The organism is Providencia sp. PROV080 (assembly GCF_033688105.1).
GTDB classification, from domain to species: domain Bacteria; phylum Pseudomonadota; class Gammaproteobacteria; order Enterobacterales; family Enterobacteriaceae; genus Providencia; species Providencia zhejiangensis.
In genome coordinates, this window is record NZ_CP096347.1 from 1 (window position 1) to 55,660 (window position 55,660).

A 55,660-nucleotide genomic window follows, 5' to 3' on the forward strand; every position below is an offset into this window, starting at 1 on the left:
TATCATTTTATGATCGCTACAATCTTTCACATGTGAAAGTTTGGGGGTGGTCTTGATCACCTGCGAGAAACCAAAATAGAGGTGGGTATGGCAAAAGTAATCAGCTTCGCCAACCAGAAAGGCGGAGTGGGTAAGAGTACCCTCTGTATCCAGCAGGCCTTTTATCTGGCGTTACAGAAGAAAAAGAAAGTGCTGGTCTTGGATATGGATGGTCAGGGGAACACGTCCTCTCGACTGGCCCCCAGACGAGAGCTTGAGGATGGTGACTACGAGCCCATCCTCACAGGAACCAAAACCGCAGAGCTGTTCGCTTACGAGCTGGACGGCATTGAGGTCATGCACTGCCCTTGCGGTGCAGACCTCATTCATACGCCGAAAAACGACCCGGATCTGTTTGAGATGGAGGCTGTGCCTCTTGACCAGGCCATGAATCCGGCTCGCCATTTGGCTGAGCTGTTTGAGAACTACGACTACGTGCTGATTGATTGTCCGCCTAGCCTCGGCAGAAAGCTGGTGGCAGCGTTGGTGATGTCTACCCATGTGGCATGTCCAGTAAAGCTCTCTGGCTTCGCTGTGGACGGCGTAGAAGGTCTCCTGAACACGATTATTGGTGTGCGCGAGGCGTACAACCAAGATTTGGAGATCCTGGGCATCGTGATCAACGACATGGACCGCTCTGTCAATCACGACAAAGCCCTCAAGTCGCTGGAGAACACAGTTCCGGATCTGTTGTTTGAGAACAAAATTATGCACCGGCCTCCGCTCGATACGGCGACGACTGATGGCATCCCTGTCTGGGAGCTTCGCTATGGACATGTCGCGGCCAAAGAAGTTGAGGCGGTGTTGGAAGAACTATTAGAGAAGGTGGGCTAAGCGATGGCATTGAACAATTTAAAAGGCCTGTCCGAACTTGCTAAAGCCGCCAAAGGCAAGAAAGGCAAAGAGGTTCTTACCGTACCTGTTGACGACGTTGTATCCAAGGTCCAGGTTCGTAAGCGCTTCCGTAACATTGAAGAGCTGGCGGCAACCTTGCTGACCGAAGGGCAGCAGTCTCCGATCATCGTGTTCCCGAAGAACGAAGAAGGCAAGTTCGTCATCCAAAAAGGGGAGCGGCGTTGGAGAGCGTGTAAACACGCTGGTATCGAGACCATTGACTTGGTGGTGAATGATAAGGTCCAGAACAACTTGGACGAGACTGCTGGTGAGCTGATCGAAAACATCCAGCGGGATGACTTGACTCCGGTAGAGATTGCCGAGGCGTTAAACCTGTTTATTGAAGAAGGTTGGAAGCAAAAGGATATTGCTGATCGGCTCGGTAAGAATATCACTTTCGTATCTACGCATCTGTCGTTGCTCAAGCTACCTGACTGTGTGCGTGAGTTATACGATAATGAAGTATGTTCTGATACAGAGACCTTGAATAACCTTCGTCTCTTGTTCGATCTGAATGAAGAAAGATGTCGCGCCGTCTGCGCGGTGGCTATGTCTGACGGGATTACTCGTAAACAAAGCCGTGAGCTGCTGAATGATGCCAAACGTATCAAAGACGAAATGGAAAAAGGCCCACTGACTGGCTCCCACCAGAATGATGAGCTTGGCGCTGGCAACACCGACGAGCAATCCCTCAACTCGGGTGGGGATGGTACGTCGGAACAAACCGGGAATGACGACCTGAACCTTGCCCAGGAGGAACTGGAAGGGGGTAAAAATTCCAATGGTCAGGACGATGATGACGAAGACCCTTTGCGTGATGAAGAGGGTGAGCACAAAGATCCTGTCAAGCAGCCAGATAACAGCGGCAAGGACAAAGATGAAGAAGGCGGTGATGCTCTTCCTCCTCTGCCGAAGGACAAGGAATGGAAGAACGTCCGGGCTGACAGTTTGATTTTTGCTGTCAACGTTAACCTGGATGGCGAGACCAAACGTGGAGTCATCATGACCGACCGTGTTGCTCTGGTTCCGTCTACTGTCTGGGTTAAAACGCTCGATGGCGAAGGCAAGGAAAAGCATGTTCATGTGCCTGTGTCAGACATTGAACTCCTGAGTGTCGAAGGCTAATAAAGGAGGCCCAGCCAGAGAGGTTGGGCCTGTCAAGAACAGGTGAATATGAAGATCTCACAGGACATGAAAAGAAAATTTGCTTTGGTGAATGCCCTGTCTAAAACGGAGAAGCCAAGTCTCCAAGACCTTCACAAGGCAACAAATATTCCTGAATCAACGATCAAGAGACAGTTGTCTGCCCTGCGTGATGAGTTCGGAATGAATATCTTGTTCGTCAGGGAGTCTACCGGCGAACGAGGTGCCACCGGCTACTACATGCTGACAGACTGGGGGATCTTAGACAGGTCTTCGTTCTTGAACCGGTACGGAAAACTGTAAGGTGCCATAGAGCAGCGCATTGAATGCAAAACCCGCCAATCGGCGGGTTTTTTTATGCTGCCACGGTAGCGGCGGTTGCTGGAGGTTTTTCGGCGTAGTAGGCGATGTTCTTGGTTCGTCTGCTAAGGGTGTCTATGCCGACGATACTCAGCGTTTTGGGAGTGGTATTGCGGGACTCGAAATAATGGAATAGCTGGATCATGCAGCACTTCACCATCAACGGATCGATGTCTTCCAGGTAGATTGAGGCTTCTCTCAATGCTTCGGGACCGTGGTTCTCGATCAGGTTTTCCATCCAGTGAATGGCGTTGATGCCAGAACCACAGCAGGGCTCATAAAAGTCTGCCGAAGACTGTGAGCCAACAATGAGTGACATCAAGCGGCCAATCTCTGGAGGAGTGGGGAAGTAATTGGTGCCCTTCTTGTGGAAGCCAGACATGCTTAGGACGTAACCCAAAACATCGCTGGTGGGGTCGCGCTTAATGGCGGCAGACAGGACGTGAGAGAGCTCGAAGGCGACCGGCTGAAGTTCTTCCGGGATCTCCTCCTTGGCTGGGTATAGGCCAGTCTGCAAGTATGCCCACTGGTCAATAAAGGCCTCAACAAACCGAGATGTGCCCATTCTGTATCGGGACTGCTCGATGAGAGATAAAGCCTTGGATGTAAGTTGCTGTGTTTCTGGTGACATAAGCGCTCCAGTTTGTTCTGACGAAACATTCAAGAGGTAGAAACGAAGAACCCCGCCGAAGCGAGGTTCTTTGCTTTCCTGCCTGATCGCCTTAATGCCGAAGCAAAGACGTCTTGATAAAGTCGGGGCAACCGGACATTTCCCGGTCGATGAAGTCCTGACGTTTCGCCAGCGGCCATTTCATGAACGCCGCGAGCGGGATGCGCTTATTCGTGTTAGTATTGCCTTGCAGCATAACAAAGCTCCTTAATTGCTTGATTGTGTTGTAAGGGCTGCAACGAAGGTCGAAGAGCGATGCGGCCCTTATTTATGATTATTACAGCATCATAAAATAATATCAAGGGACAATAAAACGATACCAAGAAACAAAACTTTCACATGTGAAAGTCTCCCCGCTGTCCACCTCGCACACTCCAAACGCCCAAATAACTTGTCTATCTGCCCAAAATGGGCGCGTAAGCGTCCGATAGAAAGTAATTGTTAGTGAGATATTGACTACACGGAATATGGCTATATCATAGAATCATAAAATGATACTGTAAAAGTGATATGTATGCCAAAGCAAGCAAATCATCTCCGTTTGAAGAAACCTTGCGCCAACTGTCCATTCCGGAAGGAGGGCGCTATCGAGCTGGTCCCTGGGCGATTAGAAGGCATCATCAACGACATCGTTGAAAACGACATGACGACGTTTCATTGCCACAAGACCGTGCATTCAAAGTCAGGTGGTGAATGGGATGAAGAGGGTAACTATGCACCTTCGGGACAAGAGTCGATGTGTGCCGGTGCTGCGGCTTACTTGATGAAAATAGGCAGGCCGACAGTGGCTATGCGAATTGCCTTTGCGTTTGGTGATGCAAAGGTGTCCGACTGGGACGAAGCTCAAGAGCTGGTTGTCGAGCCTTTGGTACAAGGGGACCGAAATGAGTAAGCGATATGCGGTAGTGCCGCATCCGAAACTGAAACGAGAGTACAAAGGTCGGCTGGTCAGAACTACTCGGGTACTAAAAAACGGCTGGGGGGTGATCCCTCTAGGGGCTGTGGCAACGGTCACGCATCAGTCTCCCAAGGGATCAGAACTGACCTTTGAACCATGCGACTGCTGCGGCCTGAAAGCCATTATCAGTCATGTAAGCATGGACTCCATTGAATTTATCGAACCGATTACTGAGGAAGAAGATGGACGAGAACAAGCTCAACATTGAAACGGTCGATGGGCACAACGAGCTGGTAGTCAGCTTTTTGTCCAGAATGGTAAGCCTGAGTGACGAGGAAAAGCAGACAGTATTGTCCTGCCTTCCGGGCACCGGCAAACAAACAATCACCCAGCTCTATGAGGCGCTGCGTTCTCAAGGGCACCAGGATCTTGCAGAGAAGGTCGAACCATACCTCCAGCAGGGGGTGTTTGGGCCGATCTTCGATAACGCCAAGTCCAAGGTGTTCGTTCGGGACGAAGCGCCTTTTTTCCTCATGGATGAAAATCCTTTGAACTGGGATGACGCTAAAGCATTCAATCGCCTACGTATGAGTACGACCTGTGTTCTTGGCCGTGGCGGCTGGACTATCGGTGAGCGCTTTGATGACCGCTTTGATACCGAGGTGGGCGGAACACAGCTTATCGTCACCCAGTCACTCAACGAAAAAGGTGAGATTGAAGGAGGACTTCCTACCTCGATGTCGCTGAATGACTTTGCTGAGTTCCCTAAACAGCCAAGGCCTCCTCAAATAGTCGATTACCAGGAAGACAAGCGATACACGCTTGAGGAAGCGGAAGCTATCCCTGAGCTCGCACCAGTGGTTCAGCGTCTGAAAGAGCGCATCGAAGAGTATGAGGAGAGAAGAGCCCATGATTGACATGACATGCCGCCTCTGTGCTGGTTCCGGTGTTTATGACTTTTCCCCTTCCAAAGAAACCTGCGGTATGTGCCAAGGGCATGGGAAATTTGCTGACGCCAAAGCAATGCTGGTGGCTGCCATCGAGCTGGCAAAGAAGCAACGCGAGCCGGTCATTGAAGTGGTAATGGGGTTGGTGCTCCAGGGTGTGGATGTTAGAGGGAAGGAGCCTGGAGAGCGGTTCAAGGCTGCTCAGGCCTTTAACGCCCCAGGGCACAACCTATTACGATACGGGTGGGATGCTTGGGAGCTCTATGCCCTCCATGAGGGTGTAAGTCCAGAACTTGCATCGCTTGGCCGAAGTGTGATGCGCGAGTGGCATAGCCATTCATGGGGCCGGTTCAGTGGAGAGGTAGGCTTTAACGCCGCCGAGATCATGATCAAACAGGCCAAAGACAACCCAGAAAAAGCAGAAGAGCGCTGGGCGTTCCTGCTTAGTGAAGAATGGATGGTGGAGTAATTGTCGTGACAGAACAAACCAATAAGAAATTGATGCTGGATGAGTCTCCAGATATGCCCCTGCAATTCAAGTGGAGAAAGTTTGGTGGTGCGATTTTTACTGCCACGCAAACAATGGAGCACGTCAAGGAAGGACGTAAGCTCGGGCCGACTCCAGCAGGGATGCTACCTCAAGAAGTGTGGCTGAACCGCCTGATCGCTATGGAAGAAACCCTGCCACGAGGGAAGTTTTTTGACAGATTCCGCCGCCGCGACAAAAACGAGCAGTATGACTTGGCCGCCGATCATCTCCGTCTTGTCGGACAGAAAAAGCGATAGGGGGATAGATGAAAGCCCAGGCATACCCACCATCAGTCATTCGTAAAGGCGCTGTGTTGTACGCAGCCCTTTATTACATCTCTGATGATGATAAAGCAAAGGTCGAGGTTACAGAGTGGATAGTTCGCTCTATTCAGAAACGACGCAACTCAACCAGCGATCAACGCTATGTCAATCTTGCCCAAAAGTTAGATGGGATTACGTGGGGGAAAAGGTCACGGAAGAATGGGGACTTTGGTTGGTTGCCATCTATACCGAGCTGGTGTTTGAAGCAGTTCCGGGAAGGTGGCGAATTGCCTTTTGGCGTTTATACGACGCGACTGGCCGCTCTCAAGTTTGCGAAAGTCAGCTTGCAGGAAGAGGTCCAATATTGCGAGGCCGAGCTGAAAAAGCCTCAGACAGAAGAGGATACTCAGGAACTCCAAGAGGAGCTGGCGGAGAACCAGAGACTTCTGAAAGCTGCTGGAGCAATGGTGAAGCGCGAGCAAAACAAGAAGAAAAGAGGTTGACCAATGTTACCGATCGTCTCCCCCTCCGTAGTAACCAAACAACTTGCGTTCAATCGAGTAGGCGATAAACGCAAGGTTAGGGTTTCGTCCAACTTTTTGGATGTTATGGGGTTCAAGCCAGGTATGGGCATCGCCGTTGAGCCAGGGGAGGGGATGGGCGGTTTTTCGGTGATCCCAGCGACCGATGAACTACAGACACACCAGGTTTATCAGCGCCGGTATCAACCAAAGAGTCGCTCCAACAACCCGCTGGAAACCGTTATTGAGTTTTCTGGACAAGGGCTCATAGATAAGTGCTTCCCTCGCTATACAGAGCGTTTCCACGTCGAAATGCGAAAAGGCCGAGTAGTCTTCACTCCTGTCGCAAACAGAGCCTTTGCCATTGCGGATCGGTTCAGAAAAACCAGCCCTTTCCGTGCCTTTGTGGCATTGACTGGCGGGGTAGACATTCATGTTATGGAAGCGCTTGGCTGGAAGGCTGAGATTGTTTTGGAGCATCGTCCAGTTGAAGCCAGAGACAGAGCATCCGGGCGGAACCTGAGTGAAGTACATGCGCTCAATACGCTGGTGAACAGCTCCCCGCGTATCCTGCTGAATGAAGACATTCATCACCTGGAGCTGGATCGCCTTGGAGCCTTGCTGGCGGAGTGCCCACCAATTGGTTTGGCCCATTACTCGTTGGGGTGTGATGACCACTCAAACGCCAAAAGTCCAAGGGACAAAGAGCGTTCTCTTGAGGATCTCTCCACCATGCTCGACATGGTTTACCCGGCACTAAAACAGATCGAGGTCGTGAACCCTGCCGTCGTGCTGGTGGAAAACGTCCCGAACTTCAAAGCATCCGGAGCCGGGGCGATGATGGGAACGACACTGCGGCGGATGGGGTACTTCCTCACTGAGATGGTCTTGAACGGTCTGGATTTCGGCGCTTACCAGGGGCGAGAACGCTATTACATGGTGGCGTCGGTCTTCCCTGGGTTCGTTCCACCGAAACCTGAGCAGAGAGCTGGTGGACGATTGTGGCCGGTGATCGAGAAGCACCTCGGGGATTGTGCTGACGTCACAGTGTTGAAGTCAATTCAGGCCAGAGAGTCAACTTCTCGCAGGATGCCTGCGTTCTTGACGAGAGAAAGCACCAGTTGCCCGACCATCCTCAAGTCTCAGGATCGTGGGGTAAAGGATGCAGTGTACATCCAAGACGGTGGCCGCATTTACAAGCCATCGGTCGATCTGGTTCAGGAGTTGATGTCGATACCTGATAGCTTTGATGTTTCGTGGATGGCAAAAGAACAAGCGACAGAAACGCTTGGGCAGAGTGTGGATTACAGATTGCATTCAGCGGTCATGGCCGCAGTTCGGGATCACCTGAATGTGAATTGCGGTCGCCATACCGTGGTGCAGCACGGTATCAGAAGTAAGGAAGGTAGATAATGGCAGTCATTTACTACGGCGAGGGAACCCATGACGCCGGTTTCGTCGGGTTCCGTGTCGCACGAACAGTTGGGGTGGCGGATGATTACCGGCAGGAATACTTCTCCTTGAGAGAGTATTCCTACGCAACAGCTCACCGGCTGGCCTACAGCTTGGACCGAAAGTGGGAAGCTGAGGCAGAAGAGGTGAAGCGTCAGAATAAGACTTGTAAGCGGCGACGCAACTCCGGGCCAAACATCATTGCTGAGGGGCTGAGGGCTTATATCAGCATTGAGAACCGGAGCCGGATGGGGGTGAAGAGAACCTACTTCGCGCCTTGTTTTCTCGTCACAAAGCCAGGCTACGGCAATGGGGATATTGCTTTCAGGATTTCCACTCATGGCTACGCAGAAGCCTACGAAAAGGCGGTGGAAAAATATTGTGAGATCCATGATTTGACGGATGAGCAGTATGTTGAGTTGCTTGACCGTATGCCGAGTACAGAGGTGTTCACTGGATACCTGCTGAATGCTCTTTTAATGCGCGGCCATCGCGCTACAAAAGCTGAAATACTGAGTAAGCTGGGGGCTGAGAAGAATGAAGAGGACATTGCCAATGGCAAAGGGAAAAGCGGCCAGAACAGAGTGCGTTGCCCAGAGTATCGGTGGGCGCAATAACAGCGCCACCAGCTTTTGGGACCGTATTTTAACAGTTGAGGAGACGGCCACACTCATTGGCGTCAGGATCTCTGAGCTCAAAGACGCGGTGCGCTATCAGAAACTCCTGAAAGGGAAGGCAGCTCCAGAAGTACATTCGGTATCAGGAACTGGGAAACTGTTTTTTGATGGGCGATCCATTAAATCGTTCATAGAGGACTAACCGGTGGATCTGGATCAAAAGCAAGAACCGTGGATCAGCGTCAACGACAAGATGCCGGTCGTCGGTGTGCCTGTTCATTGCCAGCTTAAAGGATGTTGGTCGGGCAAAATTGTTGAGTACGACTTGATCCATGTTCAGGAAGATGATTGTTCGTGGCGAACGGCGGACGACAACTCGGAAGTCAGCTATGACTTCGATGTCATCACCTGGAGACCTATTTAGGTTTGGGAGTCTTGCATTATCCGGCGGTTATTGCCGTGAAAATACGGATGTTCAAACCATGTTTTATAGCAACACCTCCTTGGGGGCGGAATTATGTTTTTTGATAACAAAGTAGAATCTCACTCGCTCGTAATGGGAGCCAGCGGGAAGGGTAAATCGGTCTTGTCCGAACAAGTGCGGAAAAATGCGAGGCTGCGCGGTGATCTGCTGGTGGATACTGAAATGTACCGTGAAGGTCGAGGGTTGAAACCATACGAGCATGAGTACGCTCGTCGCTTAGTTCTGGGGCTAAGTGGACCGTTGCCGCGTGAACTGCGTGGGAAGCCGGTGACGGTTATCTCTGATGTGTCCAGGCCAAAAAAGGTAAAGCGTCAGCCAAAGCAATTTGTTAAGACCGTGAATGGCGTAACCCTTGAACGCCAATTGGTGGCCGATGCAAGAGATCAGTTGGAAATGCAAACAGGCGTCTGGCTCAAACAACCACAGCTCATCGAGCTGATGGAAGAGTCGGGCATAGACGAAACTCTGGCCGATTTTGGTGAGGCTGAAACACAGATCCGAGAAATGCTGGCGGATGCGTTGGCGATGAAACTGGTAGGACGCTCATGGCCCAAGTGTGGAGCCCTCTATAACGCGGCAGAAAAGTCCGACGTTAACTTCTCCTCCGAGCTTGATGCTGCGGCCAAAAAAGCTGGATACATGGTTCGCTAAATGGGATTTGGTGTGGACAAGATAGATCGGCAAAGTTGGCTCGTTAAATTCAGGCGAGCGAAGTGTCAGGACACTTTAGACACGATGAGGGATGCGGCCATTCGCAACTATGAAGGGAATATTCGTGTTATCGCGGATATTGTATTGGCCCATGAGGCGAGAGAGACAGAAATTGAAAAAGGGATGTTTTGTCGAATAGTTAGATAGTCTGATGGGCTATCAGGTGGTGATTATGAAAAAGAGAATACTTCATCTGCCCGTAAAAAAGATTTACTTCGATCAGATCAAATCTGGAGAAAAACCAGATGAATATCGCCTCGTTACAGACTACTGGATAAAAAGACTAGAGGGGCGCGAGTATGATGAAGTCCATGTTAAGTGTGGCTACCCAAAGGCTGGAGATATGTCCAGGATAGAGATTCGCCCTTGGCGTGGCTTCTCAAGGAGTGTTATAACGCACCCGCACTTTGGAGATTGTCCGGTTGAAGTATTCGCTATCCATGTGAATTGAATGGTGTATGACAACTGTGCTTGGTAGGAAAATCAGGTATCAAAAGAAATTGGGTTATTAAAAATTAGGGGCCATCGGCCCCTTAATTGTTTTAGTCTGTGAACATTGAACAATCGAGGTGGGATAGTGCTTGTTCGTAGCTGTCTTTGTTGTTCGTCTTACGTAGTTCCACCAGCTCAACAATCACTGGACTTAAAGCCAGAGATTGAGGCTCCCAGACGCGCTTGCATTTGACCGCCATGTTGGCATTTACGTCTGTAACAACGTAGAGAAACTCAGGCGCTTCTTTCAATGTCCCCAGGCCCTTTGCCATATCCACAGCCTCAGAGTTCTTATAGCTTCGAGTAAAGCTCAGCTCGTCTTGGGGAATGTAGCTGGCAGTCGCCGCAGCCAAACCTGACACCATGCCTTTACCTGCGCTTTTTGCAATGGCCGAGCTGGTAGCTAAAGTTGGCATTACGGCCTGCCCCATTTGGCTGGCGGATGCCGCCGCCAAGCCTGAGGCGATGTTCTTCCCTGCATCTTCGGCAGTGGCTGAGCTGGTGGTGAGCATCGCAGTTAAAATGATTGTTCCAAACATACTTAATTCCTCTATCAATCCATAAAGTCCGACTTTTTGAAGGGCATAGTGCCTTTGCAATCGGGATAGGCGGTGCAGCCCCAGAACTTAGAAGCTCGCTTCTTGCCGGGCGCTTTTCCTTTCCTGAGACGCATCGGGCTACCGCAATCTGGGCAGTCTGGACAATCCTCAGCCGCGATACGCTTCTCGGGTTTCCCTCGGTTGTCTGGGAACGTCTTCTTGCAAGCCTCGTTCTGGCAGCCCCAGAAAAATCCGTTCTTCCCTTTGATCCGGTGCATCTCTCCACCGCAGTTGAAGCATTCGTGTGAAGGCGGCTTAGCGCCCTCGAAGGCTTTAGCCATCGCGCCACCTTCTTTGGTCAGAACCGGTGCGGGCACTTTGAGCTGCTCAACCATTTGGCAGATCCAGGTGGAAATCTGCTTCATGAAGACAGACATATTCCCGGAGCCGGAGGCGACTTTCTCAAGCTCCTGCTCCCAAGCCGCAGTCATGCCGGGTGATTTGATGGCTGGTGGAAGCACTGCGATAAGCGCATGAGCCTTATCAGTTGCAAGCAGTACCTTTTTCTGACGTTTGAAGTAGCCTTTATCAACAGCGCCCTGGATGATGCTTGCGCGTGTTGCTGGAGTGCCTAAACCGGCTGTGTCTTTGAGAATTTGCTTGAACTTCTCCTCAGTCACGAACCGGGCAATGTTCTCCATCGCGGCAAGCAATGTGGCTTCGGTGAAGTGCGGTGCTGGCCGCGTCATTTTGTTTGCCAGCTCGGCACCATTAAGCAAAGCGGGTTCGCCCTGGCTAACCCTGGGGAGCTTCTCTTGTTCAACCGGCGCGTCGGTGTCTTCCCCCTCGTCCTTGGGACTGCTTTCACTATCAGAAGCAAACAAAACCTTCCAGCCTTGTTTGGCAGGTGTCTTACCAGAGGCCGCAAAGAGGTGACGCCCACACTGCACCTCGATGGAGGTTTTGGTGAACTCGAACTCGCTGTAGAACTGCGCGATGTAGAAACGACGGATGGCGTCGTAAAGATTGAACTCGATCTCAGACATGGCACTGATGTCTGTTCTGGCCGGTGTTGGAATGATCGCGTGGTGCGCGGTCACTTTGGCGTCATTGAATACCCTGGCCTTGCGATGAGGATCTGCGCCAGCCACCAGCCCAGAGACGTTCTGATCGGACAAAATGAGCGCCTGGAGAATGTCCGGAATGTCTTCCTTTTGGCTCTCGGGTAGATAACGACTATCAGTACGAGGGTAGGTGGTCGCTTTGTGCGTCTCGTACAGAGCTTGAGCTGCATCCAGTACCTGCTGAGCGGTGTATCCCCATCGTTTGCTTGCGTATTGTTGCAGCGACGTTAGATCGAAGGGGAGGGGGGCTGACTCTTTACCTGGTTTGGTTTCTGCTTTGCTGATAACAGCATTGGCACCATTGACCTGGGAGGCTACCTGCTCGGCATAGGCCTTATTGACGCACCGGCCTTGCTCGTCACTGCACTCTTCTGGTGGTATCCATTGGGCGGCAAACTGTCCATTCTGTACGGACACGTTCACACCCAGAGTCCAGTATGGTGAGGGGGTGAAACCGGCGATCTCTCGGTCCCGTTGACAAACAAGAGCGACGGTTGGGGTGATAACCCTGCCAACGTGAAGAGTGTGGTTGAAGCCGACATCTCGGGCCAGCACTGTGTAGAGGCGGCTCACGTTCATGCCTACCAACCAGTCAGCGCGTTGCCGTGCCAATGCGGCGTAGTAGAGTGAGACCGTATCCTTGCCATCCTTTACGTTGTTCAGCGCTTTCTTGATGCTTGACTCATCGAGAGCCGTCAAACAAACCCGGCGAATAGGGCCAGAGTAGCGGAATCGATCCAGAAGCGAACGGGCGATAGCCTCACCTTCTCGGTCGTAGTCCGTTGAGATGTAGATGGTGCTCGCCTTTTTGACCAGTCCCTCAACAATTTTGTACTGTTTGAACGCACTCTTGCGAACGTTGTACCGCCATGACTCTGGTGCAATAGGGAGGGTCTCCAGTGACCATGACTTGTAGCGTTCGTCATAATCGTCTGGCATATACAATTCCAGCAGGTGGCCGAACGCCCACGTAATAACGCGGTTTCCTCCATCATGGAGAAATCCATCACCTCGTTGGGAGGCCTTCATTACGCCAGCCAAATCTTTGGCCTGAGAAGGCTTCTCGCAGATATAAAGGTCCATTAAGCAGCTCCTCTCATCTTTGATTCCAGATTCGCCAGCTCAGCCCAGCTTTGGGCCAGACCTTTGACTTCGGGGTAGTCTCTGGAGAGGTTTTCGAGGACTCCAGAAATGACATAGGCCGCTTCGCGGGAATTACCCCTCGAACCGGCCTCCTGGAGCATGATTGATAAAGCGTCGAAGAGCTCAGCCTTACGGCTTGGCTCTGTCTGGTTTCTTATTTCAGAGCTTTGCATGGGTTCACCACTGAATAGGGACGCACGGACTCGCGCACAATGCGGCGATCTGCGTCAGTTACAGCCTGGCTGGTGCAAAAGTGCGTCCAGGCATTCAGATAATCTTGATAGGTGTGGGTAGGTGGTATGCAGCCGGTTACAACATCCTTGGGGATGTTTGTAGTCCCCTCGGCTTCCACAAAGCGCCAATCGTGCTCGTCCATACCTTTGCCGCCATCGCAATAGCGTTCCCAGCGTGACAACTCGTACAGCGAGTAGCCTTTGCCTTTATTCATGGACTTGAAGGTATTGATGGCTTCGTTCACATCCCCGTGCTGCTTGATCCCTGCTGGAGTTTTATCTGAACCAGCGGAGTCATCTTTGACCTTGTTCATCGTTGCGCTGACATTACCGTCGCCCAGCACATGGATATAACCAGGTTGACGTAATGCAGCACCACCGCGCCCCATGTTGTCCCATGCCATCGACAGTTCCCGGCTAACTCGGGCAGGTTTGTCATTTTCGGCAGGGGCAGTCTGGGGCTGAGGCTTTTGCTCGGGGGCGTTAGAGGCACACCCGGCCAGAATTGCCACTCCCAGAATTGCTATCAGTTGTCTCATCGTGTCGTTCCTCATCAAAAATTGTCGATGAGCCCATTCTAAAAGGGGGGGGATGGAAAGCTGGTTTCTCAAACTGCCCAAATTGGACAGATAGGCGTGTGTGCGATCTAAAGGTGTTTTGAGAGCATGTAGCGACGAGAAATACGATAGGAATATGGTCAACCTACATGCTGAAAGCCCTTAACAAGTTATTTGGTGGGCGAAGTGGAGTGATCGAGACCGCGCCGAGCGCCAGAGTGTTGCCGCTTAAAGACGTGGAAGATGAAGAAATCCCTCGATACCCACCTTTTGCCAAGGGCCTGCCAGTGGCCCCACTAGACAAGATACTGGCAACCCAAGCTGAACTGATTGAGAAAGTGCGGAACTCTCTCGGTTTCACTGTGGACGACTTCAACCGGCTTGTTTTGCCGGTGATCCAGCGGTATGCCGCGTTTGTTCACCTGTTGCCAGCTTCCGAATCACACCACCACCGTGGCGCTGGTGGTCTGTTCCGACATGGGCTTGAAGTGGCCTTCTGGGCAGCTCAGGCATCTGAGTCAGTTATCTTTTCCATCGAGGGGACGCCTCGGGAACGCCGTGACAATGAGCCGCGTTGGAGACTGGCGAGCTGTTTCTCTGGGCTGCTGCATGATGTGGGTAAACCGCTCTCGGATGTGTCCATTACGGACAAAGACGGGTCAATCACATGGAACCCGTATTCGGAGTCACTTCATGACTGGGCACACCGTCACGAAATCGACCGTTACTTTATCCGGTGGCGCGACAAGCGACACAAAAGACATGAGCAATTCTCGCTGCTGGCGGTGGATCGAATTATTCCGGCTGAGACTCGGGAGTTTCTGTCCAAGTCTGGCCCGTCCATCATGGAAGCGATGCTGGAAGCTATCTCAGGAACCAGCGTCAATCAGCCTGTGACCAAGCTGATGCTTCGCGCTGACCAAGAGAGCGTCTCACGGGACCTTCGCCAGAGTCGTCTCGATGTGGACGAGTTCTCCTATGGTGTGCCCGTCGAGCGTTACGTGTTCGATGCCATCCGCCGCCTGGTTAAAACCGGAAAATGGAAGGTCAATGAGCCAGGCGCGAAAGTCTGGCACCTCAACCAAGGTGTATTCATTGCCTGGAAACAGCTTGGGGACCTTTATGACTTGATCAGCCACGACAAGATCCCCGGTATCCCACGAGACCCTGACACACTGGCCGACATTCTCATCGAACGTGGTTTTGCTGTACCAAACACGGTGCAGGAGAAGGGTGAACGTGCGTACTACCGCTACTGGGAAGTTTTGCCTGAGATGCTCCAGGAGGCGGCGGGTTCGGTGAAGATCTTGATGCTCCGACTCGAATCAAACGACCTGGTGTTTACGACTGAGCCTCCTGCGGCTGTTGCTGCGGAAGTTGTTGGTGATGTTGAGGACGCTGAGATTGAGTTCGTTGATCCTGAGGAAGCCGATGACGGTGACGACCAAGAGGAAGGTGAAGCAGCTCTGAACGATGACATGTTGGCCGCAGAGCAGGAAGCAGAGAAAGCTCTAGCTGGCCTTGGCTTTGGTGATGCGATGGAGATGCTGAAAAGCACCTCCGATGCTGTCGAGGAGAAGCCAGAGCAAAAAGATGCGGGACCAACGGAATCATCTAAGCCTGACGCTGGCAAGAAGGGTAAGCCGCAGAGCAAACCGGGCAAAGCAAAACCGAAGAGTGATACGGAGAAACAACCCCATAAACCAGAGGCAAAAGAGGATCTGTCCCCTCAGGACATTGCCAAAAACGCACCACCTTTGGCAAACGACAATCCGTTACAAGCACTCAAGGATGTTGGGGGTGGACTGGGGGACATCGACTTCCCGTTTGACGCATTCAACGCATCGGCAGAGACAACCAGCACTGACGCAACAAACTCAGAAATCCCAGATGTGGCAATGCCCGGAAAGCAAGAGGAGCAGCCAAAACAGGACTTCGTTCCACAAGAACAAAACTCCCTGCAGGGCGATGACTTTCCAATGTTCGGTGGTTCTGATGAACCGCCATCATGGGCGATTGAGCCGCTCCCTATGCTGACTGACGCACCAGAACAACCAACGCACACGCCAGAAATGCCGCATACGGACAACGTTAATCAGCATGAGAAGGACGCAAAGACCTTGCTCGTTGAGATGTTGTCTGGATACGGGGAAGCATCGGCGTTGCTTGAACAAGCGATCATGCCTGTTTTGGAAGGTAAAACGACGCTGGGCGAAGTCCTATGCCTGATGAAGGGGCAAGCCGTCATTTTGTACCCGGATGGCGCTCGGTCGCTGGGTGCGCCGTCAGAGGTTCTCTCGAAGCTGTCCCACGCCAACGCGATTGTTCCGGACCCGATTATGCCAGGTCGCAAAGTTCGTGATTTCAGCGGAGTGAAGGCAATTGTACTGGCGGAGCAGCTTTCAGATGCAGTCGTGGCGGCCATTAAGGATGCCGAGGCGTCAATGGGTGGATACCAGGATGCCTTTGAGCTCGTCTCTCCCCCTGGCTTGGATGCAAGCAAAAATAAGTCTGCACCGAAACAACAAAGCCGAAAAAAGGCGCAGCAGCAGAAGCCTGAGGTTAATGCCGGTAAAGCCTCGCCTGAACAAAAGGCGAAAGGTAAGGACTCCCAGCCACAGCCGAAGGAGAAGAAGGTCGATGTTACTTCTCCGGTTGAAGAGCAACAGCGCAAGCCGGTCCAAGAAAAACAGAACGTGGCTCGCCTTCCTAAGCGGGAGGCTCAACCGGTGGCTCCTGAGCCCAAAGTTGAGCGTGAGAAGGAATTGGGACACGTCGAGGTGCGAGAAAGGGAAGATCCAGAGGTTAGGGAGTTTGAGCCGCCTAAGGCGAAAACAAACCCGAAAGACATCAACGCGGAAGATTTCTTGCCGTCTGGTGTTACGCCTCAGAAAGCACTCCAGATGCTCAAGGACATGATCCAAAAACGCTCGGGCCGATGGCTCGTGACACCTGTCCTGGAAGAGGATGGCTGCTTAGTAACCAGTGACAAAGCCTTCGACATGATTGCCGGTGAAAACATCGGCATCAGCAAACACATCCTCTGCGGGATGCTGAGCCGGGCACAGAGACGCCCTTTGCTCAAGAAACGTCAGGGAAAATTGTATTTAGAGGTAAATGAAACATGACAATGAGTTATGACCCGCTCGCCTACGAGATGCCGTGGCGGCCCAACTATGAAAAAAATGCTGTAGCAGGCTGGCTTGCCGCCTCCGGCGCGGCTTTGGCCGTAGAGCAAGTCAGCACGATGCCGCCGGAGCCATTCTATTGGATGACGGGGATCTGTGGCGTGATGGCGATGGCTCGTTTGCCCAAGGCTATCAAACTTCACCTGCTCCAAAAGCATTTGAAGGGGCGTGATCTGGAGTTTATTTCCATTGCGGAGCTCCAAAAGTACATCAAGGACACGCCGGACGATATGTGGCTTGGTAGTGGGTTCCTGTGGGAAAACCGCCATGCCCAGCGCGTGTTTGAGATCCTGAAACGCGACTGGACTTCCATCGTAGGGAGAGAGTCCACGGTCAAAAAGGTTGTCCGGAAGATACAGGGTAAGAAAAAGGAGCTGCCAATCGGCCAGCCCTGGATTCACGGGGTAGAGCCCAAAGAAGAGAAGCTGATGCAGCCACTCAAGCACACTGAGGGGCATTCGCTGATCGTTGGGACCACCGGCTCGGGCAAGACCCGTATGTTCGACATCCTGATTTCACAGGCCATTCTGCGTGGGGAAGCCGTGATCATCATAGACCCGAAAGGGGATAAGGAGATGCGGGACAATGCCCGACGTGCCTGTGAAGCTATGGGGCAGCCGGAAAGATTCGTCTCATTTCATCCAGCATTCCCGGAAGAGTCGGTGCGTATCGACCCTCTGCGTAACTTCACCCGCGTGACTGAAATCGCAAGTCGTTTGGCAGCGTTGATCCCGTCCGAAGCAGGGGCCGACCCGTTCAAATCATTTGGATGGCAGGCACTGAACAACATCGCTCAGGGCTTGGTCATCACTCATGATCGTCCCAACCTGACAAAGCTCCGCCGATTCCTTGAAGGTGGCGCTGCTGGCTTGGTCATCAAGGCCGTTCAGGCTTACTCAGAGCGAGTTATGCCCGACTGGGAGGCAGAAGCAGCGGCTTACTTGGAAAAAGCCAAAAACGGTTCGCGTGAGAAGATCGCTTTCGCGTTGATGAAGTTCTACTACGACATCATCCAACCTGAGCACCCGAACTCTGACCTGGAAGGCTTGCTGTCGATGTTCCAGCACGACCAAACCCACTTCTCCAAGATGGTGGCGAACCTCCTGCCGATCATGAATATGCTGACGTCCGGGGAGCTAGGCCCTCTGCTGTCTCCAGACTCATCTGATCTGAGCGACGAACGCCAGATCACCGATTCCGCAAAAATCATCAACAACGCTCAAGTTGCTTATCTGGGGCTCGACTCCCTGACCGACAACATGGTTGGTAGTGCTATGGGGTCCATCTTCCTGTCAGACCTGACAGCGGTTGCCGGTGACAGATACAACTACGGCGTCAACAACAGACCCGTAAATATCTTTGTTGATGAGGCTGCCGAGGTGATCAACGACCCGTTCATCCAGCTCCTGAACAAAGGTCGCGGTGCGAAACTTCGTCTTTTCGTTGCAACTCAGACTTTTGCTGACTTCGCAGCTCGACTGGGTAGCAAAGACAAAGCGCTCCAGGTGTTGGGGAACATCAACAACACGTTTGCTCTGCGTATCGTCGATGGTGAAACCCAGGAGTATATCGCGGATAACCTGCCGAAGACCCGGCTCAAGTACGTCATGCGGACTCAAGGCCAGAACTCGGATGGCAAGGAGCCCATTATGCACGGAGGCAACCAAGGGGAGCGTTTGATGGAGGAGGAAGCTGATCTGTTCCCAGCCCAGTTATTGGGAATGCTTCCGAACCTGGAATACATAGCCAAAATTTCAGGCGGAACAATCGTAAAAGGCCGTCTGCCCATATTGACCCAGTAAGAGCAGAGCTATGTGTGACAAGAAGTATAGAGATTACGAGGTAGCCATCATGGTCGATGTGAACCCTTTCGACAGGGTTATGAATGAATTGAAAAGTCGTGGCCGCAAGAACGCTCACATCCTGAGCATCCTCCAATTCGACTGGCCTGCATCGGAGGCCATCATCGAGAAGCTGAGCTGCTACATCACAGACGGGATTAAGGCTAATCAGGAGCCTGTGATTTACCCGATCATTGAAGAAGCTCTGCATCGCTACAGCCAGCTCGTGTTTCATGAGCAGAGAGAGAAATATGAAGACCCGGCCAGAATTGGGGCATTTCTGGAAACCCTGATCACCGAAACCTGCCGGGCGTTGGAAGTGCAAATTGTCGATAGTGGCGGTGATTCATGGTCTGTCGATTCAGGAGAGTCGTTCTCACTGTGGCTTTCTTCCCATCCAGGAGAACTATCCATTAACCCGCAGCCCCATGAGGATGAGACCTCTTTGCGTGGCTTGCTGTATGAGCTCATCACCTGTGAGAGCGTGAAAACTGTTTTAAGGAGAACCGACTATGAAGAAGCCGTGGTTGCTGGTCGCATGGCTGCTGGTTATTGAGTTGCTGGCAATATTGCTGCTGATCCCTGGCGACTGGACAGACAGAGCCATCAAAAGGGAATCCGTGCTGGTGGAACAGAGTCTTGGTGTCGAAGCAAGAGACTGGATACAGAACAAAGCATCTACCTGGTTCAGGTCGAGCGTTATTGATTCAGGCTTCTATGAGGGGATGTACCAAACGCTGATCCCATCAGAAGAGGAGCGCCAGAAGTCCAAGGGGATGCAGGATATGGGCAAGGGCTGGTTTGTGTGGGTCAAAGGCCGCATGGAAGCCTTTGTCAACGTCATTTACCAGTTCTACACACGGTTGGCGCTGTTAGCCGCGTGGGCTCCCTATATGCTGATCCTGTTCGTACCTGCGGTATATGACGGGATGATGACATGGCGAATTAAGCGGACCAACTTCGATTATGCGAGTCCGGTTCTCCATCGTTATAGCGTTCGCGGAACGATGTACCTGATGGCCGGATTGTTCATCGCGTTCTTCATCCCCATAGCGCTCGATCCGGTTGTCATCCCGATGACAATGATGACGTGCTGTGTCCTGGTTGGCCTGACGTTCGGCAACCTCCAGAAACGGGTATAGGGAGGGAGGATGAGCTACTCCGTTATAAATCAAGATGGGGTGCATCTGTGCGACATCCCATTGAACGTCTACCAGGTGATACGTCGCCAATCCTTGTCTGCGTTGTGGCTTTACTGGGCGCAGAGCTTGAATTTGGTGAAGGTGCTCATTGCTTGCGTCGGAAAGATGATCTTTGTGATGCCGGTAATGTGGTTCTGGGTGCTGGTGGTGTGCCGCTTGGTTGAACCAGAACGTATCTCAGACGTGCCAGGACTTATCTCTCCGGACGTGATCGGGTGGGCCGCTGGTGCGGCCATCACCCTCATTATCTATTCCGTTTTTACACGCCCAGCTTTGTACGGATACCACAACTTTTTCAAGCAGCATATTTGCTCAAGAGTAAAGCAAGTAACGCCGGAACTCAGAACAGTCACTGGGCCACTGTTCTTTTACCGAAACGAAATTGGAACGATATAGAGAGGAACCATGAAAGTAACCAATAAACTCAAACTGCTGGCACTGGGGCTGTGTATGGCCGGTACTGCCATCGCGGCTCCTGATGTGCTCAATGACGACGCAAAGCTCAAGAACCTTGAGAAGGTGTGTCCCGACTGTAAGATGGTGGCAAAAGATGTACTCAATCTGCGGGTTGAAAACTGCCAGCTCAAAGACACTTCCAGTGCAATGATGATTGGCACCATGCAAAATGACCCTATGTTTTCGTTTATGCTGGCAGTACACACAGCGGCAGGCTCGGAGGCATACAAAACGGTAGTTGGTGCCGCTGGCAACCATGTTGACTGTGAAAACCCGTTGAACTGGATCAAGCTGACCCAGCAAGCGATTAAAGGAGGCAAAGTCTAATGCGTAAGAGAGATTTCTTTTTTGGAGAGGTGTATGAGGGGGGTGCAGGAGCCACTCTACGACTGAGTGATATGGAACCATTGGCAAGAAAAGTGTCGGCAGAGTTCTTCACTGCACAACTGAACCGTATGCTGAAAGAGCATGACGGTCAGTTGACGCTCAGCGATGGAACGTCGTACCCCAGCTTTTGGAGCTTCATCGACAAGGTTGTTCCAGAGCAGGTTGGTTTCGTGGAGATCTACGCTCGGCAGGATGTTAACGATAATGTTGAAGCGACACTGGCGTGTGACATCGTTTTGGTAAATGGTGTGATCACCGTTAAACCTCACTGGTGTGCTTACAAAGACATCAGGGCTGACGAAGTGATTTCCACCTTACTGGTGCCTTTGCATTTGAAGGCTCTCCAGGGTAAGGCTTACATTCGCTGGGATGATGGTGAAACCGAACCTCTGTTACAAAACGACGACTATCAGGCTGAACTTGAAAATGTGTTTAGTGTTTCCAAGTACCCATCAGCCATGAGCTGGGGCGATACAGCAGACCAGAAGGTTAAGCAGTACAAGATGGACCTTGAGTGCGCCACAGATGTTGGTTGTCGAGGTGTCTCATCAGAGCAAGCATGGGATGCTTATCGAGAACTCCGTTACAATAGAACAGTGTGAAACAAGCGGCCATTGGCCGCTTTGAACTTTCACATGTGAAAGTTTTTCGCCTCCCGCTCTTATCATCTCCTCGAATAAACCTCCATAAAGTGCCCAAAATGGGCCGTAACAGCACTGTTCCTAGATTGATCAATTAAGAGACGATTACTCCGTGATGACGACAAGTTATTTGGAGGGTCTATGTCCGCACAAGCTCACGTCAGAGAAAGCGAAAGCTCATCTGGTTCATTCATCTCCTGGCAGTTCCTTGTCTGGCAGGTGATGTTCGTTATAGGTGTTGTTGCAGGGATGAACCTGGAACACGCATTCAATTTTCTAGGTTAATGGGAGGAAGTGTGAACCTTAATAAACAATTTTTCTGGTTTTTGATGAACGCGGTGCTGATGTGCATCTTCATCGTTCCAGTGGCCGTCGCGTTTTGGCTGTCTGCTTTTGCGGCAGGTTTTGACTGGAGTCAGTGGGTTAAGTTGGCTGCTGATACGGCCAACAGAGCTGCAAGTGACCCGGCCAAGGCTCTGGGCACGGTTCAGACCTACTGGGGCATTCTCAGCTTCTTCCTGCTGGCGGCGTACAGTCTGATGTTCAAGTTTAAAGCCAATGCTAACAAGGAAGTGAAAACTCTGGGGGTGGCCCGACCAGCCAATGAAGTTAGCGTTGCGGCTTCGGAAAAACATTCGGAAGCGGTTCCTCAAAATCAATAACCGATCCAGTAAACGCAAAAAAGGCGGCTTAGGCCGCCTTTTTTTATTTGTCGCTGGAAGTGCCCGAAAAGGGCGCGAAGCCGTGGCAGAAAATCAGTGACCCTGAATGAGAATACAGGCCACTAGGAAAAGAAGAGGGTTGCTATGAAGCCTGTAAAGATACCGCGCCGGGTCGATGAGCCCCCGCATCTGCTGTTGTGGAGCGCAGATGAGTTGGCCCCGATGCTTTTGGGGCTAACGATAGGGGTCATCATCGGTAAGGCCCTGATCTGCTTTCTGGGGGGGTTACTTGTAACCAACCTTTATCGCCGATTCAGGGATAACCATCCGGATGGATACCTGCTCCACATGATCTACTGGGCCGGGTTCATCATGACCAAGGCCAAATCTCTCAAGAATCCGTTTGTCCGGAGGTATTTGCCTTGAACCTGAAAAAGTATCTCAAGACCTGGGAAGGGACCCAAACAGAAAATAAGTGGGGACGAATCTTCCAGGGTGGTCTTATTGCTATCGTTTTCCTGCTGGTGGTCCAAGTATTCAGCAAGGAAACCATCGTCACTATCCAGCCTTTCACGCTCACGGAAGAAGCCTGGGTGACGAAAAATAACGCCTCTCAGTCCTATAAAGAGGCTTGGGGTTTCGCTTTTGCTCAGCTCCTTGGCAATGTGACGCCAGGAACCGTTGACTTTGTGAAAGAACGGATCACCCCGCTTCTCTCCCCGAGCATCTATCAGGACGTGATTGATGCCATCGAAATTCAAGCTCAACAGATCAAGAACGACCGCGTAACCATGCGGTTTGAGCCGCGTTTTGTTGAGTACGAGCCCAAGAGCGACAAGGTGTTTGTCTACGGATATTCCTACGTCAAAGGGGCTTCTTCTAACGAAGAGCGTAGCGAACGCTCCTACGAGTTCGCCATCAAGATTTCAAACTACGCGCCCGTGCTGGACTACATCGACACCTATGTAGGAAAGCCACGCACCAAAACTGTTTTGGAGCAACTCCAGCGCAAAGAAGAAAACCGGAGAAAGCATGAAGAACAACGCTAAACTTTCGCTCCTGGCGCTGTCCTTGGCGCTTGGAACTTCAATGGCCTATGCCTCGGATGACATTCCTGTTGTCCCGGCCAGTGTTATGAAAAAGGATGTTCCTGCCCCTGTGACGTCAGGACAAAGCTCCCATGAGGTTGTGGGCAGCATGAATGAAAACCCCTTACTGACGATGAAGCCGGGGGTTAACCAGATCATCCCGATAGCCGTTGGTCATCCGAACCGAATCGTCACGCCTTTCAGCAATCCTGAGATCGTTTCAACATCTCTGACCGGGGCGACGGATAACGGCCAGTGTGGTGAGGTCTGCATCAAAGAGAATGTGGTCTATGTCGCCACGGATAAGCAGTATCCGGTGACTATGTTCATTACTGAAAAAGGCTCGGAAGCCCAAGCTCTCAGCCTGACGATGGTTCCCCGTCGTATTCCGCCCAGAGAAGTCTTTCTCAAGCTCGATGGTGGTGTAGGTATCACTGGTGCTTTTGCCAATACCAAGGCTGAGACCTGGGAACAGAGCCAGCCTTATGTCGAAACCATCCGGTCAGTATTCCGAAAGATTGCTCTTGGTGAAGTCCCTCAAGGTTACACGTTGAACCGCATCCCTGCTGGTGCTGCGGTGCCGAGCTGCGCTCATCCTGGGGTAAAGGTGGATTTTAGCAAGGGGCAATACATGATGGGCCACCACCTTAACGTGTTCATCGGTGTCGCCCTGAACGTCTCTGATCAGCCTATTGAGTTCAAAGAGGCGTTGTGTGGGAGCTGGGATGTGGCTGCGGTGACTACGTGGCCGCTTAACGTGCTTGAGCCCGGCCAGAAGACGGAGATCTATGTGGCGAAGAAGCAGAAGCGTGGTCTCGCACCAACGTCTAAGCGTCCATCGCTGCTGGGAGGTGCCCAATGATTAAGCGATTTTGGACACAGTTAGACCCCAACAAGAAGCGTTGGGTGTCTATCGCTGGCGGCGTCTTCGTTCTTTTTGCGGTCGTGACAATGTTCTCTGGTGAACCCAAGAAAGAAGAGAAGCGCGGTCGCCAAGAAACCATCAAGCACGTTCTCACAGACAAAAACACCCGTGAGATCGGGATAGATTCGTTGTCTGCCGATGTGAAGATGGTGTCTCGTGAAAACTCCGACCTGAAAAAGGAGCTGGAACGAGTCAAGAAAGAGCTGGAGGAAACCAAAACCACTGCCGGGAAATCCAGTGATGTTGGCCGTGAGATGACCCGCCTTCGTCAAGATTTGGACCGCCTGACCCAGAAGAACATGGAATTGGCTAAGAAAGTCGAAACCGGCGCTGCTGGTGGAAAAACATCCTCTTCATCAGAGGATGCCAGAGCCGATGTTAATGGTGCATCTGGTGGTGATGGTCAGTTCATGGAGAAAAAGCTCGACTACAAAGATCCAGCATCCTTTTTTCGGGACGCACCGCTTCCTGACTCGAAGGGTGGGGCTCCTGCAACTGGCAAGGGAGACGGTCGTGATGCAACTAAACCAGGCATCCAAATAGTGAGCTACTCGCAGAAAGCGCCAGAAGTTGAAGAGAAGGACAACAAGGATGATGAGTCTATCTACCTACCTTCTGGCTCCATCCTGACAGGGGTGCTCATCAACGGTATGGACGCACCAACATCTCAAGGTGCTCGTCGAGATCCGTTCCCTTCGACCCTCAGGATTCAGAAAGAGGCTATTTTGCCTAACCGCTTCCGTGCGGATGTTCGTGAGTGCTTCCTGATTGTTTCAGGCTATGGAGATCTCAGTTCAGAGCGAGCGTACCTGCGTGGCGAGACCTTCTCGTGCGTTCGGGATGATGGGGGGGTCATAGAAGCGAAGCTGGATTCCTATGCAGTGGGTGAAGACGGTAAGGCCGGTGTCCGTGGTCGCGTCGTATCGAAGCAGGGGCAAATCATCGCCAAGAGCTTGATGGCAGGCTTCCTTGGTGGCGTTTCCGAAGCCTTTGACGTCAATCCTGTGCCGGTCGTCAGCACTAACCCTGGCTCAAATACCCAGTACCAGTCTGTGTTCTCCGACCAGATGTTGCAGGGAGCAGCAGTGAAGGGGGCCAGTAAGGCGCTAGATCGCATCGCTCAGTTCTATATCGACATGGCCGAAGGCATCTTCCCCGTTATCGAGGTCGATGCTGGCCGTCAGGTAGACATCATCGTGACCAAAGGAACCAAGCTACAAATTCGTTCCACCGGGGGAACCAAGAAATGAAAAATTTGAACATTTTGACCAGAAAGGGCAGTTCCAGAGGCGAGGCTCAAAAGGAACAGGCAGTAAGATCCGCAAAGATGTTGGGGGTGGGTGCAGCGCTACTTATTTTGTCGGGCTGTTCGACGTTCAACATCGGCAAGGATGAGTATAGCTGTCCGGGAATGCCGAATGGTGTTCAGTGTATGTCAGCGCGAGACGTTTACGCCGCAACCAATGACGGAAATGTCCCGCGCCCAATGAAACCAGAGGAAGTCGAGGCCAAAGCGGAAGCGGATGGCGAAGGTTCCTCAAACGTTTCAGCGAACTCATCTAGCTCCGGAGACCCGGTGATTGACAACTATGTCGCACCGCGTCTTCCGGATCGCCCGATTCCAATTCGTACACCAGCACAGGTTATGCGGATTTGGGTAGCTCCCTGGGAGGACACCAATGGTGATCTCATCGTGACAGGGTATGTCTATACCGAAATCGAACCGCGCAGGTGGGTGATTGGGGATGGCACACCGCAAAGTGAGCCAGTTTTGAGACCGCTGCAAACGGTACAACACGAACCGAAGTCTGAAACAACCAAATAGGAGATGTTCTTGATGAACGCAAATCAGTTGGCGAATGCCTCAAGTAAAAACAACGCACTCTTCCTCTTCCTGGGGTTGATGGTGGTAGCCTTCCTGCTCGTGCCGGATCAGGCCCACGCTGGTACTGGTGGTACAGCGTTTGACGACGTATGGGTAACTCTCAAGGATTGGACCCAAGGTACTTTGGGTCGAATCGTTGCGGGTGCGATGATCCTGGTCGGTGTTGTTGGTGGTATCGCTCGCCAGAGCCTCATGGCTTTCGCTATGGGTATCGGTGGCGGTATGGGCCTGTACAACTCCCCGACCGTAGTGGAATCCATCATGTCTGCTACTCTGGAACATGCAGAGAAGGTCATCCCGGCTGTTGTGCAACTCAGCAATGGCCTGGGGGTGTAAAAGACACCTTGCCGTTAATCAACGGGTGATAGGGGCAGCCTAAAAGCTGCCCTTATTTTTTGGCAAAAAGTCCAGTCATAACAAATTCCAACTATTTCCTTATTTGCTCAAAAAGGGCACTTCCACAGCCCATGTTTATGCACTCCCTCCCGTAACCTCCAGCATTGGGTTCTTGTAACTCAAAACGAATGGAGAATGCGATGATCAATTTCAAGCCTAAAATTCCGGCGATGCTTGGGGCTCTGGCGGTTCTTACCGCTGGTGCTGCTCATGCAGAGCTGCTGGAATACACCTTTAAGGCTCCAGATGGTACGCAACGGTCTCTGACTCCGAATGCCAACTATGCCAACCCAACGGGCAATATCTCGTTTGCCTTGAGTGCCGGTATCGACCGAAAGGTAAAGATTTCGGTGATTCGGTCGGATGGAACAGTGGTTTCGACAGCGACCAGCCACCTTCTTGGGGCTACTGATCGCATCACAGTGGGTGGAAAATCCTACTATGGTGCGGAACTTCAACTACCGGCTCCTTCCGAGGGAGTCTACAAACTAAGGGCCGAAATACTGGCGTCAGACGGAAGTTCCGTTCAGACTGATGAATACCCGCTTCAAGTCGATACGACAGCGCCAAGTTTGGCAAACGTGACAGTAAAAGGGGAATGGAACCGGGCGCTTTCTGATGGAACGCTACTGCGAGGTCCTAACCGATTTTCAGGTATAGATGTGTCTGCATCTGATGCCGGTTCTTCGGTTTCCTCTATACAGGCGTATGCTGTAGATAGCAAAGGCAAGAGGAGTCCTGTTGTCTCGGTTAATTACGCCAACGGCCAAGGCCAGTTTTTGAACTGGAGCACTGTGTTCCCTAATGGGGAGGATCTATATACGCTTCATTTCGAGGCCCTGGATAAAGCAGGGAACAAAGGGTCAATAGCCTATCCTATTGCTTGGGATTCAGTAGGTGCAAAGTCTGGAGAGAATCCTGAGCCAGTAGCAGTGTATGACCCTAAGAACCCGCAGGCCTCAACTTTTAAGGTTAATGGTCAGGCCCTATCAGGTTTTGCGCCTTATCAGAACGGAATGACCATTTATTCCGATACCTACAGGGTGCTCTACCGGATACCCAAAACAAACTCCTATCCTTCTTCACCTTACGGTGCTCAAAGCGGTAACTGGTGTGATTATAAAAACTGTATTGAAGGCAATATCATTGCCGAAGACGGTACATATGATTATCGGCAGACGCAAGCTGATGTATTCCAGCAACATGGGACAAAAACTAAGTCGTTTATTATTTACGACTGGGTTATGAACTCTCTTGGTAATACATCCGTCAGTGTGAAAGCTGATCCATCGGTTAGCTTGGCTCCCATCGGTAAGTATGTTGAATATCTTAGGGATGATGGTCAGTGGGTCCGCGGTGAAACCATTAATATGAGCTCAGTTAACCATTATAAAAAACTGAGATTTCATGTTGAGCCGAGACCTTACGCTCAGGAGTTATGGGGATCTTGGTTGCCTACTACTAAAATTCCGGCAAATGCTTCTTATGCAGAAGTGGATACGGATATATCGTTCAGTGGGCGCTCATGTTCATGGCCTGGATATTGGTCTCGACCGGAAGGGAAGCCTGAACTTCCGTCTGATCGGATTGGGGCAACGTTCTGCTATGACCTTAACCCTCCTGAAATTGCTGGGTTAGAACGAAATGGGCGGATTTTTAAAGCTCATTTCCGTGAGCCTGATTCATTTGACGGTTGGGGTGTTAACCAGTGGGTTATTTCTAACAACTCAAGTGCGTCTGCGATAACCTCGACTGGCGAAGAACGTCCGTTGTCTCGTACTGAAGTTCTTCGTAGTAGCACAAATGATTGGTTTTTCACATTTTCTGCTGAGAATCTGTCAGAGGGCACATATACCGGCATATCTCTCGTAGCTAAAGATGCTTTCGGTAATGAGGTTAAGCAGGTATTCACTGGCTCCCAATATGCTATGAGCATAGATAATTCAGCGCCGACACTAACCGTATCGATCAGTGATGGAGCACCAATCCAGTCTTTGGATGATGTTGTAATCACCTTGACTGATACTGCCGACCCGAGTCCTAAGCTGACCTCTATTGCCCTCGTCGGAGGCCCAGCCGATGACAAGGTGCAGTTGTCTTGGCGTGAGGAGTCGAAAGGTCGATTCCGCCTTGAGTACCCGGTAATGTTCCCGTCTTTGAAGGAAGGGGAATCTTACACGCTGACTGTTTCCGGTGAGGACGCACAAGGCAACGCGGTTCAAAAGGCGGTTGGCTTCGAGTACAAACCGCGTCAGGTGATGCTGGCGGATGGGATGGATGGCAAGGTTATGGTCCCCGCTGTCACTCATGAATTTGTTCATGCAGATGGCAAGCGGATCATCGAGACCAAGCCGCTGACGCTCAGTGATGGTGCTGTCGTGACAGGTTCATACGACGTGTTTGCGACCCTCCGTTCTGATGCGAAAGTGCCGCTGGTGGTGAATGGGGTGCGTATCGAGCCGGGCCAGACAATGGGGATCATGAGCCAACATGATTTCGGTGCGTCAGGTGGTCGTTTGAGCATTCCGGTTAAACCGGCTGTTCCTGATGTGGTCGGCTCTTCCAGTCTTCTTGTCATGACCTCCGCGCCGAACTCACCCATCTTGGTTGTGGACATCAATACCTGGAAAGGGACGGCCAAGCTCTCGGCTGAATCATGGACAATTCGCCAGGTTATTGACCCGGTGAAAATCTATGCCCTGCCAGAGTCGGGTGTGCCTTGCCGGTTCACCACGAAAGAGGATGTGGCTATGGCCGCAGACCCAATTCGTGACCCGGTGTGTTTGCTCCAATGGGACAGAACTCCGGATGAGGCTGAACAAACTACGCAGGACAACAACGGGATGAAAGTTGCCGGGCTGGTGGGGCAGGCTGTGAGCATTGGTGAACAACCTGTCGAATACAGCCTGTACCTGTTCAGTGGTGACGGTTCCAAGGTAAAAGTTGGGTCTGGCTCTCAGAACCTGACGGTAACTACTGCCTATGGCTCTGTTGGTTACACCCCGATTGATGACATTGCTCAGGTGAATCGCGTCATTGAAGACTTTGATGTGAACTTCAAGCAGAGCAAAGGTCCTGATTGTTCAATCACTCTCAGTGCTGACCGTGCGAAAAACGAGGCCGCGAACAAAGCTGTTGGCAGTGCAAGCCGCACCTGTCTGTTCGAGTGGCAGCAGATCCCCGATGGACTGGTCCAAGACCCGTTATCGGAATCTCCTTCGTTGTCAGGTTCCCTGGCCGAGAACGGTGATCACCCTCTGGGGTGGCGGGTAAGTATTTTCACCCGTAACGGCACTCGGGTGACGTTGAACGACGAGACTTTCAATGTCGAAGCGGTTGACCCACCAGCTCCGACCGTTGAACTAGCCTCCGACTACAACTTCAAAGACAACATCTACTTGGTGCCGATGACAGGTAACTACCTGGGTGATGCCATTATCAACTCTGAACGAGCTGATCTGGATATTGCCATATCGCGCAACTCTGATGTTCTTGAGTCTGAGACCTTCACTCCGGGATGGGGTGCCACCAATAAGGTGTATCGCCGCATCAATACCGATGAGCGAGCGTTGTGGGAGGAGACCACCTACAAGGTGAACGCGGCCTACAACAAGGTGCCTGATGTGAAGACTGAGGTTGTCTACCGGGCTATCTCTGCACCTTCTGACAGTATCCGTCCTATCGTTGAAGTTAAAGGTGATACCGCGATTGACACCCAGGCATTGCCGGTTAGGGTTCTCATCCGTGATCAGTACAAACCTGATGGTGACTATGACGCTAACACGATGGGGGTGTGGAAAGTACGCCTGATCCAGCAAAAGGCCTACAACGAGACGGTTGCGCTCACTGATTATGCGGAAGCATCGAACGGTGAAGCTCAGTTCTCAGTAGACCTGTCTGGTGTGGATACTTCCTCCGTCCGTATCGCTGCTGAGGCTGTTCTGGAAAGCCCTGTTGAGGGTTACAACCGCACAGAGTTGTCTATCAGACCTGCCTTCTTGACAGTGCTTCGTGGTGGTGCCATCGGTGCTGGCGTGGAGGCTCGCAAGTTGTCTGGTGAAGCTCCGTTCACTGCTGTGTTCAAGCTATCTTTGGACGACCGTCAGGATCTCCGGGCTACCGGCCAGGTTGTGTGGGAAACCAGTAAGGACGACGGTAAAACCTGGGAGCAGTTCATCCCAGAAGATCGATACAAGTATCAGCTTGTGAAGACCTTCGACAAGGGGGAGTACCAGGTTCGGGCCAAGGTGGTGAACGTCAACTCAGGTGCGGAAAAGTACACCGAAGCGGTCAGTGTTGTCGCTTACGACAAACCTGATATTGCTGTTATCGGCCCGACCACGTTGTTTGTCGGAAGTGAAGGCAAGTACACAGCGAACCTGACGTTGAACGATGAGCCAATCTCCGGTGGCAATGCCATTGTTGAGTGGTCTACTGACGGTGGCAAAACCTACGCGCAGACAGGGGATAGCATCACGCTTTCGAGCGATGAAGAAACCCGATACCGCCTGTGGGCTCGTGTGCGCTCTGCCACTGCACCGGCTGATGACGGCTATGCCTATGAAGTTGCGAAAACGGCAGTTGACTTCCGAGCAGTGAAGGCCCCCCGTCCTTACGTGACAGGGCCGCGAGTCATTGAGACCGGTAAGAAGTATGTGTTCAAAGCCGAAACCAGCCTGCCTTACCGTGGGATGGACGTGAAGCTGAACGGGTTCTTCACGCTGCCTGATGGCTCAATTGTGCAGGGTGATACTGCTGAGTACGTGCCTTCGGACACTGACCTCAACCAGGCTACTGTAGAAACGAAGTACACCACCTGGATCGAAGGATACCGAGATCAGGGTGCAGAAGCCTCGCATAGCCTACGCTCCCGCGTGTGGCAGTATGTATGGCCGAGCTTCGGAATGCAGGTCAGGAAGAACGCTGACGTGGCTCCTGCGACGATCACCGCGTCAGTGCGGCCAATTGCCTTCAACGGCAAGCTGGAAGAACCGACCTACGAGTGGGAGTTGCCGGAAGGCGCAGTGATTCAGGATCAGCGGCAGGATATTGTCCGGTCCTTTGTGATCAATGAGCCGGGCGATTACAACATCAAGGTGACTGTCCGTGATGCTCGCGGCCATGAAACCGTGATCGAGCAACCGCTCAAGATCGGCCAGGCAGAGCCCTATGCTATCGACCTGCAATACTCTGGCTCGAACAAATACGAGCGTGAGCCTCTGGATGTGCTGTTGCGACCGTACATTTCTGGCGGCCACCCACGCGACCGTATTTCGACTCGCGTCTACTCGGTAGATGGTACGCCGTTGGAAAGCAGCGGTTACTACGGCAGAGCAACTCTGGGCGCTGGTGAGCACAGCATCAAGCTGAAAATAACCTCAGAAATGGGGCATGAAGCTGAGGGCGAGGTGAACATCAATGTGGCAGAGAACAAGTTGCCTGCATGTAGCCTGAGCTCACGAGAGACCGTTGGGTCGTGGATCGTTTATGCGAACTGCGAAGATACTGATGGCCGCATGAAGTCCTACGAATGGACCATTGCCGGTGAGTTGCAGAGCATCAGCTCTGATCGAGTGACTATCAGCAAGGGCACCTATGAAACGATGCCGACCATCTCTCTGGTTGGGGTCGATGACTCTGGTGGCAAATCCGAAGCTGTTACCATGAACTAAGGTTCATTCCTCTCAAAGCCCGGTTCAGACCGGGCTTTTTTTTGTATCGCGCTGGAATTGTCCAAATTGGGCTATTACAGAGGCGAGTCTATTTCCCTCCCCCGGATACACTGCCCAGCATCCAGTAATCCAATCTTAGGGGATAGACATGCGGACAAAATTACTCGGGGCGCTGATGGTGTTCGGGATTATTACCGGCACGGCTCATGCGTCATCGAAATTGGAAATCACCGATCCCAGAGCGGCGAAGATAGAGGACATCGTAGAGCTACCCATCAAAGGGGTTCGAGCCGTCCAAAGTGATGGGCAGATCATGTTCCTCTCTGAAAACGGGCGATTTGTTATTTCAGGACAAATCTACGACCTGTGGAGCAAGAAGCCCCTCAACACGATGTCCCAAATGAGGGATGTAGCGGAGCGTATCCACTTCAAGAGCATGGGCATGGATGTGGACACGCTGAACACCGTTTCGATGGGGCGTGGTGACAAAGAGGTGGTGGTCTTTGTCGATCCTAGATGCGCGGTTTGCCATCAGCTCATGGGTGATGCCAAATCGCTGGTGGATGATTACACCTTTAAATTTATCGTGATTCCTGCTCTGGGTGCTGAGTCCAACCGCTTGGCAAAGAACTTGTACTGCGCGAAAGACAAAACCCACGCGCTCGATGCGCTGATGAACAACACCTTGGGTTCCCTTCCTTCAAAAGAAACCTGCGACCCCGGCCAATACGATCAAACGCTGCTGACAGCTCATTTCATTGGGATTGAGGGCGTTCCGTTCGTGGTTGCTCCGGATGGTCGTGTCAGCAAAGGACGTCCGAAGAACCTGAAATCATGGTTGGAGAGTGTTGAATGATCGTAACCATCAAAAAGAAACTCGAAGAAACGTTGATCCCGGAGCACTTGCGAGCTGCCGGGATTATTCCTGTCCTGGCCTATGACGAAGACGATCATGTCTTCCTTATGGATGACCACAGTGCAGGCTTTGGTTTCATGTGTGAGCCCCTGTGTGGTGCCGATGAAAAAGTTCAGGAGCGAATGAACGGTTTCCTGAATCAGGAGTTCCCGTCGAAGACTACGCTCCAGTTTGTTCTGTTCCGCTCCCCGGACATCAATCAGGAGATGTACCGGATGATGGGGTTGCGTGATGGCTTCCGTCACGAGCTGCTGACATCTGTCATCAAGGAACGGATTAACTTCCTCCAGCACCACACGACAGAACGCATATTTGCCAAGACCAACAAAGGTATCTACGACAATGGCTTGATCCAAGACCTCAAGCTGTTCGTTACGTGCAAAGTCCCCATCAAGAACAATAACCCGACTGAAAGCGAACTCCAGCAGCTCGCACAGCTTCGCACGAAGGTCGAATCATCGCTTCAAACCGTTGGTCTGCGTCCCCGCACAATGACGGCGGTGAACTACATCCGGATCATGAGCACCATCCTGAATTGGGGGCCGGATGCTTCATGGCGACATGACTCTGTGGATTGGGAGATGGATAAGCCCATCTGCGAGCAAATCTTCGATTACGGCACTGATGTGGAAGTCAGCAAGAACGGCATCAGGCTGGGGGACTACCACGCGAAAGTCATGTCAGCGAAAAAGCTGCCTGACGTTTTCTACTTTGGTGATGCGTTGACCTATGCCGGGGATCTCAGCGGCGGCAACTCCAGCATCAAAGAAAACTACATGGTTGTGACCAATGTGTTTTTCCCTGAGGCAGAAAGCACGAAAAACACTCTGGAGCGCAAACGCCAGTTCACTGTAAACCAAGCCTACGGGCCGATGCTCAAATTCGTGCCGGTGCTGGCGGACAAAAAGGAGAGCTTCGACACTCTCTATGAGTCCATGAAAGAGGGGGCTAAGCCAGTCAAGATCACCTACTCGGTGGTTTTATTTGCTCCAACCAAAGAACGTGTTGAAGCGGCGGCGATGGCCGCACGAAACATCTGGCGTGAATCTCGGTTCGAGCTGATGGAGGATAAGTTCGTTGCTCTGCCGATGTTCCTCAACTGCCTGCCATTCTGTACAGACCGGGATGCAGTGCGAGACCTATTCCGCTACAAGACCATGACAACCGAGCAGGCGGCTGTGGTCCTGCCGGTGTTTGGGGAATGGAAGGGGACCGGGACCTATCATGCAGCGCTGATTTCCCGCAACGGCCAGCTCATGAGTCTGTCTCTTCACGACAGTAATACCAACAAAAACCTGGTGATCGCAGCCGAATCCGGCTCGGGTAAATCGTTCCTTACCAACGAACTGATTTTTTCCTACTTGTCCGAGGGTGCTCAGGTCTGGGTTATTGATGCCGGTAAGTCCTACCAGAAGCTGTCGGAAATGCTCAATGGCGACTTCGTTCACTTTGAAGAAGGAACGCACGTCTGCCTCAACCCGTTCGAGCTCATACAGAACTACGAGGACGAAGAAGACGCGATTGTCAGCCTCGTTTGTGCAATGGCGTCGGCCAAAGGCTTGCTGGATGAATGGCAAATCTCTGCGCTGAAACAGGTCCTTTCTCGCCTGTGGGAAGAGAAAGGTAAAGAGATGAAGGTTGACGACATCGCTGAGCGCTGTCTGGAAGAAGAAAACGACCAGCGCCTCAAGGATATTGGTCAGCAGCTCTACGCCTTTACGTCGAAAGGTAGCTACGGGAAATACTTCTCTCGCAAGAACAACGTCAGCTTCCAGAACCAGTTCACTGTACTGGAGCTCGATGAACTGCAAGGGCGTAAGCACTTGCGTCAGGTTGTACTGCTCCAGCTTATTTACCAGATCCAGCAAGAAGTATTCCTGGGTGAACGTAACCGCAAGAAAGTCGTCATCGTGGATGAGGCCTGGGACCTGCTCAAAGAGGGCGAGGTCTCGGTCTTCATGGAACATGCCTACCGCAAATTCCGTAAGTACGGTGGCTCCGTTGTCATTGCAACGCAGTCCATCAACGACCTCTATGAGAACGCAGTGGGCCGCGCCATCGCGGAGAACTCGGCCAGCATGTACTTGCTCGGCCAAACCGAAGAAACCGTGGAATCTGTTAAACGTAGCGGTCGTCTGACCCTTTCAGAGGGCGGGTTCCACACCCTCAAGACGGTACACACCATCCAGGGCGTGTACTCAGAAATCTTTATCAAATCGAAGAGCGGCATGGGCGTCGGACGCTTGATAGTGGGCGACTTCCAGAAGCTGCTTTATTCGACCGATCCGGTGGACGTTAACGCCATCGACCAGTTTGTGAAACAAGGCATGAGCATTCCTGAGGCAATCAAGGCCGTGATGCGAAGCCGTCAGCAGGCTGCATAACCAGGGAGACAGTAATGGACATTAAATCAATCGCAATCGCCGCCATTCTCGGTGCCGCTGGTGGCTTCGGCGGTAGCTACTACGTGATGAGCGAACAAACGGCAAGCATCCATCAGCGTTTGAATCAAACCCCGCCAGTGGTCGTGGTTGACTTCGCTAAAGTGGCGTCGGCGTATCCCGCTGGTGCCTCTCAGGAGGAAGTTGAAAGACTGATGGTCAAGACCAATGACGCAATTTTGAAGTTGAAAGACGCAGGTTATTTGGTCCTTGACGCAAGTGCTGTCGTCGGTGCTCCAAGTGACGTGTACCTCCCTGATGAGGTGCTGAAATGAATTTTCCACTCAAGAAGTATTTCGTCAAAAAGGAATCCTGGAAGCGCTTCGGGGTTAAGGCCGGTGTGACACTACTGGTTCTTTGGGCTGCTGGTGCGGCCTTTGCCAGCCGCTACCGTATTGGCATTGATCCACAACAGGAGAAGTGCCTGCCGGGTTACACCTTCTTCCTCATTGATCTGAACGACCAAACTCTGGAGAGGGGAGCTGTTTACGCCTTCCAAGCCAAGAACATGCAGCCTTTCTACAAGGACGGGACTCGCATGGTCAAAATCCTCACCGGTATGCCGGGGGATAAAGTCGAGATCAACGATAAGTGGAAGATCACCGTCAATGGTGATGTCGTCGGAGAGGGGCTCCAGCTCGCAGGGAAACTACATCTGCCAGAGAGCCACTTTTACGGCAAGACCACGCTGAAAGAGAATAACTACTGGTTTATGGGCAAAAGCCCATTCAGCTTCGACTCACGTTACTGGGGGACTGTGAAAAATGATCAGATCATTGGCCGCGCATATCCCCTGTTCTAAGAGCGTTCTGGTGGCGTTGATATTCTCTGTGGCTGGCGGGGCATACGCTCAAGAGTCTCCGCTCACAGAGCAGGATAAGGCGCTTATTGAGAAAGGAAAGCAAATTGCCCAAAAGGCCCAGAAGATGGAAATGCCATCTCTGTTGCAAAACCAACACATGGACGAGGCTCAGGCCGAAGCCAAGGCATTTTTCAAGCAGCTCCAAACTACTAACCCAACGCTCAAGGAGATGCACCGGAAACAGGCTGAAAAGGGTATCTACTCTGACCATCGGATACTGGTTTTCGCCTCGTTGTCTCTTGGCGAACAGGGGTTAGATGACGTCCTAACGGCGGTGTCAGGCCAGCCTGATTCTGTAATTGTGTTCCGTGGCATCCCGGAAGGAATGAACTTGGGGCAGGGAGTTAAAGCTATTCAGGCGCTCGCGGCCAAAAAAGACCCAGTGCCGAACATCATCATCAACCCTACGTTGTTCAAAACGTACAACATCACAGCCGTTCCCACGATTGTGATGCTGGAGGATGAGCCGCTGCCTGGCGAACAACCAAACGTCGTCGCCCAGGTCTCCGGTTTGTCCGACCCGGTATGGTTGGCTCGGGAAGTGGATAACGGAGAAAAAGGCGATCTCGGCGTTAAGGGGCCGGTGGAGAAAATCAGTGAGCCAGACCTTATTGATGTTGCCAAGAAACGCCTTGCCAATATCGACTGGGAAGAGAAGAAGAAACAGGCTATAGAGCGCTTCTGGACCAAGCAGAATTTCAATGAGCTGCCCAGAGCGCCAAAATCTCGAACACGAGAAATTGACCCTAGCGTCATGATCACCAGTGACATCAGCACTCCGGATGGCACTGTGTTCGCTCACGCGGGTGACGTGATCAACCCATTGTGCGATCCGAAGGAAGTTTGCAAGCCTGGAACGCGGCCATTTACCCAAGCGGTCGTAGTTTTCGACCCGCTGGACAAAAAGCAAATGGAGCTGCTCGCCAAGAAGCTGCCTGAAATTAAGCAGGAACCTGGCGTACAACGGATTACCTATATCGCCACAGAGTTCGACAAAGACAAAGGCTGGGATTCCTACAAGAGTGTCACCGACAACTTTGACGCGCCGGTATATCTGCTGACGCCAGATCTGATTACCCGGTTCGAGCTGGAGCACACACCGAGCGTCATTACTGCCAGAGGCAAGAAGTTTGTTGTCCGCGAACTTGCTGAGGAGGGCGGTGAATGATTTTTGCCCCGGCTTTCCAACCAATTAAAGACGTCGGCACAGGTTCGTTTGTCGCTGCTGAGGTACTGGCTCGTTGGTACGACGAAGGCCGGGTTCTTACACCATCCTCTCTGTCATCACCTCCTTATTGGGGGCTGGTGGATATGGAGATGGCACGGTTCATTCAGGACAACCTTCATTATTGCTTGGATCTGTACCCAGCTCTTTTTCTGAATGTCTCTGAACATACTTTGCAATCAGACGTCATTTTCAAAGCGTGGTGGAGGGTTGTCCGCGACATTGCTAAGAATCACTCATCACGGCTTGTCATCGAGATTACCGAGGGCATTCAGGATGCCTCTCTCGCATTGAGATGGGAGGCTCTTACCGAAATAGGGGTTGAGCTGGCGCTGGATGACTATGGAGACAAAAACTCTTCGCTGGAGCGCCTGAGTCGTTATGACTGGCACTATTGCAAGTTTGACGCGAGAAGACTGCGGTCGCTTGAAGACTACTCGGCCATCCTCCACTGCCGCCGAAAAGGCATACAGCTCATTGCTGAGCAGGTGGAGAGCTTCCCATTGGGGGAGAGCGCCAAATTACTTGGACTGTCATGGCAACAAGGTTTCTATCACGGGAAGCCTGCTGTCATGGAGAAACACTTGAATTACGTAAAGGCCTTACCATGATGCAAAAAATTCTACGGGTCATTGCCGTTAGCGCGGTCTTTTGGGTTCGTTCGGTATCGGCTGACCCTGGGTGCCAGAATGCGGAAGTAATCGGCGGAAAACTGATTACTGACATCTGCTGGAGCTGTATTTTTCCCATCAAAGTAGCAGGGGTTCCTATAAGTGGTGGAGGCGGATCATTCCCGAGTGAAGCCGTAAGCAACCCTCTGTGTATGTGCGAGGATAATCTAGGGGTCCCTCGGCCTGGAGTCACCACTTCTATGTGGGAGCCAGCACGGCTTGTTGAATTTCAGAGAGTGCCTGGCTGCTCATCTGTCTTGAATGGTGTCAGGTTCCCGTTTGATAGGACTAACCAAGGGCATCATGGCATGGGAGACATGGATGGTGGTGATGGTTCTTTTATGCACTATCACTACTATGCGTTTCCTCTGTTGGTGATGCTCGATTTATTTATTAAGCAGACCTGTAATGCTGATGGGTATATGGATCTCGACATCATGTACATGTCGGAGCTCGACCCGACCTGGAACAATGATGAGCTCGCTTTTTTTACCAATCCAGAGGCGGCGGCAGTAGCAAACCCAATTGCGGCGGCTGCGTGTACTGCTGATGCTGTCTCATCAACCGCTGGAAAACCTTTAAAACAGCTTTTCTGGTGTGCTGGTTCATGGGGCACCCTGTATCCATTTAGTGGCAACCAGAATGGTGGAAAAGGTGTTATCCGCGATAGCAGTCTTCTTAGCACAAGGGTTCTGGCTGCTTTGCATCGCCGGGGGTTAGCGTGGAAGACAATGGGTTCTGAGGCTATGTGTAGAGGTGTTATTAGCCCAACACTACCCAAAACGCAGTACAAATTCACGCTATTGCATCCGGTTCCAGAGACAAACTCATCTCACGTAATTGGCGAATCCACTCTTACGTGGGGTCTGGCGCGAACTATACCGGCAATTGGGCAAGACCCTATTTACACCATCTGGCGATGGAATGATTGCTGTAACAATTGAGCAGACCCTAACGAATTTGCACGGGCATTTTAGATTATGCCCCAAAAGGGCCACTACACGTACAGGTGGCCCTTGTCTTCTCAGATAGCATGGGAAGGTTGAAATGGAGAACACAATGCGAAGTCATAATTACTTTATGAAAGCTGTGGCCTCGCTGTTGACAGTAACCATGTCTGCGCTGCCGATACATTCCTACGCTAACGGTAGCCAAGACCAGGACATCACAGCGGTGGGTAAAGAGGCCCAGGCTTTCGGACAAAACCTCTCAAACTCATTCAAGTCGAGCTCGGGGACTGTGCAAGATGGCACAATCTCTATGCCGACGTTGAAAGACGGTCAATTCCAAATGAACGGGGGGAGTCAGATTAATGTCAATGATCTATTCCCCGGAACGAGCGGGACCAACAATAAACCTGATAGTTATTACTTCCCTGATGCCAATAAACCTGATGTGGGCGGTCTGCAAGGCATTTACGACTCTGGCGATGACATGGACAGCGTGGGGAATAATGCAAAAGGGTCGCTGTGGAGTGATGCCAATAGTGCTAATCCATCAATCTCTGGTGCGGCATACAAGGTTCTTCTCGATGCCTCTAATCGATCACGCCCTGATTTCAGTAATGACCCTGTACTAAATCTAAGCAAAAAGACCTATGAGGATATGGACCTCATCGCAGGTGGCTTTGGGGATTGTTCTGCCGAAACAACCATCAATCAGAATACTATCAACGCCCACATTCCAGAGTATGAACGGTGTCAGCGTGTTGTAGATCAAAGCGCGGACTGTGAGGTTGTCCATGACTACGATGCCTCTGTGGTGAAGCACTATGATGGTCCATATAACCTCAAATCTTGTGGAGAAGGCTGTACTGAGTTGTGGATTGGCCGAGTTGGTAACGACTACTGGAGTGGCAACTGTTCGATTTATGAGGAATACACGCGGGTCCAAGTCAGTAATCCAGACGCCATAGTGTCTGCAACTCTTGAGTACGCCAAGTGGGATGACTACATGCAAGTTTGGGTTGGTAAATCAGGTCAGGAAACTAAAGTATGGTCCGGCCCTGACGGCAATTTCCCTCCAGAAACGGCTGGCCGATGTGAATTGTCAACAAGTTGGGAGCGAAACCCTAATATTGATGTCACTCCCTATTTCAAGAATGTGAAAGATGGTGATGTTGTTACGTTTAAGATCCGCGTTTCAGTAACTGGCGCAGGTGAGGGTTTTGGCCGCATAAAGCTACGCTATGACCCATCAAAAGCCATTACCAAGGATGAGTGGGCTCCACAGAGCTGCATGGATTCAGCCAAAGGGGTTGTAGATGGTTTTGCGGAAGGCGAGATCACATGTATAGATGACCCGACTGATGCTACGGGCTGCACAGTCATCAATGGGATCAAAGTTTGCGAATCTCAACTCAAGCCGTCACCTTTGCCTGGTATTCCAAAACTATGCAAAAAGGTTCGAGTTAAAGCTGACTATGACTTTTATAAGGGGCAAATGGACTGCTGGACAGACCCTCAAGGTGAAACGCACTGTCCGGTAAACACGGGCGGGAATCTCGATAGCTGTCAGAAATATGAAGAAAACCCTCAGTGCGGCTTCATCAGTTCCAAATGTGTTGATGGTGCTCAGGGAAGTTCTGGTACGTGCTACGTCCACGAGGATACTTATGACTGTGGTACAGATGTTTCTGTTCCGACCTTGGAAAAGGAAACTGAGTACCAGTGCGGTGGGCCTATACGCTGCATGGGAGATGACTGCCTTGATTTGACCAAAACACAAAGCACTGATTTTGCTCGCGCTACTGCGTTGCTCAATGCAGCCCAATTCATGACGCAGGATATGAGCTGCACAGGCCAAGATGGGGATGACAATCCTACCGGGGATGAAAACGTTATTTGCTCTGCTTTTGCAGGGGAAGCTGGCGAATGCAAGATAGCTGTTGGGGGAGTTTCTGATTGCTGTGAAAAGCCAACCAATATATCTCTTGCCGATTATCTGAACCTAATAATGGCCGTTCCAAAGCTCGATGGCGCAGTGATGGGGCTGACTGATGGTAATGCGCTTAAAGGTGCTTATCAGGTACTTAGGGAACCTGCCCTTCAAGGGTGGACAGAAGTCACAAAACCGTTCACAAGTTATATAGAGAACGTTTCAGGTGCTGTTGATTCGTTCTTCCAGCCTGTAGAGCAGTTTGTTGATCAACTCATTGACCAGCTCAAAGAGCAAGTCAAAGAAGTGATGATGGATGTCATGAAATCAGCAGGCCAAGATGCAGCAACAGAGCAGGCGGCTGCCGCAGCATCTGAACAAGCTGCCGAAGCAATGATGGAGACTGCGACAACATGGCTTAGCACTGCCATGACGATATATACCGTCTATGTCGTTGCGATGGTGATGATCCAGATGATTTATAAGTGCGAGGAAGAAGAGTTCACTATGAACGCCAAAAGAGCGCTCAAGAATTGCACCTATGTAGGCTCTTATTGTAAATCTAAGGTGTTGGGCGCTTGTATTGAAAAAAGAGAAGCGTATTGCTGCTTCAATTCTCCGCTCTCTCGTATTATACAAGAACAGGTTCGCCCTCAATTGGGGCAGAACTTTGGAGACCCCAAAAATCCTCAGTGTGAAGGGATTCCACTAGATAAAATTGCCGAAATTGATTGGAGCAAAATTAATTTGGATGAGTGGCTTGGGATATTACAGCAGAACGGTAAATTCCCTGATCCGGCCTCAATAAATCTCGACTCGCTGACTGGAGCAGGGAATGACTTCAATATTGACGGGACGCGGAAGAATGCTCAGGAAAGGGCGTTGGAGCGGTTGGAAGGGATTGATATTGACGCGAAGCGAAAAGAGGCGACAAACAGCATAGACCCTCAAACAGGCGCGCCAACTGGTGGTGGTGGATAAAAAAAGGGGCCTTTCGGCCCCTTTCTCATGTAGATTGATTACGCTTCTGGGTAAACAAATAACTCTGCTTTTCCCTGATCAAGAAGGTAAGGGAAAGCAACTTTTTCGCCATTATCCAGCTCAACCGATTTTGGAGCAAGGTAGAGGTAGGCCCAAGCTGGTAGCTGTTTGCTAATAGCTGCGTAGATCGCTTGCTGAGGAGCATGGCTTGCTGCCCCATTACCGACATTCACAAAGTTGTATGCGGTCTCATGGCCTGATGTGAAGGCATACGCTGTACCTTGAACGCCAGAGACAAAATTAGGAGCTGACCCTAGGCGAGGCTCCACGATTTTCACCTTAACGGAACACATGTCAGCTACCTTACTTTGTCCGTTCACCCACGTCGGGCAACCCCATTCATTCTTGTAGAACTGATAGGTTAGGCGACCATCTTTGTCATACAGAAGCGTGAAATTGGCACCCAAATCAGTCAGCGCTGACTCAATGGAAACTTTCACATGTGAAAGAAATTTGGCCTGAGCGTCTGCCGGTGAAACTGCTTCGTTAGCAGGCATCCAAGCGATCAAGCTATTGCGAGCGCCATGCTGTTTGGGGCCGATAGCCCAGTTCGCAAGGTTGACCAAGCCACCTTGCCAGTCGGTCATTCCGAGCTGAGGGGACATGTAGCCAGACAGCACGTAGGCTGCCCCAAACGTTTTGGTGTCGGTCAGACGCTCCAGCTTGTCACGCGGAACAGAAGCGTCTTGGATGCCTGTTACCAGGCCACCGGCCTCCGCGATGTTGTAAGCGCGACTGTGATTGGTTTTGTACGCTGTGGGTTCGTAACTGCTGGTGGATGCACAGCCAGATAGAGCTGCTACAGCCAGAGCCACGGTGGTGATTAAAGCCTTTTTCATGTTGTTCTCCGTTCTTACCTGAGTTGAATCTGATTTACTTCGATAATATCACAGCATCAAAAAATGCAACCATAAAAGACAAAAAAAAGCCCCTCGGGCGAGGGGCAAAGGTTTGGGCTGGGTTATGCTGCTTTTGTTTTCTCGGCTTCGTCTGCGATTTCCTTGTCGCCGGTTGCAGATTCCGGAGCGGCTTCGGCCACTTCACCTTCTTTGCCTTTGCTGTGGGCGGAAATGCGAGCCCGTTTCTCGATGCCGATGATTCGACCGGCCAGCTTGATGAGGCGTTGCTGCCATTGGTAAGTGGCGTCGGTGCGCTGCTTGCTGGTCAGTACGGTGTTCAGCCAGAGAGTGTCAACGATCCCCATCAGGGTATCCAGTTTGCGGATCAGGTGTGCAAACTGAGCAACCTGAGGAGAGTTGATCTCGATGGTGTATTCATTCGGGTTGGTGTAGCCGGGCATCATGTCGATGCCGTTGTCTTCCATCAGCTTGTTGAGCTGGGCGGTAGCTTTGTCCAGGTCTTCGGAGACCTTGGAAATGTGTTCCAGGATGACGGTTTCAACCTGGTCGATTTCGTCCTGCTCACCGATGATGCGAAGGATCACGTCGATGGAGAACAGGGAGTTGGAAACTCGCTCAAAGCTGCGTTCCATGACGCGCTGAGCTTGGAGGCTGTTTACTTTCAGAACTTGCTTGAAAACAGGGCGAGAGTAGTGGTTGCTGCGGTCGTTGTTTGTGTCCAGTGCTACTTGTGCTTCTGCCATTAGAGATACTCCTAAATTTGAGGTACAGATAAACGCACTGGAAAGGATAAATGCGGTCAATCTGTAACCTGACCTCTCGAAGTGCCCAAAATGGACAGTTACAGCGTTTTCTGTTTAGCAAAGGTGAGCTATATTTGAATCATCTTAGTCGCTCTGCGGCTATAGGTGAGATAGCTGGTCTCCGAAAACAAACAGCATCTAGTCTTATGCCGTATGGCATTACTTAACCCCAAGCCGGGGGCTTCTCCCGGTTTTCGGGTGTTGCCCCTGTTTTTTTACATAGGAGCAACACCATGCACATCATCACTTTCATTGTAGTTCTGCTTGCATCTCTGGGCGCACTGTACGTAGGCGCGAAGGCATTTGCTTTTTCCTTCATCGTTCTCGCTAAAGTGTTCCAGCGTATCGGTTTGTTCCTTTGGAACAAATTCGCAGTTCCTGCAATGCGGTCTGTACAGGCCGTCATCAAAGAACGTGCTGCCAAGGCTGAACAAGCCAAAGCAGTCGTTGAACCTGAGGTAACTCAAGTTCAAGAAGTCGCTAAACAAGAACCTGACTGGGATTATCTCGAAATCCCGACTTACCTTCGTAAGGGCAAGGAACTTGTTTGGTAATAACTGTCGCTGAGTAATCTTCGACACTTTCAAACCCATCGGGGCAACCATACCCCGACGGGGATGTTGCCCCTTTTTGCTTAGGAGCAACATCATGGAAATCGCTATCATCGCTTTGTGTATCCCTACTGGTTGGGCAATCTCTCGTCCTTTCGTGAGAATCGCTGAATCGTTCGGTTACTGCTGATAGTCAACGCAAAGGGAGGGGGCAACCCCTCTCTTTCTGGTCAAGCCTCTGTGGCTTGTCCTCAAAGTCTTCTGGTGTCAGTTGGCTTTGACGACAAGCTACAGGGGGAATGTCGAATGCAACAGAATCTTCATGTTTACGACGATCACGCAGGCATCATCTATCTGGCTGATGGACGCGAGGTGAAATTTGATCCGAAACTGTATTCCAGCTCCTACCAGGCGCACAGTGAAGCAGTGAAGTGGGCCAAAGAAACCGGGGTCATTGGTCAAAACGACGATGTGGTGATGTTCGTCCATTGAGGGAGTGGCCTCCAGGAGAGGCTACTCTCCTCGCTCCTTAAAAGTCTTCTTACTCATGGTGAATACCATCAGTAAGCAGATTTTGTTCTCTTCGGAGAGCGAAAAGTGCGATAGCTGGTCGCCAAAAACAAACAGCAAATTAACGTTAATTTACTAGCCCAACCGGGCGCATCCGCCCGGTTCGGGACGTGGTGCGCCTGTCACAATAGGAGCGCACCTATGTCTCAATACTCTCAATTCTCAGTAAGCAAGGTTTTCGGTATGCCCAGCATTCCGGAGAAGGTAACGGCCATCGGCTACGCTGACGGTTCAAACCCTTTCATCCCTGCCACTGATACCAACTACGTTTTCCGCAAAGAGTTTCTGCGAGAGGTCTTGGCCTATCTCAAAGAGCCTGGCGGTGACGCATTGTTCGTAACCGGCCCTACCGGGTCTGGCAAAACCTCAGGTATCACCGAGATCGCTGGTCGTCTCAACTGGCCTGTTCAGCAAATCACTGCCCACGGGCGGATGGAGCTGACAGATCTGATTGGACATCACGCTCTGGTCGCGGAAAAGCCTGGTCAACCACCTGTCATGAAGTTCATGTATGGACCTCTGGCAGTCGCTATGCGTGAAGGTCATCTGCTCCTCATCAACGAGGTGGATTTGGCCGACCCTGCCGAGCTGGCTGGTCTCAACGATGTCCTTGAAGGGCGTCCCCTTGTGATCGCTCAGAATGGCGGGGAAATCATCAAGCCGCACCCGATGTTTCGTGTGGTCGTTACTGGTAACTCTACGGGGTCCGGTGATGCTTCTGGTTTGTACCAGGGGGTGATGATGCAGAACCTCGCAGCTATGGATCGCTATCGTTTCACCAAAGTAGGGTATGCGGATGAGGAAGCTGAACTCAGCATTCTTGGCCGTGTTACTCCGAAACTTCCGGAAAATGTGCGGAAGGGAATGGTTCGGATTGCTAATCAGGTCCGCAAACTGTTTCTTGGCGAAAACGGTGAAGATGGTCAGATCAGCGTCACCATGTCCACTCGGACGTTGGTGCGTTGGGCGAAACTGTCTCTAGCGTTCCGTGGTGCCCCAAATGCTCTTGAATACGCCCTGGATCAAGCTCTGCTTATCCGTGCGGCCAAAGAGGAGCGTGAAGCCATCCTGCGTGTTGCGAAGGATGTGTTCGGGGACCAATGGCGCTAAGGGGTGACGCATGAAGAAAAATGACTGTTTGTGCCGTCGTTACACTGCTAAAGAGTGGGGCAATGACGAAACCACAATAGAAGTCTTCATTGGCTACAAGTTGCTCCGGGAGCCCAGCTCCTCGGAGCCAGGCCAATTCACGATGGTCGAGCTACGCCGAACCGTCACTGATGGGAAAGCTGAAAATTGGTCTGAGACAAAGCTCGAAGGACCTTTTGAAGCTAACGGCCCAGACACGATCCCAATGTCCTACAAGGACAAAGAAAGCCAGTATGTGTCACAGTTTCTCAGCCAGGGGTACACCTTTCTGGATGAGGTGCTGGTAAACGCAGAGACACAGACGGTGCTGGAAGGGGGGAATGTTTCAGCCGGACAAACAGCCAGCTTGGGATCTCTCAACTGGCTGTTATCTCCGCCCTCTGAGTTACCTCCAGGTGACATAAACCTCTTCAAAGGTTTTGTTGCTGGGGTTTTTGCCAAAGGAGCCGGTTTAATCGGCTTTGAGGTTGCTCGGAGCGAAGGCTCAAATGACTTGCTACCCAGTGTGCTGATGCGTACTGACAGCGGTTATGAGCTTGGGGTTAGCACTGGACTAGGCGAAAACACTATCCATCCAGCTACGCTGGAAGGCGCTGGTGAACTCCGCCCGGAACATGGTCACAAACCCCTGCTGATGTTGGTTTACCTGCAACAGCGTTTCGCGGATGACTTTTCAAACGTAGAGAAGCCGCTGGTGGCATTCTGTGATGAACAGGGTGATACCTTCGACTACGAGCGTTTTGATTCACTAAAACCCCTCATTGAACGGTTTGGTTTCAGCTACGACGAAGTAAGAGCAGATGCAGAAAGGCTTGGCCTTGTATCTGAGCTGATTCGCCTGGCAGAGATCGACGCCGAACAAGAGGATCACTTTTTTTAACCCTTACGGGGGCTTGCTCCCCGAAAGGGGCGTTGGCCCTCTCCAAATAACTTGGAGGTCATGATGTCTAAAGGCGTCAACAAAGTAATTCTGGTCGGTAATCTCGGTTCTGACCCGGAAATTCGCTACATGCCAAGCGGAACTGCCGTTGCCAACTTCAACGTTGCAACAACGGATACGTGGCGCGATAAGCAGTCTGGCGAGCAAAGAGAGCATACTGAGTGGCACCGTATTGTGCTTAAAGGTCGTTTGGCAGAAGTCGCTGGTGAGTACCTGAAAAAGGGCTCCCAAGTCTATCTCGAAGGGAGCAACCGCACCCGGAAGTGGACTGACAGCCAACAAATCGAGCGCTACACCACCGAAGTACACTGCGTTGAAATGCAGATGCTTGGTGGTAGTGGAAATGCACCTCAGGACAACTCTCAACGTGCAGCGCCCCAAAAAGGGCAACGTACAGGAGCCGGTACGCAATCTGCTCCTGTGCAGCAATCAGCACCGCAAGGTGGTATGGGCGGAGGCTATGGTCCCGCTCCTTATGGCTGGGATGATGACATCCCGTTCATGCGGCTGCACCACTTGGCTGGCGGGTAACACCGCCAACTCTTACTAAACCCCACGGGGGCACTCATGCCCCGAGGGGGTCATGGTGTCCTCAAACCGTTCATTCGTGAATTGGAGAAACACCATGTCTGATAACAAATCTCTTGTAACCCGTATCGCAAGCCGGTTTGGCGTGGACACCCGAAAGTTCTATGAAACTTTGAAGGCGACCGCATTCAAGCAGCGAGATGGAAGTGCCCCGACCGATGAGCAGATGATGACGCTCCTGATCGTGGCTGAACAGTACGGTTTGAACCCTTTCACTCGGGAAATCTATGCGTTTCCTGACAAGCAAAATGGGATCATTCCGGTAGTAGGTGTTGATGGTTGGAGCCGCATCATCAACGAGCATCCCCAGTATGATGGCGTCGAGTTCGTGTATTCGGACAAGATGGTCAGAATGCAGGGGGCGAAAGTTGACTGCCCTGAGTGGATTGAATGCGTGATTTACCGTAAGGACAGATCTCGCCCTATCCGCATCAAGGAGTTCATTGATGAGGTGTACCGTGAACCGTTTCAGGGTCAAGGTCGCAATGGTGCTTACACTGTTGATGGCCCCTGGCAAACGCACACCAAGCGTCAACTCCGGCACAAGTCGCTGATCCAGTGTTCTCGTGTCGCATTTGGTTTCTCTGGTATTTATGACCAGGATGAAGCTGAACGCATCCGTGAAATGGAGCAGGCATCGGCCATTAACCCGGCTATTGCCAATCTCCCTTCACCATCTCAAGTTCAAAGCCAAGAGCCTTTGGCTATTGAGCACAAAGAGCTTGACCCGATCCTAACCAAACTCGCAAATCGCGCCATTGCTGAAAACGCATGGTCTGCGGCGCATGAGTATGTGAAGGGACGGTATGAAGGTTCGGAACTGCAATATGCGACTCAATTCCTTCGTGACAAGGAGATGGATCAAATGGAGCCTCCGAAACCTGACTACCAGGAAGCGCACGAGCAAGAGTCCGCCGCTGGTGGTTCTGCAAATGCTGAACCTGGTGCCGAAGAAATGCCGCCTTTGAGTGACGAGGACATGATCCCTGTTACAGAAGAGGAGGGCGCGGAAGGCAGTTACTACTAACCCCAACGGGGGGGACTCCCCCGCTGGGGGAGATCTCCCTCCTAACCATTGGAGAGAGGTCCATGAAAATAGTCAACCTATCGCAACGAGAGGAAGATTGGCTTGATTGGCGGCGTCAAGGTGTAACAGCCACTGACGCCGCTATCCTGCTCAATCGGTCTCCGTACAAAACACGATGGAGACTGTGGGCCGAGAAGACTGGGTATGCGCGTGAAGTCGATCTGAGTCTTAATCCGCTGGTTCGCCGGGGGATAGAAAACGAAGATGCTGCAAGACGCGCTTTCGAGGAGAAGTATGATGACATGCTGCTCCCCGCCTGTGTCGAATCGGTTCAATACCCGCTCATGAGGGCCTCCCTGGATGGCCTGAGAGATAACGGGGAGCCCGTCGAGCTGAAAAGCCCGAGTGCGACTGTCTGGGAAGATGTTTGTGCTGAGAAAGCAAACAGCAAGGCATACCAGCTTTATTACCCGCAGGTGCAACACCAGCTCCTGGTAACGGGGGCCAAGCAAGGCTGGTTAGTCTTCTACTTTGAAGGTCAGATTCAGGAGTTTCCAATACTCCGAGACGAAGCCATGATTCAAGAAATCTTGGCCGAGGCTAAAAAGTTCTGGCAACAGGTAGTAGACAAGAAGGAGCCCGACAAAGATCCAGAGAGAGACCTGTACATACCGCAAGGTGAAGAGGTCAACCGTTGGATTGCTGCTGCTGAGGAATACCGCCTCTATGATGCTGAGATTCAGGAGCTGAAACAGCGACTGTCTGAGCTTCAAGAAAGGCAAAAGCCTCATCTCGACACCATGAAGTCCCTCATGGGGGAATACTTCCATGCCGACTACTGCGGTGTGATGGTAACGAGATACAAAGCGGCTGGCCGGGTAGACTACAAAAAGCTGTTGGCTGATAAGGCGTCAGGCGTGAAGCCTGAGGATGTTGACCAGTACAGAGAGAAGTCATCAGAGCGGTGCCGTGTAACGGTTACTGGCTCTGTGAAGCCACGGTACATTGTTGATGAGGACGTGCTTGCTCCTCTTGATGATTTGCCGGAAGAAGTAGAGACGTTCTACTGGTGAGTGGGGGATTTTCCCCCGCTTTCCCTTGGGGATTCTGGGAGTCTCCAACGGAAAGCAAGATTTTGTTCTCTTCGGAGAGCGAAAAGTGCGATAGCTGGTCGCCAAAAACAAACAGCAAATTAACGTTAATTTACTAGCCCAACCGGGCGCATCCGCCCGGTTCGGGACGTGGTGCGCCCCCAACTTTTTGGAGTGCATCATGACTAAAGTGAACCATCTACAAAGCCTCTGTGTTATCCACGTAGACTTTGACATCTGGAGTGGACAAACCCGTTTGTCTGCATCTGATCTCAAGCTGGGCGAGGGTGGTGAAATTCCACCTGAGAAAGTAGCTCAACTGGGAAGTAAGAAGATCTGTGATCCGGCTAAGCTGAAAGGCTTTCATCGCCTGAAAACAGAAACTCGTCGCCTCCTGCTGAAATTCGGTATGCCGTTCATGAACGGATTTGCCGTACCCGTCAGCAAGACCGATGAAATCTGTAACAAGCTGAATGACATAAACTTTCAGTTTAACCAACTGAAACAGGATTTCATCAAAGGTTACAACAAAGCCGTGGATGAATGGTGTCAGGAGAACCCTGAGTATGAACGAGCTATCCGTGCCGGAGCCCTTCCAAAGGAAACGGTCGAGGAGCGGATTGGCTTTGAGTACCAGGTGTTCATGATCCAGCCTGTGAACGAAGATGAGGCCAACGCCAAACGCCTTAACCGCAAGGTTGAGCGCTTGGGTGACGATCTCATCTCCGAAGTGGTTCAGGAAGCGAATAAGTTCTATATGGAACGTTTGGCCGGTCGAGACCAATGTGCGGTCACTACTCGGCAGACACTCCGTAACATCCGCGACAAGGTGGATGGGCTTAGCTTCCTGAACAGCGCTTTTAACCCTCTGGTCAAGCTGCTCGACCAAACCCTCCGGGGATACGAGCAACATGCCGATGGCCGAAACATCGTTGCGCCTTTCTTTTATCAGGTCGTGGCCGCAGTGCTGATCATGAGCGAGAGGGACCGCATCGAGCAGTATGCCAATGGCTCGATTACTGTAGAGGGCATGGCTAATGACATTGGCGGTTCGGGAGCCCAGATGGGGGACCGTTCTAAAGATGAAAAGGCCGAACAGAAAAGCGATAAAGCCGGTGAGCTTATCCCTGCAACAGAGGGTGGCGAAACCAAGCAGCAACAGGTAGGTGGTACTGAATCTGTTCAATCAGAACAGACTAACAGCGGTGGTAACGCTGTTGACCTGGATGAAGACATCGACAACTTCTTCAAGAGTTTTGCAGAACGAGGCGAGGGTGAATCGGAAGATGAATCCAATGCCGGTGATGTGGTTCGAGAAGAGCGCGTTGATGTTGAGGATGAGCCGGTTTTGCCTGAGGAAACTCCGGTAGAGCAAGAGCCTGTCCAAGAGGAGCCGACAGAGGAGCCTCTCAACCAGGAGCTGCCTAAAACTGACGACGATGGCGACTATTTCTTCTAATAGTCACTTCAACTAAACCGACCCGGAGGGGATAGCCATTCCCTCCAGGGGTGGACTATCTCCTTCCCTACCAGGAGAAAAGATATGTCCAAAAAACGCACCATTTACAGCGCTCTACCAATCGTGGCCGCAGCCTATGGTGAAAAACTCGGTGTCAAAGTCGCCATCGGTAACGATGACGCATACACCGATGGTAAGACCATCGTGGTTCCGAATATCCCCGACGACTATCCTCACATGGATGCTGTCTGGGGGTATTTGGCCCATGAAGCAGCCCATGTCCGGTTTACGGACTTTGGTGTTGAGCGCCGCAGAGGTCTTCATGCTGAGTTGTCCAACGTTTTGGAGGACTGCCGCATAGAACGGGCCATGATGGAACTCTTCCCCGGTACGTCGCAGACCCTGAATGAGGTTGCTCGCTATATGGCTCAAGCTGGTCATTACGAGCACGTCACAGACAAAGAGGCCCCTGCCTCCATTCTGACAGGGTTTTGTTTGTACTGGTTGCAAACCAAGGCTGTAGGGCAATCCGTCCTTCAACCCTATCTCGATTCGGCTACCCCCGTATTCGAGCGCGTGTTCCCTCAGGGTGTTGTTGTTCGGCTGAACGCTTTACTGCGTAAGGCTGTGAACACTAAGTCAACCGCAGAGGTGACATCCTTGGCCGACCAAATCATCAAGATGATCGAGGAGGAAAAGGAGAAAGAAGAGCAAAAGCCCCTGAATGGTCAGGATGGTAACAACCAGCAGAATGCTGGTGGCAACCAACCTCAGAACAGTCAGGGCGGAAGTGGTAACGATCAAAACCAAGGGCCTGATGCCAATGGTGGTGATCAGCAAGGTAAAGACCAGAAGCAAGACGATGCTAACGGGAAATCTGATCCGAAAGGACAGGGCGACCAAGGCAAGTCGGATACTGATGGTGGCAGCAAGGCAGGACAAAGCCAGGCTGGTGGCAATTCTGACGCGGCGAAACAAGACGCGGCCAAAATGCTCCAGCAGGTTCTGAATGCCGGTGCCGGTGATTTGCGTGGTGACGCGCATGATGCACTTAAAGCCGAGCTCAACCGGGTGGCTCAAGATAAGGGGGACAGTAGCTATATGACTGTTCGCTCTGCTGTGAACACCCAGGACAACCCTGCTGTTGGCAAAAGCCTGGTAGGGGATGTGAAGAGCACCACTTCAAAGATAAGAACGCAGCTCTACGGATTGGTCCAGGCCAGCCAGCGAGTTGCTCACCGTAACCAACGATCAGGGAAGCGTGTGGATGCTCGGAAACTACATCGTGTAGTGACGGGTGATACCCGCGTATTCCTCAAGCCGGAAGCCAAGAAACGCCCTAATACGGCGGTTCACATCCTGGTTGATATGAGCTCCTCGATGGCCTACAAGGCCGCCAATGGAAAGGAGCGTCAAGACATTGCGCGGGAAGCGTCCTTGGCTATTTCGATGGCTCTGGAAGCAATACCCGGCGTAAACCCGGCAGTCACCTTTTTTGGTGGCAACCGGAACCAGCCAGTGTTCAGTGTCGTGAAGCATGGAGATACGGTTCAGAATCGGGCCGGTCGGTTTGGGTTCAAAGCAACTGGCGGTACGCCTATGGCGGAAGCTATGTGGTATGCAGCTTTTGAACTCACCAAGACCCGTGAAGAGCGAAAAATGTTGATCGTAGTGACTGACGGGCAGCCTCAAAGCGCCCCGGCATGTCGCTCAGTGATTGACCTCTGTGAACGAAGCGATGTTGAGGTGATCGGCATAGGGGTAGAGACTACCGCAGTGTCAGGACTGTTCCAAAAGAACATTGTCATTGATGATGCGGCAGCTCTGCAACGCACACTGTTTAAGTTGATGGAGCGGTCATTGACTGCTTTTGCAGCTTAACAGGAAGTGAAACGACAAACGGCTATCCCTTCGGGGGTGGCCGTTTTTATTTGGAGAGTCTATGAACCAATTCCATTCATCTTTGGATTTGTATCATCGGAACAAAGGTAGAAGGGCTACAGTGCCGGAGACGCCTTTTTTACTGCTTGCTAAGCGCATTCCTCCGATGTACTGGAGACTGTTCCAGGGTGTTACTTTGGATAGTCGTATGGGATACACAGGCAGGCGGCAGTTCCACAGTCTTGGGCAAGCAATCGACTGGGCAAAGTCATCAGTTGGCGATTCCTGGTCAAATAAGCGCTTTCACAAGCCGGTAGGCCTCGATGTATTGCTGGCCTGTACTGCGAGTAAGGTGCCTGAACATCTGGTCGAAGAACTGAAAAGACGGGGCAGTTGATGCGTCTTTGAGCTTTGCACCCGAAAAGGGCAGTTTGAGCGTTCCTGTTCACACAGCTCTCGTGGAACAATCAAAGTGAGGAGGGAATACCCTCCCACTTTCTCAGAGGCCTTCATTGAGGGTTGCTGAGAAAGTGAATTTTGTCCTCTCTGAGGGCGAAACGTGCGATAGCTGGTCGCCAAAAACAAACAGCATTCAACCTCAGCCTAAGGGCGCACTGCGCCTGACAGGCTCTGTGTGCCCAAGTTACTTTAAGGAGCACACATGTCTCATCTGAACAATCTCAAATCCGTAATGATCTCTCTCGCCGCCGAACATAAGCTGCCTGAAATCTACCAGGATGACATCACTACCGATGTGGAGTCTCTGGATCGATTCGATGGTTTACGTCTGGTCTGGCTGTTGCGGTCTTGCGGCAGCGTATTGGTGCCAGCGGAAGTTGGCGTTAATCCGATCTATATCACCCATTGGTTGTGGTCTAACCACGGTCAACAGGTGGTTCCATTCTCTGTGGATACCCGCACGGGGTTGATTGAAAAAATCGACTTCGAGCAAGCTGAAAAGCTGATCATGCAGATGCCTTGCAACCTCTCTTCATTGCAGAACAAGGAATACTTGGTTGACCAGGTAAACCGAGTGTTGCAACGAGGTTGTGAAATGCGTATCTGGGGTATCTTCGAGTCTCCAAGCTCGGTGGAATCCGTTGGTGGTTGGAAAGAGTGGCAGAGCTATTTCAGCTCTACTGGGAATCGACTGATGGCCGATTTCGTTGGTAAAGCCATTCGATTCACCAACCCTCGATAAATCGCCGTTCAACCATTAACCCTAATTAACCCTATGGGGCTCCGATAGCCCTGAGGGGACGGGGCTCCGCAATCGCAATAAGGAGTCCCTATGAAAAACCTATCAGCTTTGGAAGCAGTTCTTGACTACGACAAACCTTCTCGACGTTTTCTTGATGAGCTCAACGAAAACCAGATGAAGGATTTGTCCGGGGAAATCTTCGCCAAGCTCTACTGGAGCAAGCGTAATCCCCAGTGGTACGAGAAAGACACCAATCGGCTGTTTGCACGACTTCGTTGGGTTCAGCGCATCATCAAGAAGCGCTTGAAAACCGGCAAGGTTAAACCTGAACTGACAGAAAATGGTTCAGTGATGGAGCGCTTCAACTTCCCTTATGGTGACACTCTCGATTTCTTCCATCGGTACTTGCGACATCCCAAATGGGAGGTTGTGTATCAAGAATCGGGGTGCAGTGCCTTTTGGAAAAATGAAGCAACGCTTGAGCTATGCACCTACTGCGAAGGTGATGTGGTCATGATGAAGGCTCCTGATGAAGCAACCTTCTTTCGTGATTGCAATCGCCTTAGCTGGTGGTATGCAGATAACGCTTGATCTTAATCCCTAACCAGGGGCGAACCGGCCCCTGATGGGAGCATGGTGCGCCCCATCTATGATGGAGGACGCCATGTTCAAATCATCAGTATGCTCCTACGAAAACAGGGGGCCTTACGGAAACAACAAGTACCGAGGCAACTGCTCGGGCTTTATCGTTAAAGACTTCATTGAGTCTTACATGAGAAAGCCGAACGGGCTGGTGGCAGACCCAAGTGTTGGGGGTGGCTCTAGCATCGACGTTGCCAATGAACTTGGTGTCCGTTTCAAAGGGACAGACTTGCATCAGGGGTTCAACCTGTTGCGGGATGACTTCCTTTCGTTCCTCGGAGAGCCTGCACACCTGATCTGGTGGCACCCTCCTTACTGGGACATGATCCAGTATTCAGGTAAGCAGTGGGGCGAGCCCAACAAATGGGATATGAGCCGCATGAATTTGCCTGAGTTCGTTGAAGCCCTTGAGCTGGCCGTTATGAATATTCATGACGCCTGTGAGCGAGGAGGGCATTACGGAATCCTCATGGGAAACCTGAGGCGCGATGGGGATTATTTCAACCTGTCCAGCCTTGTGGAACGTATCGCACCTGGGAAGCTGGTGGATGAGATCATCAAAACACAGCACAACTGTGTGAGTGACCGAACTCAGTATTCCGGGAAGCTGGTGCGTATCGCCCATGAAAAGCTGTTGGTGTTTCGTCGTAACGACGTTGCCTCATCGCTCTGTCTTCTTGCTGCCGTACACCGTCGAGCAACCAATATGGTTTCGACTACGTGGAAAGCTGCAATACGCCGAACCCTACAGGGGAAAACGTTGAAGCTGGAGCAGATTTACAAAGAGATTGAACCCTACGCAAAGCATCGAGAGAACAACCACTGGCAAGCAAAGGTCAGGCAAGTTCTTCAAGATGCCAGGTTCTTTATTCGCATCGAGGTAGGTGTCTATGCACTTGCTGAGTA

Annotated in this window: 60 protein-coding genes (1 of these 60 cut by a window edge); 52 read left to right on the plus strand and 8 right to left on the minus strand. The window is 51.6% G+C overall.

What is annotated here, in order from left to right; translation table 11 throughout:
* The first annotated feature begins 87 nt into the window (after positions 1-87).
* The 3 genes from M1F03_RS18770 to M1F03_RS18780 are packed head-to-tail and all read left to right on the plus strand — an operon-like array spanning position 88 to position 2,379.
* Positions 88-873 (plus strand): ParA family protein, encoded by a 786-nt coding sequence (locus M1F03_RS18770; RefSeq protein WP_001151304.1) that lies wholly within the window; start codon positions 88-90, stop codon positions 871-873.
* A gap of 3 nt (positions 874-876) precedes the next feature.
* Positions 877-2,058 carry a ParB/RepB/Spo0J family partition protein gene (locus M1F03_RS18775; protein WP_001207227.1) on the plus strand — a complete coding sequence of 394 codons (1,182 nt, stop codon included), beginning with the start codon at positions 877-879 and terminating at the stop codon, positions 2,056-2,058.
* 48 nt (positions 2,059-2,106) lie between these two features.
* A complete protein-coding gene (locus M1F03_RS18780; RefSeq protein ID WP_000703827.1) occupies positions 2,107-2,379 on the plus strand; it encodes a helix-turn-helix domain-containing protein in 273 nt (90 codons plus the stop codon).
* A gap of 52 nt (positions 2,380-2,431) precedes the next feature.
* Here the strand turns inward: M1F03_RS18780 and M1F03_RS18785 are convergent, their stop codons facing one another.
* Both M1F03_RS18785 and M1F03_RS18790 read right to left on the minus strand, forming a co-directional pair.
* The gene (locus M1F03_RS18785; RefSeq protein ID WP_000074431.1) at positions 2,432-3,067 is read right to left on the minus strand and encodes an N-6 DNA methylase; all 636 of its coding nucleotides are present in this window, start codon (positions 3,065-3,067) and stop codon (positions 2,432-2,434) included.
* 91 nt (positions 3,068-3,158) lie between these two features.
* Positions 3,159-3,302 (minus strand): hypothetical protein, encoded by a 144-nt coding sequence (locus tag M1F03_RS18790; protein WP_000939033.1) that lies wholly within the window; start codon positions 3,300-3,302, stop codon positions 3,159-3,161.
* 318 nt (positions 3,303-3,620) lie between these two features.
* Between M1F03_RS18790 and M1F03_RS18795 the strand changes: the two genes are divergently transcribed.
* From M1F03_RS18795 to M1F03_RS18850, 12 genes are all read left to right on the plus strand, one after another.
* A complete protein-coding gene (locus tag M1F03_RS18795) occupies positions 3,621-3,998 on the plus strand; it encodes a hypothetical protein (protein ID WP_001125905.1) in 378 nt (125 codons plus the stop codon).
* Positions 3,991-4,272: a hypothetical protein gene (locus tag M1F03_RS18800; protein ID WP_000044824.1), complete on the plus strand. Its 282-nt coding sequence runs from the start codon at positions 3,991-3,993 to the stop codon at positions 4,270-4,272. Before M1F03_RS18795 ends, M1F03_RS18800 begins: the two co-directional genes overlap by 8 nt.
* Complete coding sequence (locus M1F03_RS18805; protein ID WP_000344151.1) at positions 4,247-4,921, plus strand: thymidylate kinase; 675 nt, start codon at positions 4,247-4,249, stop codon at positions 4,919-4,921. Before M1F03_RS18800 ends, M1F03_RS18805 begins: the two co-directional genes overlap by 26 nt.
* Positions 4,914-5,420 (plus strand): hypothetical protein, encoded by a 507-nt coding sequence (locus M1F03_RS18810; RefSeq protein WP_000566600.1) that lies wholly within the window; start codon positions 4,914-4,916, stop codon positions 5,418-5,420. The genes M1F03_RS18805 and M1F03_RS18810 overlap by 8 nt, the downstream gene beginning before the upstream one ends.
* Before the next feature lie 5 nt (positions 5,421-5,425).
* Entirely contained in the window at positions 5,426-5,737 is a 312-nt protein-coding gene (locus M1F03_RS18815) for a hypothetical protein (protein ID WP_002210541.1), read from the plus strand.
* A gap of 8 nt (positions 5,738-5,745) precedes the next feature.
* The gene (locus M1F03_RS18820) at positions 5,746-6,246 is read left to right on the plus strand and encodes a hypothetical protein (protein WP_000647189.1); all 501 of its coding nucleotides are present in this window, start codon (positions 5,746-5,748) and stop codon (positions 6,244-6,246) included.
* Between the two features lie 3 nt (positions 6,247-6,249).
* A complete protein-coding gene (locus M1F03_RS18825) occupies positions 6,250-7,677 on the plus strand; it encodes a DNA cytosine methyltransferase (RefSeq protein ID WP_000936896.1) in 1,428 nt (475 codons plus the stop codon).
* On the plus strand, positions 7,677-8,333 hold the full coding sequence (locus M1F03_RS18830) for a hypothetical protein (protein ID WP_000268551.1): 657 nt from the start codon (positions 7,677-7,679) through the stop codon (positions 8,331-8,333). The genes M1F03_RS18825 and M1F03_RS18830 overlap by 1 nt, the downstream gene beginning before the upstream one ends.
* A 205-nt stretch (positions 8,334-8,538) precedes the next feature.
* Positions 8,539-8,757: a hypothetical protein gene (locus M1F03_RS18835; protein ID WP_000362482.1), complete on the plus strand. Its 219-nt coding sequence runs from the start codon at positions 8,539-8,541 to the stop codon at positions 8,755-8,757.
* 93 nt (positions 8,758-8,850) lie between these two features.
* Entirely contained in the window at positions 8,851-9,468 is a 618-nt protein-coding gene (locus M1F03_RS18840) for a hypothetical protein (RefSeq protein ID WP_000464631.1), read from the plus strand.
* 12 nt (positions 9,469-9,480) lie between these two features.
* Positions 9,481-9,675, plus strand: coding sequence for a hypothetical protein (locus M1F03_RS18845; protein WP_213291358.1), 195 nt, complete (start codon positions 9,481-9,483; stop codon positions 9,673-9,675).
* A gap of 25 nt (positions 9,676-9,700) precedes the next feature.
* Positions 9,701-9,979: a hypothetical protein gene (locus M1F03_RS18850; RefSeq protein ID WP_014386427.1), complete on the plus strand. Its 279-nt coding sequence runs from the start codon at positions 9,701-9,703 to the stop codon at positions 9,977-9,979.
* Positions 9,980-10,070: 91 nt separating this feature from the next.
* On the opposite strand, the gene M1F03_RS18855 is transcribed toward M1F03_RS18850, so the two are convergent.
* Genes M1F03_RS18855 through M1F03_RS18870 form a run of 4 tightly spaced genes read right to left on the minus strand, consistent with a single transcriptional unit; the run spans position 10,071 to position 13,598 of the window.
* Positions 10,071-10,559, minus strand: a complete 489-nt coding sequence (locus M1F03_RS18855) for a hypothetical protein (protein WP_000468105.1) — start codon at positions 10,557-10,559, stop codon at positions 10,071-10,073.
* Positions 10,560-10,573: 14 nt separating this feature from the next.
* Positions 10,574-12,766, minus strand: a complete 2,193-nt coding sequence (locus M1F03_RS18860; protein ID WP_000366822.1) for a DNA topoisomerase 3 — start codon at positions 12,764-12,766, stop codon at positions 10,574-10,576.
* Positions 12,766-12,999 (minus strand): hypothetical protein, encoded by a 234-nt coding sequence (locus M1F03_RS18865; protein WP_001191892.1) that lies wholly within the window; start codon positions 12,997-12,999, stop codon positions 12,766-12,768. The genes M1F03_RS18860 and M1F03_RS18865 overlap by 1 nt, the downstream gene beginning before the upstream one ends.
* Entirely contained in the window at positions 12,981-13,598 is a 618-nt protein-coding gene (locus M1F03_RS18870; protein WP_001249396.1) for a hypothetical protein, read from the minus strand. The genes M1F03_RS18865 and M1F03_RS18870 overlap by 19 nt, the downstream gene beginning before the upstream one ends.
* 167 nt (positions 13,599-13,765) lie before the next feature.
* Here M1F03_RS18870 and mobH point away from each other — a divergent pair, with 167 nt between their 5' ends.
* The 24 genes from mobH to traN all read left to right on the plus strand — a co-directional run bounded on the left by mobH (position 13,766) and on the right by traN (position 41,932).
* Positions 13,766-16,744 (plus strand): MobH family relaxase, encoded by a 2,979-nt coding sequence (mobH, locus tag M1F03_RS18875; protein ID WP_001337757.1) that lies wholly within the window; start codon positions 13,766-13,768, stop codon positions 16,742-16,744.
* A complete protein-coding gene (traD, locus tag M1F03_RS18880) occupies positions 16,741-18,606 on the plus strand; it encodes a conjugative transfer system coupling protein TraD (RefSeq protein ID WP_000178856.1) in 1,866 nt (621 codons plus the stop codon). The genes mobH and traD overlap by 4 nt, the downstream gene beginning before the upstream one ends.
* A gap of 49 nt (positions 18,607-18,655) precedes the next feature.
* Positions 18,656-19,201, plus strand: coding sequence for a hypothetical protein (locus M1F03_RS18885; RefSeq protein ID WP_000228720.1), 546 nt, complete (start codon positions 18,656-18,658; stop codon positions 19,199-19,201).
* Positions 19,158-19,787, plus strand: a complete 630-nt coding sequence (locus M1F03_RS18890; RefSeq protein WP_000743450.1) for a DUF4400 domain-containing protein — start codon at positions 19,158-19,160, stop codon at positions 19,785-19,787. Before M1F03_RS18885 ends, M1F03_RS18890 begins: the two co-directional genes overlap by 44 nt.
* 47 nt (positions 19,788-19,834) lie before the next feature.
* On the plus strand, positions 19,835-20,011 hold the full coding sequence (locus M1F03_RS18895) for a hypothetical protein (protein WP_169342285.1): 177 nt from the start codon (positions 19,835-19,837) through the stop codon (positions 20,009-20,011).
* Positions 20,012-20,252: 241 nt separating this feature from the next.
* Positions 20,253-20,630 (plus strand): hypothetical protein, encoded by a 378-nt coding sequence (locus tag M1F03_RS18900; protein WP_000869261.1) that lies wholly within the window; start codon positions 20,253-20,255, stop codon positions 20,628-20,630.
* Positions 20,630-21,292, plus strand: a complete 663-nt coding sequence (locus M1F03_RS18905) for a hypothetical protein (protein ID WP_001231463.1) — start codon at positions 20,630-20,632, stop codon at positions 21,290-21,292. The genes M1F03_RS18900 and M1F03_RS18905 overlap by 1 nt, the downstream gene beginning before the upstream one ends.
* A gap of 180 nt (positions 21,293-21,472) precedes the next feature.
* The gene (locus tag M1F03_RS18910) at positions 21,473-21,616 is read left to right on the plus strand and encodes a hypothetical protein (RefSeq protein WP_001275801.1); all 144 of its coding nucleotides are present in this window, start codon (positions 21,473-21,475) and stop codon (positions 21,614-21,616) included.
* 11 nt (positions 21,617-21,627) lie between these two features.
* Positions 21,628-21,993: a hypothetical protein gene (locus M1F03_RS18915; protein ID WP_001052531.1), complete on the plus strand. Its 366-nt coding sequence runs from the start codon at positions 21,628-21,630 to the stop codon at positions 21,991-21,993.
* A gap of 144 nt (positions 21,994-22,137) precedes the next feature.
* On the plus strand, positions 22,138-22,419 hold the full coding sequence (gene traL, locus M1F03_RS18920) for a type IV conjugative transfer system protein TraL (protein WP_000805625.1): 282 nt from the start codon (positions 22,138-22,140) through the stop codon (positions 22,417-22,419).
* A complete protein-coding gene (locus M1F03_RS18925) occupies positions 22,416-23,042 on the plus strand; it encodes a TraE/TraK family type IV conjugative transfer system protein (RefSeq protein ID WP_001049716.1) in 627 nt (208 codons plus the stop codon). Before traL ends, M1F03_RS18925 begins: the two co-directional genes overlap by 4 nt.
* Positions 23,026-23,943 (plus strand): type-F conjugative transfer system secretin TraK, encoded by a 918-nt coding sequence (locus M1F03_RS18930; RefSeq protein WP_000794249.1) that lies wholly within the window; start codon positions 23,026-23,028, stop codon positions 23,941-23,943. Before M1F03_RS18925 ends, M1F03_RS18930 begins: the two co-directional genes overlap by 17 nt.
* Positions 23,943-25,256 (plus strand): TraB/VirB10 family protein, encoded by a 1,314-nt coding sequence (locus M1F03_RS18935; protein ID WP_024131605.1) that lies wholly within the window; start codon positions 23,943-23,945, stop codon positions 25,254-25,256. Before M1F03_RS18930 ends, M1F03_RS18935 begins: the two co-directional genes overlap by 1 nt.
* Positions 25,253-25,831, plus strand: a complete 579-nt coding sequence (gene traV / locus M1F03_RS18940; RefSeq protein ID WP_000793435.1) for a type IV conjugative transfer system lipoprotein TraV — start codon at positions 25,253-25,255, stop codon at positions 25,829-25,831. The genes M1F03_RS18935 and traV overlap by 4 nt, the downstream gene beginning before the upstream one ends.
* A 78-nt stretch (positions 25,832-25,909) precedes the next feature.
* Positions 25,910-26,227: a TraA family conjugative transfer protein gene (traA, locus tag M1F03_RS18945; RefSeq protein ID WP_064754699.1), complete on the plus strand. Its 318-nt coding sequence runs from the start codon at positions 25,910-25,912 to the stop codon at positions 26,225-26,227.
* A gap of 200 nt (positions 26,228-26,427) precedes the next feature.
* Entirely contained in the window at positions 26,428-31,959 is a 5,532-nt protein-coding gene (locus tag M1F03_RS18950) for an Ig-like domain-containing protein (RefSeq protein ID WP_272572966.1), read from the plus strand.
* A 148-nt stretch (positions 31,960-32,107) separates the two neighbouring features.
* Positions 32,108-32,815, plus strand: coding sequence for a DsbC family protein (locus M1F03_RS18955; RefSeq protein WP_001259347.1), 708 nt, complete (start codon positions 32,108-32,110; stop codon positions 32,813-32,815).
* Complete coding sequence (gene traC / locus M1F03_RS18960; RefSeq protein WP_000637386.1) at positions 32,812-35,259, plus strand: type IV secretion system protein TraC; 2,448 nt, start codon at positions 32,812-32,814, stop codon at positions 35,257-35,259. Before M1F03_RS18955 ends, traC begins: the two co-directional genes overlap by 4 nt.
* Before the next feature lie 14 nt (positions 35,260-35,273).
* Positions 35,274-35,591: a hypothetical protein gene (locus M1F03_RS18965; protein ID WP_000351984.1), complete on the plus strand. Its 318-nt coding sequence runs from the start codon at positions 35,274-35,276 to the stop codon at positions 35,589-35,591.
* The gene (locus M1F03_RS18970) at positions 35,588-36,118 is read left to right on the plus strand and encodes a S26 family signal peptidase (protein ID WP_001010738.1); all 531 of its coding nucleotides are present in this window, start codon (positions 35,588-35,590) and stop codon (positions 36,116-36,118) included. The genes M1F03_RS18965 and M1F03_RS18970 overlap by 4 nt, the downstream gene beginning before the upstream one ends.
* Positions 36,081-37,346 carry a TrbC family F-type conjugative pilus assembly protein gene (locus M1F03_RS18975; protein WP_000621288.1) on the plus strand — a complete coding sequence of 422 codons (1,266 nt, stop codon included), beginning with the start codon at positions 36,081-36,083 and terminating at the stop codon, positions 37,344-37,346. The genes M1F03_RS18970 and M1F03_RS18975 overlap by 38 nt, the downstream gene beginning before the upstream one ends.
* Positions 37,343-38,014, plus strand: coding sequence for an EAL domain-containing protein (locus tag M1F03_RS18980; protein ID WP_001337754.1), 672 nt, complete (start codon positions 37,343-37,345; stop codon positions 38,012-38,014). The genes M1F03_RS18975 and M1F03_RS18980 overlap by 4 nt, the downstream gene beginning before the upstream one ends.
* Positions 38,011-39,018, plus strand: coding sequence for a TraU family protein (locus M1F03_RS18985; RefSeq protein WP_000983283.1), 1,008 nt, complete (start codon positions 38,011-38,013; stop codon positions 39,016-39,018). The genes M1F03_RS18980 and M1F03_RS18985 overlap by 4 nt, the downstream gene beginning before the upstream one ends.
* Positions 39,019-39,133: 115 nt before the next feature.
* A complete protein-coding gene (traN, locus tag M1F03_RS18990) occupies positions 39,134-41,932 on the plus strand; it encodes a conjugal transfer mating pair stabilization protein TraN (protein WP_001256487.1) in 2,799 nt (932 codons plus the stop codon).
* 38 nt (positions 41,933-41,970) lie between these two features.
* Here traN and M1F03_RS18995 read toward each other — a convergent pair whose 3' ends face one another.
* A complete protein-coding gene (locus M1F03_RS18995) occupies positions 41,971-42,597 on the minus strand; it encodes a hypothetical protein (RefSeq protein WP_228130981.1) in 627 nt (208 codons plus the stop codon).
* A gap of 356 nt (positions 42,598-42,953) precedes the next feature.
* Positions 42,954-43,595: a hypothetical protein gene (locus tag M1F03_RS19000; RefSeq protein WP_000796664.1), complete on the minus strand. Its 642-nt coding sequence runs from the start codon at positions 43,593-43,595 to the stop codon at positions 42,954-42,956.
* A 293-nt stretch (positions 43,596-43,888) separates the two neighbouring features.
* Between M1F03_RS19000 and M1F03_RS19005 the strand changes: the two genes are divergently transcribed.
* The 13 genes from M1F03_RS19005 to M1F03_RS19065 all read left to right on the plus strand — a co-directional run.
* Positions 43,889-44,209, plus strand: a complete 321-nt coding sequence (locus M1F03_RS19005) for a hypothetical protein (protein ID WP_000547566.1) — start codon at positions 43,889-43,891, stop codon at positions 44,207-44,209.
* 303 nt (positions 44,210-44,512) lie between these two features.
* A complete protein-coding gene (locus tag M1F03_RS19010) occupies positions 44,513-44,698 on the plus strand; it encodes a hypothetical protein (RefSeq protein ID WP_001186917.1) in 186 nt (61 codons plus the stop codon).
* Between the two features lie 219 nt (positions 44,699-44,917).
* Positions 44,918-45,886: an AAA family ATPase gene (locus M1F03_RS19015; protein WP_000085162.1), complete on the plus strand. Its 969-nt coding sequence runs from the start codon at positions 44,918-44,920 to the stop codon at positions 45,884-45,886.
* 10 nt (positions 45,887-45,896) lie between these two features.
* The gene (locus M1F03_RS19020; protein ID WP_000739139.1) at positions 45,897-46,805 is read left to right on the plus strand and encodes a hypothetical protein; all 909 of its coding nucleotides are present in this window, start codon (positions 45,897-45,899) and stop codon (positions 46,803-46,805) included.
* Between the two features lie 60 nt (positions 46,806-46,865).
* On the plus strand, positions 46,866-47,396 hold the full coding sequence (ssb, locus tag M1F03_RS19025) for a single-stranded DNA-binding protein (protein WP_272572965.1): 531 nt from the start codon (positions 46,866-46,868) through the stop codon (positions 47,394-47,396).
* A 94-nt stretch (positions 47,397-47,490) separates the two neighbouring features.
* Complete coding sequence (bet, locus tag M1F03_RS19030; protein WP_001282585.1) at positions 47,491-48,480, plus strand: phage recombination protein Bet; 990 nt, start codon at positions 47,491-47,493, stop codon at positions 48,478-48,480.
* Between the two features lie 62 nt (positions 48,481-48,542).
* The gene (locus M1F03_RS19035; protein WP_000706865.1) at positions 48,543-49,553 is read left to right on the plus strand and encodes a YqaJ viral recombinase family protein; all 1,011 of its coding nucleotides are present in this window, start codon (positions 48,543-48,545) and stop codon (positions 49,551-49,553) included.
* A gap of 199 nt (positions 49,554-49,752) precedes the next feature.
* A complete protein-coding gene (locus M1F03_RS19040; RefSeq protein WP_000170086.1) occupies positions 49,753-51,030 on the plus strand; it encodes a DUF3150 domain-containing protein in 1,278 nt (425 codons plus the stop codon).
* A gap of 84 nt (positions 51,031-51,114) precedes the next feature.
* Entirely contained in the window at positions 51,115-52,911 is a 1,797-nt protein-coding gene (locus M1F03_RS19045) for a VWA domain-containing protein (RefSeq protein WP_000039318.1), read from the plus strand.
* 61 nt (positions 52,912-52,972) lie between these two features.
* Positions 52,973-53,308, plus strand: a complete 336-nt coding sequence (locus M1F03_RS19050; protein ID WP_001071288.1) for a hypothetical protein — start codon at positions 52,973-52,975, stop codon at positions 53,306-53,308.
* Positions 53,309-53,572: 264 nt separating this feature from the next.
* Positions 53,573-54,112, plus strand: a complete 540-nt coding sequence (locus M1F03_RS19055) for a hypothetical protein (protein WP_000018872.1) — start codon at positions 53,573-53,575, stop codon at positions 54,110-54,112.
* Positions 54,113-54,202: 90 nt separating this feature from the next.
* The gene (locus tag M1F03_RS19060) at positions 54,203-54,703 is read left to right on the plus strand and encodes a hypothetical protein (protein WP_000793769.1); all 501 of its coding nucleotides are present in this window, start codon (positions 54,203-54,205) and stop codon (positions 54,701-54,703) included.
* A gap of 73 nt (positions 54,704-54,776) precedes the next feature.
* On the plus strand, positions 54,777-55,660 hold the 5' portion of the coding sequence (locus M1F03_RS19065; RefSeq protein WP_000477209.1) for a hypothetical protein. Its footprint extends 1 nt past the window's final position; the window shows 884 of its 885 coding nt (coding positions 1-884); it begins with the start codon at positions 54,777-54,779; only part of the stop codon is in view: it crosses the right edge, with 2 bases visible at positions 55,659-55,660.

Excerpts from the sequence above, each read along its gene's own strand:
- M1F03_RS19005 (WP_000547566.1), top strand. The coding sequence starts at position 43,889 with ATGCACATCATCACTTTCATTGTAGTTCTGCTTGCATCTCTGGGCGCA.
- traD (WP_000178856.1), top strand. The coding sequence starts at position 16,741 with ATGACAATGAGTTATGACCCGCTCGCCTACGAGATGCCGTGGCGGCCC.
- M1F03_RS18930 (WP_000794249.1), top strand. The coding sequence starts at position 23,026 with ATGAAGAACAACGCTAAACTTTCGCTCCTGGCGCTGTCCTTGGCGCTT.
- M1F03_RS19035 (WP_000706865.1), top strand. The coding sequence starts at position 48,543 with ATGAAAATAGTCAACCTATCGCAACGAGAGGAAGATTGGCTTGATTGG.
- M1F03_RS19040 (WP_000170086.1), top strand. The coding sequence starts at position 49,753 with ATGACTAAAGTGAACCATCTACAAAGCCTCTGTGTTATCCACGTAGAC.
- M1F03_RS18795 (WP_001125905.1), top strand. The coding sequence starts at position 3,621 with ATGCCAAAGCAAGCAAATCATCTCCGTTTGAAGAAACCTTGCGCCAAC.
- M1F03_RS18775 (WP_001207227.1), top strand. The coding sequence starts at position 877 with ATGGCATTGAACAATTTAAAAGGCCTGTCCGAACTTGCTAAAGCCGCC.
- M1F03_RS18900 (WP_000869261.1), top strand. The coding sequence starts at position 20,253 with ATGAAAGTAACCAATAAACTCAAACTGCTGGCACTGGGGCTGTGTATG.
- M1F03_RS18885 (WP_000228720.1), top strand. The coding sequence starts at position 18,656 with ATGGTCGATGTGAACCCTTTCGACAGGGTTATGAATGAATTGAAAAGT.
- traL (WP_000805625.1), top strand. The coding sequence starts at position 22,138 with ATGAAGCCTGTAAAGATACCGCGCCGGGTCGATGAGCCCCCGCATCTG.
- M1F03_RS19010 (WP_001186917.1), top strand. The coding sequence starts at position 44,513 with ATGCAACAGAATCTTCATGTTTACGACGATCACGCAGGCATCATCTAT.
- M1F03_RS18975 (WP_000621288.1), top strand. The coding sequence starts at position 36,081 with ATGATCAGATCATTGGCCGCGCATATCCCCTGTTCTAAGAGCGTTCTG.
- M1F03_RS18865 (WP_001191892.1), bottom strand. The coding sequence starts at position 12,999 with ATGCAAAGCTCTGAAATAAGAAACCAGACAGAGCCAAGCCGTAAGGCT.
- traV (WP_000793435.1), top strand. The coding sequence starts at position 25,253 with ATGAAAAATTTGAACATTTTGACCAGAAAGGGCAGTTCCAGAGGCGAG.
- M1F03_RS19050 (WP_001071288.1), top strand. The coding sequence starts at position 52,973 with ATGAACCAATTCCATTCATCTTTGGATTTGTATCATCGGAACAAAGGT.
- traC (WP_000637386.1), top strand. The coding sequence starts at position 32,812 with ATGATCGTAACCATCAAAAAGAAACTCGAAGAAACGTTGATCCCGGAG.
- M1F03_RS18995 (WP_228130981.1), bottom strand. The coding sequence starts at position 42,597 with ATGTCCCCTCAGCTCGGAATGACCGACTGGCAAGGTGGCTTGGTCAAC.
- mobH (WP_001337757.1), top strand. The coding sequence starts at position 13,766 with ATGCTGAAAGCCCTTAACAAGTTATTTGGTGGGCGAAGTGGAGTGATC.
- M1F03_RS19060 (WP_000793769.1), top strand. The coding sequence starts at position 54,203 with ATGAAAAACCTATCAGCTTTGGAAGCAGTTCTTGACTACGACAAACCT.
- traA (WP_064754699.1), top strand. The coding sequence starts at position 25,910 with ATGGTGGTAGCCTTCCTGCTCGTGCCGGATCAGGCCCACGCTGGTACT.
- M1F03_RS18825 (WP_000936896.1), top strand. The coding sequence starts at position 6,250 with ATGTTACCGATCGTCTCCCCCTCCGTAGTAACCAAACAACTTGCGTTC.
- M1F03_RS19045 (WP_000039318.1), top strand. The coding sequence starts at position 51,115 with ATGTCCAAAAAACGCACCATTTACAGCGCTCTACCAATCGTGGCCGCA.
- bet (WP_001282585.1), top strand. The coding sequence starts at position 47,491 with ATGTCTGATAACAAATCTCTTGTAACCCGTATCGCAAGCCGGTTTGGC.
- M1F03_RS18910 (WP_001275801.1), top strand. The coding sequence starts at position 21,473 with ATGTCCGCACAAGCTCACGTCAGAGAAAGCGAAAGCTCATCTGGTTCA.
- M1F03_RS18830 (WP_000268551.1), top strand. The coding sequence starts at position 7,677 with ATGGCAGTCATTTACTACGGCGAGGGAACCCATGACGCCGGTTTCGTC.
- M1F03_RS18950 (WP_272572966.1), top strand. The coding sequence starts at position 26,428 with ATGATCAATTTCAAGCCTAAAATTCCGGCGATGCTTGGGGCTCTGGCG.
- M1F03_RS18870 (WP_001249396.1), bottom strand. The coding sequence starts at position 13,598 with ATGAGACAACTGATAGCAATTCTGGGAGTGGCAATTCTGGCCGGGTGT.
- M1F03_RS18790 (WP_000939033.1), bottom strand. The coding sequence starts at position 3,302 with ATGCTGCAAGGCAATACTAACACGAATAAGCGCATCCCGCTCGCGGCG.
- M1F03_RS18780 (WP_000703827.1), top strand. The coding sequence starts at position 2,107 with ATGAAGATCTCACAGGACATGAAAAGAAAATTTGCTTTGGTGAATGCC.
- M1F03_RS18980 (WP_001337754.1), top strand. The coding sequence starts at position 37,343 with ATGATTTTTGCCCCGGCTTTCCAACCAATTAAAGACGTCGGCACAGGT.
- M1F03_RS18970 (WP_001010738.1), top strand. The coding sequence starts at position 35,588 with ATGAATTTTCCACTCAAGAAGTATTTCGTCAAAAAGGAATCCTGGAAG.
- M1F03_RS18820 (WP_000647189.1), top strand. The coding sequence starts at position 5,746 with ATGAAAGCCCAGGCATACCCACCATCAGTCATTCGTAAAGGCGCTGTG.
- M1F03_RS18965 (WP_000351984.1), top strand. The coding sequence starts at position 35,274 with ATGGACATTAAATCAATCGCAATCGCCGCCATTCTCGGTGCCGCTGGT.
- M1F03_RS18850 (WP_014386427.1), top strand. The coding sequence starts at position 9,701 with ATGAAAAAGAGAATACTTCATCTGCCCGTAAAAAAGATTTACTTCGAT.
- M1F03_RS18770 (WP_001151304.1), top strand. The coding sequence starts at position 88 with ATGGCAAAAGTAATCAGCTTCGCCAACCAGAAAGGCGGAGTGGGTAAG.
- M1F03_RS19000 (WP_000796664.1), bottom strand. The coding sequence starts at position 43,595 with ATGGCAGAAGCACAAGTAGCACTGGACACAAACAACGACCGCAGCAAC.
- M1F03_RS18810 (WP_000566600.1), top strand. The coding sequence starts at position 4,914 with ATGATTGACATGACATGCCGCCTCTGTGCTGGTTCCGGTGTTTATGAC.
- M1F03_RS18860 (WP_000366822.1), bottom strand. The coding sequence starts at position 12,766 with ATGGACCTTTATATCTGCGAGAAGCCTTCTCAGGCCAAAGATTTGGCT.
- M1F03_RS18985 (WP_000983283.1), top strand. The coding sequence starts at position 38,011 with ATGATGCAAAAAATTCTACGGGTCATTGCCGTTAGCGCGGTCTTTTGG.
- M1F03_RS18905 (WP_001231463.1), top strand. The coding sequence starts at position 20,630 with ATGCGTAAGAGAGATTTCTTTTTTGGAGAGGTGTATGAGGGGGGTGCA.
- M1F03_RS18800 (WP_000044824.1), top strand. The coding sequence starts at position 3,991 with ATGAGTAAGCGATATGCGGTAGTGCCGCATCCGAAACTGAAACGAGAG.
- M1F03_RS18805 (WP_000344151.1), top strand. The coding sequence starts at position 4,247 with ATGGACGAGAACAAGCTCAACATTGAAACGGTCGATGGGCACAACGAG.
- ssb (WP_272572965.1), top strand. The coding sequence starts at position 46,866 with ATGATGTCTAAAGGCGTCAACAAAGTAATTCTGGTCGGTAATCTCGGT.
- traN (WP_001256487.1), top strand. The coding sequence starts at position 39,134 with ATGCGAAGTCATAATTACTTTATGAAAGCTGTGGCCTCGCTGTTGACA.
- M1F03_RS18855 (WP_000468105.1), bottom strand. The coding sequence starts at position 10,559 with ATGTTTGGAACAATCATTTTAACTGCGATGCTCACCACCAGCTCAGCC.
- M1F03_RS18785 (WP_000074431.1), bottom strand. The coding sequence starts at position 3,067 with ATGTCACCAGAAACACAGCAACTTACATCCAAGGCTTTATCTCTCATC.
- M1F03_RS19020 (WP_000739139.1), top strand. The coding sequence starts at position 45,897 with ATGAAGAAAAATGACTGTTTGTGCCGTCGTTACACTGCTAAAGAGTGG.
- M1F03_RS18890 (WP_000743450.1), top strand. The coding sequence starts at position 19,158 with ATGAAGAAGCCGTGGTTGCTGGTCGCATGGCTGCTGGTTATTGAGTTG.
- M1F03_RS18955 (WP_001259347.1), top strand. The coding sequence starts at position 32,108 with ATGCGGACAAAATTACTCGGGGCGCTGATGGTGTTCGGGATTATTACC.
- M1F03_RS18840 (WP_000464631.1), top strand. The coding sequence starts at position 8,851 with ATGTTTTTTGATAACAAAGTAGAATCTCACTCGCTCGTAATGGGAGCC.
- M1F03_RS19015 (WP_000085162.1), top strand. The coding sequence starts at position 44,918 with ATGTCTCAATACTCTCAATTCTCAGTAAGCAAGGTTTTCGGTATGCCC.
- M1F03_RS19055 (WP_000018872.1), top strand. The coding sequence starts at position 53,573 with ATGTCTCATCTGAACAATCTCAAATCCGTAATGATCTCTCTCGCCGCC.